This window comes from Brasilonema angustatum (genome assembly GCF_059505445.1).
This window is the reverse complement of record NZ_JCACKO010000154.1, coordinates 1-46,028: the sequence shown is the minus strand read 5'-3', so window position 1 is coordinate 46,028 and position 46,028 is coordinate 1. Positions and strand designations below refer to the sequence as shown.

The following is a 46,028-nucleotide window of genomic DNA, read 5'->3' as shown; positions in this document are numbered from 1 at the left end:
TCTACGTCGGATGAGGACTGCGAGTCTGAGAGTTCTGAGTCGATCGCTTGTTGTTCAACATTATCCAAATCTACGTCGGATGAGGACTGCGAGTCTGAGAGTTCTGAGTCGATCGCTTGTTGTTGTTCAACATCAGAAATGTTATTTAACTGTTGTGATGAGAAGGAATCTTGTTGGGGAGGAGTGGGTGCAAAAGACAACATCTCAACGACAGCCGTTAGATCGTCGCGTTCATCAACACCAGACCAGTTGGATAACAGGGCTTCTACATGTACAAGTTGCGATCGGGCAGTTCGCCATAAGCGTTCATACTCTTCAGTAAGAGCAGTATAGTAGTCCCGTAATTCCAAAAGTGGCTCCAACAAGGTTTGGGGTGGTGGCTCTAGTTTTCCCTTAGTAGTCATATGGCGTCAACTCAATCCAAATCAGTTTTAGATTTATAGGTCATTGGTCTAGGTTTAGCCTTTTGAGGCTTCATTAACGATTTTTTGGGTGGTTGAGGAGGACGACATTGTTCACAATATAAGGGTCGCGACCCGAAAGTCTCGCGCTTCGCCGGAACACCGCATTCCTTACAGAGGAAGTTGAAAATTCGCGTATGAATTAGCCGTTTATGTGCCTTAACAGTGTATTCTCTAACAGAGACTAATTTACTTGCCATAATCAGAATTTGTGAATTTTTGTCCGGTCAATATAGCTATTGGAGCAGAGGAACTTGCATAAATATGACGCAAACAGCACGTTTTTGCCACTCATTGACTTAGCCATAGCTTTTTGTACAACGCCCGAGGCAAAACTCCATTTCGTCAAGTCGAAAAGGCTTTATCGTCGTTTGTGAAGATGATAAATGGGTTTATAATAAACCCCCAAACACCTTTCTACGACCATATCCTATCCTTTATGCTAGTGCCAGTGTTGTCACTCTAGCACAGCATTCTGTACTGACTGTGCCAATATGAGGCAAACACTAAATACGTTTTTTTGGAGAGTGCCATCGTTCTACAAGATTGTCTTGAAGAGATCTTTGAGGTACTCAGACAGAGTGTAGGCATCAATACTACGAAGTAACACAGGGTTTTAACTACAAAGAAGCAATTTATCTAGATATTTTAATTAAAGCATTGCAAATTCCCTGTTGGTTCATTTAAGATTCAGCATTTCAAACAAAAAAAAATAAGTTCTACAAATTCCAGATTTCCCTAGTTAATTTTTAGTGCCACTTGTAGCGTAGTTTTCATACACCATCAATGCACCATTACTCAACCATCACCGAATAATTTCGGCGGTATGTTTAAATCTGTCAAGGTTTGCATACATTGTTTTCAGACTTTTATCAGATTTTTACTTTTCTCATTAAATAATTGTTGTTAGGGGAGACCGTAAAAATAAAGTACCAGCCCTATGGCTCTTGCCACGCCTTACTCACCAGAACAAGGGTGAGGGAGACCGCCAGGTAGCACCCTCAGGGAGAATCCTCCCTTTCAAGGGTAGGTTTTTTACACTTATATCTGGAATGGGGTGAAACCGGGTAGACACGGGGGAAAGAGAACAAGGAAGAAACATGAACTCTATGTACATATATTGAATTTTCATCATCTGGGCGTAAAAAAAACTTCCTTGTCTACTTTCCTTCCTTGTCCTCCAAGTCTTGCCAACACCCAAAAGTAAAAAACCTACACCTGTGAGCAGGGAGCAGGGGGCTCTTAGCAGGGAGAAAGAATTAGAAACCAATCATTTGTATCAGGAATTTCGTGAAATGGTATAACCACAAATTACTACAACAGAACGCAACTTGGTATCAAACTCAACCTCTACGACTCGATGGCCACGTTCATTTTAGGAACTACGCAGTGATAGTTTCATCGCCGGGGGATGAGTCACTGAATTTTGGATTTTGGATTTGAAATTTTAGATTGACCCTATATCTGTAAGACAGGGGCTTGAGTATAGTCCCTTGAATTTATTTTTCTCCACGACTCAAGTCGGGGGCTTGAAACCCTTTTTTAGATTTTAGATTTTAATCCAAAATCTAAAATCTAAAATTGTCTCGGTCAATCAGCATCCTCCTGTAGATTTTGTGCGAGTGTTGACAGCTTGTCTAAAGACTGAGCCACTGCTATGACTTGTTCTGAAGTCTTGCTGGCAATACTGGCAACTTCTAGAATAGATTGGCTTGCTGAGGTTGAAGTTTTTGCTTGGACAGGAGCAGTCTGGGCAAGTTCCTCGACCAGTTTTTTCATTTGCTCACTGATAATAACAATCTGATTGAACTTCTCCTGAGTTTCGTGCGCCAATCTCATCCCGCTCATCGCCTGTTGTGCGCCGTATTCCATAACAGCAATAACTTCATTAGTTTGTGTCTGAATTTCTGTAACGAGTAATTGTACTTCTGCAATACTCGCCTCTAATTGATGCACTTGAGAAAGTGCTTGGTCAGCGAGCCAAGCAAATTGTTGACCAGCTTCTGGGGCGCGACTTGCTTCAAGTACTGTATTCATAGCTTGGAGCTTTATTTGAAATGCGATATTACTAATGAGGCTCACGAGCTGGGAGAACTTTTGAAAAGGTTGGTCTAGACGCTCGACCTTCTCGGCAGCTTCCATAACCCTTACTTGGACATCACACAAGTTTTCTAAAATCGGGTCTATCGACTCATGTCCATCCTGTACCGCCTGAGTGAGCTGCTGCTCTTGGAGTTCTGCTTGTTGGGCACAAATCAGCATTTCCATAGCCGAATCAACTAACGTTTGAATTTGATTGTAGGCACCTGTAAGGGACTCCACCTGGCTAAGAGCATCTGTTGAAAGGGTTTGGACAGCGGTTTCACTACCTCTGAGCAATTCAAATACCTGACGCTGGAGTACTTCTTTTTGTTCGCGCTGCTCGTAAGAGGTCGCTTCAGCAGATTGGTACGCCTGCTCTACCTTGTATAGGAGTCTGGCATGGTCGAGAGCAAATCCCACCTGCGTAGCTACCTGGGTGAATAAATCAATTTCATACTGCTGCCAATCACGAGGTCCTGAGCACTGATGCGCAATCAATAAGCCAAATAGCTGGTCATCTTTGAGAATGGGCGCAACCAAATTTGCCTTGACAGCAAAGGGTTCAAGTTGGCTAATGTGACAAGTAGTCAAACCTGCTTCATAAATGTTATTGGTAGCTTGAACTCTACCAGATCGGTACTTTTCCACATACCCCTCAGCAAAGCAGGGATCTTTGATTTTAGCTCGCAACGCCTTGGGAAAACCTGGAAGCACTGATTCTGCAACCACAGTTCCATACCAGTTGCTGTCAAAGCCATAAACCAGCACTCGCTCAGCGCTCATTGCTTTGCGGGTTTTTTCAACGGTGGTTTTGAGGACATCCTCTTCGTTGAGCGATTCCCGAATGGAACGGGTCATGTCCGCAAGCAATTGAGTTCGCACTCCTTCTGCATCGATTCGTTGAACAAGTCTAGCATGGTCGAGAGCAAATCCCACCTGCGTAGCTATCTGAGCAAATAAATCAATTTCATACTGCTGCCAATCACGAGGTCCTGAGCACTGATGTGCAATTAATAAGCCAAATAGTTGATTATCTTTAAGAATGGACGCAACCAAATTTGCCCTGACAGCAAAGGGTTCGAGTTGGCTAATGTGACAAGTAGTCAAACCAGCTTCATAAATGTTATTGGTGGCTTGAACTCGACCAGCTTGGTACTTTTCCACATAGCCCTCAGCAAAGCAGGGGTCTTTGATTTTGGCTCGCAACGCTTTCGGAAAACCTGGAAGCACTGATTCTGCAATCACAGTTCCATACCAGTTGCTGTCAAAGCCATAAACCAGCACTCGCTCAGCACTGAGTGTTTTACGAACTTCTTCAACGGTAGCTTTTAGGACATCCTCTTCGTTGAGCGATTCTCTAATGCGGCGGGTAATATTTATAAATGCCTGAGCTTGATCAGCTTTTGTATCTATCCGTTCTAGCAGCTTAACGTAGTCAAGAGCAAATCCCACTTGTGCTGCTATTTGAGCAAACAAATCAATTTCAGCCTGCTGCCAAATACGGCACTCAAAGCATTGATGTGCAATCAATAAGCCGAATAGCAGGTCGTTTTTGAGAATGGGTGCGATCAGATTGGATTTGACAGCAAATCGCTCTAGCAACCCAATATGACAATCAGTGAGATTAGCTTGATAGATATCATCAATAGCACGAACACGACCATTTCGATATTGTTCGACATACTTTGTTTCGAAACAAGGATCCGAGATGGTAGTCCATAGGATTTTTGGCAACTCAGGTGCCGCAGATTCTTCTACAAAAGTTCCATCCAAGTTAGAATCAAAACGAAAGATGACCACGCGGTCAATTCTTAGGGCTTTGCGAACTTCTTCAACAGTGGTTCTGAGGACGTCTTCTTGAGTAAGCGATTTGCGAATACGGCGGCTAATGTTGTGAAACACCTGAGAGCGTTCGGCTTCGGCTTCTTGTTTCCAGAGTAAATCCGGAAGCTGTTCTTTGACAAAGTTAATGTTTGTCTCTAAGACAGCCAGTTCATCTTTGCTGACGGTGGAGATGCCAGAATCTGCGGTTTCTCGACGTAACCTATTCACCATAGTGGTAGAAACTGAGGCGGCGTTCAGGACTGGGCGAATGGCGCGAATCCCTAAAATAGCAGCGATCGCACCTGCCAATACTGCCGTCACCCCCGTTTCAATTAACAGCAGTGACAGCAGTCTGTGTAGTCCAAGTTCAGCTTCTGCCAAACTTGTCGTATCTGCTTGTCTTGCTTGGGAAATCTGTTTGGCTGTCAACTGGCTACCAAAGTAGTAAGTAGTTGTCCCTACTGTCAGCACAGGGAGCATACTAACAAGTATAGCCCAAGCTATGGTCTTGGTTTTCAAACTCCATTCCTGTGGCCTGTGCTGAGGATCAACAGACTCTTGAAGCCCTTTTGACTGATTCAACTGTTGCTCGGCTTGCTTTTGAGAAGAAGGCTGAGTCATAGAGAAAATCTACTTTTGCTGCAAAAATTTATTGAGAACATAGGTGTTAGTTGCGATATTGACTTCCCCAACTGGGGAGGTAGGGTAATACCAATTCAAAATTCAAAATGAAGAAATGAAGAAAACCAGACATCACAAGGGTTTGGGAGTGTGTATCTGTCGCATTCTTTTTTCAAATTGGTATAATGCACCTTTAAAATTACTACTGTTAACAATTAGGAGTGTAAGGGTGAAATTAATGGTGGCACCAAACCCGCCACGTTATTGTTGACAACTGTATCAAATATGAGGTAAGGGCGGTGAGTATTCTTTTGGCTCTGTTTGCTGGGTGTACAATAAGTACATTTTCTAAGTTCCCCCTCCACCTCAACAAAATCTGCACCCCTACACCCGCGCGTTTTGGTCAAAGGTAGATTTAAACACTCGCAACCTTCTCCTAACTTTTTCTGGGGGTTTTATGTAAGAGTGGGCGCTACCATAAGTATCGGTAAAATTTAGAGTTCGGTACAACAAGCGGCAAAGTAACCCTAAAAGTTTGGCATAGTTTGCTTTTCACTCCTTAGGCTTTCTGCCTCTCCTCAAGGATTTGATGTTGCGAGTTAAGAATTTTTATGTATTTAGTATTTTATGCTATTAGAGTATATTATTTTATCGATTGATTCAAGTGAATGATAGAAATTTGTCAATTTTTTTGTCATTTTTTTTGGTACGGCAAGTAGCTAGATAAAACGCTGGTTTTGGGGGTAGCTAATTAACTAGTCACAAGGTCATCGGCAAAAATATCATCTGGAAAGAATGCAGCGTCTAATTCTTCAACCGTGTTTACGACGAGCGCACGATCAAGAAATTCGTTGCGGCGTTCGCAGGATGTTTCAGCAATTAACAAACACCCGTGGCACGCAGAACCGTGCAGAAAGCGTTCTTCGCGGGGGTTATCTGGTTCGTGTTGAGCGCAAACTGGGTCGTTTGAGCAAAGTCTTCCTAAGGCTAGCGCTTTTCCGAGATGGTAATCAATGCGTGTACCAACTTCTACTAAGCCGCCCAAAGTACCTTCTGAACCCGAAGAACCTGTATAAAGTAAAATTCCATACCCAGAATCGCTTGCATAAATGCGTTCACGGATGGCACTGGCAGCATAGCCGCATTCGAGGGATACTGCTGTAATCAACAAGTGAGATAGGGAGTGCAGCATGATGTATTTTACACCAGGAAAAGCGGCTTTATCCCGAGGAATTCCCTTGCTATCAAGCCATTTGAGAAAACCACGGTTTAAATCTTCGGCTCGCTTTTTCACCGTATCGCGCTTGAACCATTCGTCTATAACTTGCTTATGAAACGAGATAAAAACACCTTCGCCTTTATTCTCAATTGCAGGTATCCAGTTCGTTTCAAAATCAAGGGCGGCGCGACGGACATTAATCGCTAATTCGTCGATTTCACCCTCAATATTTGGCATTGCAGCTTCAAAGCGGGTAAAACCAATTAGGGCTATGACTTCGCGCAGGCGATGGACTAGCACCACGCGATCAATATATGGCAAAAGTGCAGGATTGAAGTTATTTTTATCGAGCTGACGTACAGATGCATAAAAATCTTGGTTTGAGGATTCTTTCCCCACCTCTTCGGAACAGGAAAGTAATGCTTCAATTTCTACTTGTTTGATACTTTTTGTTTGACTTTCTTGTCCGTTTTGACGGCGTTGAATTTCTGCCCAGACAGTTTGGGAACCAAATTTAGCTAAGTCTGCAAATTTAGATTTTCTCAGTTCTTTTTTTATTTGGTCTACGTCTTCTGCGTATTGCAAGTCTTCTTCGTAATAGCGATCAACGACTTTTTTCAATTGCGCATCCGCTTCAGGAATTGAAATCACACTGAGGGTTTGGGTAAAATAGGCGTTGCTGGCAGAACGTATTAACAGGCGGTTGTATTCGGGTTTTTCAGTTGTGACAATGTTACCCGACTGATCTATTGCACAAGCCCAACATTCTTCTTTTCCATTTGATCCCAGCCAAGGGCGATAACCTTGACACTTTCCCAAAACTTTGGAATTTGGAACTTTTGCTTGGGATAAGGGGCGGCGGGCTTTGCAAGCTTCACAGCGCACGAAGATTTCTTCAAAGTCGTTACCTGAACCGCCTTCATCAAGCCAGAGTTGTTGTCCTCGGCAAGTGGTATTAGAATCATTGTGTACATAGGCGTACCAGTCAATGTCGCTTAAGTGTCCGTTAACGCAAGCTTGGACAAAGCGTACTGGTACTGCTGAGGTACGTTTCCCTTCAAATTTCAATCCTTCTTGGACGGCACGCCAATAGACAAGCGGACGGGTGCGATAATTTTTTCCATTGAACTGAATTGTGTGGTCTACTTGGGCAACAAACCAAGTTGGGAAAATAAATGCACTGACACCATTGGGAGGAGTGTTAAGGTCAGAAGTTTCTCGCGGTGGGCTAAAGAGTTTTATCTCCTGTACTTTAAGCATTTCACAAATTTTATTTTTGAGGCGGTCTTCTCGGATATATTGTTGATCGCCCTTCCAATAACTCAGCCCTCCAATCACAACAGAGTGGTCGGGTAAATCGACCATCGCCCCTGGACCATACGTAGATAAAAGTTGGCTTTGACGAATTTCTGCTAGTGGTGTATGTCGCTTTTTTGACTTTTTCATGCCTCTTTTTCCTCAACTTCTAATCCTCCAGGATCCCGTACCAAAAGCTTCACAACTGGCTCAACATCACGTAAGCTACGCTGTGCTTTAAACTTTTGTTGGTCAGTCGATTTCTTATCGACTTCCGGATCAAGCGCATCAAGGAGTAAAGGAGGTGCCATTTCAATTTCGTTGGGTTGGTATTGCAAACGTTGGTCACGTAGGGCAATTTGTTCCCAAGTATCAAGCAAGTTTATCACTTCTTTGCGAATTTCTTGACGCAAAGCGTCGGCGGCATCAGTTTTTAAATCGGGGTTATGCATTTGCGCACGCTTGGATATGGCATCTATGACAAATTCCAATTCGCTGCGATATTGATTAACTTGGGCTGCACCCAAAGGTGCTGTCATATCTGAAATACCCAGGCGCGCTAATGCAACAGTAACCCCTGCTAAACCTCTATCAATCGCACGGGGTGAAAAGGGAGTGACGCTGGTTGCTTCTACTGCACGGTAGAAGGTATCATGCCATATCTGGAAGCGTTCATAATGCGACCTATCTCGTGGACGATGGACATTCAGCAGTGTTACCACCAATCCTGGTTTACTCGCATCGCGTCCAACGCGGCTGGTGGCTTGGATGTATTCAGCAGCGGTTTTCGGTTGTCCCAACACAACCATTAAACCCAAGCGCGTGATGTCCAAACCTACGGAAATCATATTTGTTGCTAATGCCACATCAACGCTTTCTTTTTCATTGCAGGGTAAAGCCAAACGACGCTTGGTATTGGCGACTTTGTTCGTGCTGACACGAGAGGTTAATTCTTCGGGTTCGTCATCGATTTTACGGTTAGCAAACAAACTTGTGGTTGCTTGATATCTGCGTCTGTCTCCATACTGCGTCAGGCGCGAATTGACTTCATCTTCAACCAAGCGACGGCTACCACCTAACTCACGCAAGGAATTGAAATAACCCAAAAGTGTCATGTAAGGGTCGGCAGGATTACTGGGGTTTTTCTTTCCTCCTGCTTCTTCCCAAGCTTTTTGTGCTGCCCCAAGTAACGCCAAGTATGTTCGCAATAAGACAACTTTTAAGCTACGTCCTTGGGCGGCGACACCGACATAGAGGCGACCAGGGGATTGATTAGTGAAGATGGTTTTGGCAAAAAATGAGTCGTGGCGACCGGGACCTGGTGCGGGGAAAATATCAACTTGGGTGCGTCCAAATAATGCTTGGATTTGGCGATCAGCGCGGCGGACGGTTGCAGTGGAAGCAACGATTTTCGGGCGGATGGTTTTATCGTTGTTGGTAACACTGCACAAAGTATCAATTGCTGTTTCGTACAGCCCTACCATCGTTCCCAGTGGTCCGGAAATCAGGTGCAATTCGTCTTGAATAACTAAGTCAGGTGGGGGTAGTGTTTTTTCGAGACGGCGACCTTTAATTTTTGGATCACCAGTTCCATAAAATCCCTCTCGGTCGTCGTAATGCGTCACCTTACCAAAAAGCGCTCCCGTTTGACCTACCCAGGGTAAATTGGCAAATTTGTCAACTGTGGCGATGATGAAACAGGGTAATCTGCGATATATCTGCTCATCGACTGCAATTAAGGGCAGATAACTGTTTTTTCTAAAAACGCACGCAGGTTTACCGTCCGCACGTTTCTTACTGCCAACACAAATTAATTGCAAATCCGTAGGCGTATTTGGATTTGGTAACAATTGAAACGAGTTAGGTGTTAACTCTGCACCGCACCAAGGACAGCGTTCGAGGGGGACTGGCTTGGGTTTGGCTTTGTCATCGCGTTGGTAAGCATGAGTGCGGGCGTGGGCTGAATTTTCATCCTTGTCGCTTTTACTACCCATTTTATTGGGAGTAGCGCTTTGCCCTACCCACAGCCCAATTTCAAAGGGGTGATTGCCAAGTTTAGGGTTATGCTGGCGTTGAAGTTCCAAAGCACAGATGAGGGTTGCAGCGCGTTCGAGTTGATCCAGGGTGAGGAGACGGAGAGTGTAGCGCATCAAGACGCTGACACCTGCAGAGTAAATGCTGGGGTCTCGCAGACGGCGTAAGACAAGGGTAAATGCAGCTAAACCCAGGTATGCTTCGGTTTTCCCGCCACCTGTGGGGAAGAAGAGTAAATCGACAATTTCCCGATCAGAATTTTCGGGGTTGGTGATGCTAACGAGATTTAAGAGTAAAAATGCTAACTGAAACGGTCGCCATTTGGGGGGTGGAAAGTCTTCGGGTGAGATGTTGTCGCTGTCGTGGGTGAGGCGTTGTCTGCGGGCGATCGCAATAACACGGTTAGCAATTTGAAACGCCTCAAAAACCAATGGATCATCAAGTGCTTGGAGTCCGGCGGCGATGCGATGACATATTTTTATCGCACGGTTTAACAAGTCAGTTGCGACTTTGGCTTGTTGCGGTTCGCTTGGGGCTGCGGCTTGTTGGTCACTAATCCATTGAGTATAACTCGTCACCATTGGATTCACCATCCGGCGTACAGTTTGCGCGTCCGGTGCATCCGCCAGTGCTTCCATTGAAAGTTCTAACCCTGCGATGTCTGCTGGTTCAACTCTGGGAACTTCGGCTTGTGGTATCCAAGTTGTGGAGATTTCCTGACATTTGCCCTCAGAGTGAATCGCTATTGCCGAGACGTTATGACCGACGGCGAACTCGCAGTCATTGCGGTATTGTAAACTAGCGACAGCTTCGTCCCAATCTGAACTATTTTGTCCGCGCAAGTCAGGACGAGGAACAAAGCCGTTGGTGGTACGGATGTTGAGACTGGCTTGGAAAGCAAAATAGGGATCTCGTTTTTTATTAGGGTTATGAGTGCGATAGTTAACTAGAAAGACGGAAACCGAACGGGTTCCCTTGGGAAGATTTTGAGAACGTACTGCCCGACAGGAAACAAACAACTGCAACCCACTACCACCAGGAACATCTAGCTGTTTTTTCTGCTTATCTTTGGGTAAGATGATGTGTACATCCACAGCTTGGGGGATGCGTTCCCATAATTCCGTTGTTTGTTCCGATTCGTCCTCAGTTTCTGTAGTCTCTAATTCAGTTTCGCCTGCTTTAGAAACGTAGTCGCCCCAATTCACCGTCACATCTAACTCTTGAGTATCTGATGATATGAGAAAGCTTAAGCCAATCGAAGAAGGAAAAAGTACTTTTCTTGCGGAAGCAGTTTCCGGGGCAACAGCATCATCGGCTACATCGGTGTTGCTAATTTGGACAATCTCATCATTGCTTGTGTCATCAGAACGCACTTCAGGCGGTGCACCAAAAGGTACCAGAAAGCCAGTGAGATACCATTTAGAAGGTGGCTGCGTCAGGATTTCGCGGGCGTGGGTGGTATCATTAGGTGTTGGTCCTACTAAGTCAAGTTGTAGGGCATCTGTGAGGTGCGATCGCACTTCGGCTGGAGTAGTGGCTGGCATAGTCATATTATTATCTATCGCTGTTTACTCCTTCAATCAAGATACAGCAAGCAATCAACTGTATATACTATATTAGGGCAATTTACTGATTTTGCTGTGAGTTAAGCGAGGTGTTTGTGATTTTTCTGGCGGTTCTTTGGCGTCGAGATAAATATTGTAGAAACAAGATTCTGCAACTAACTACTGTCATGTAAAATTTCAACAATTTTAGTAATCACTTCAATTAATTTTTCCGGTTTTATTTGACCAGCTTTGTATAATATAATTTGCCTATCAGCAGTAAAAAGTCGATTTGGTCTGATATTACTTGGTTGATTTAAACCACCAGAGCTAAAATCGCTATTATCGATTTCAATAGCGTATGTGTCGCCAACAGATTGGCTAGTAATTTGGCAAAGAATTAAGTCGTCTCCCGCAAGTGTAGCAATAACTAAAGCAGGTCTGCGTTTTGTTTGAGTTAAGTCTGAAAATGGAAAGGGAACGATAACGACATCACCTTTTACAAATCCTGCCATGCAGCTTCTTCCTCTGGTCTTAACCAATCTTTTTGTAGTGATGATTCACTCATAATAGTGATTTCTCTTATGCTGCGTTGCTGGTTTTTTGCCTGGAGAAACTGAACGAAATCTAAAATTTCCTGTAACAAGGGTTCAGGTAATTTTTCTAGTTCTTGTGTAATTTGTTCTTTAATTGTCATTGTCTCTCCTTGTATTTAGGCAATTTAAATTCATATTACTCCACATTAAACCCCGGTATTATTGGCGAATCTTTAACAAGCTTTTGAGATTTGGTTTTAGTTGTTTTCTTTTTCGCACCCTTCGCCTTCGCTTTCCCCTCCGCCGCCTTACCGCCAAGAATTTCCGCTTCCGCCCGTTTTTGGTTAAGGTCAAGCAGGCGTGCTAAAACTTCATCATGCACTTGTTCCGTCCAACGGTAGCGCCAAGGTTTTTTCCGTTGTCTACTACTCCCCTCTCCTTCATAAGGATTGGAGGTAAGGTCTTCCTCATCGTCGTAGTCTAGTAAGAAGGTGCAGTCGGTGGAGATGTCACTCCAGTCGTAAGCATCGAGGACGGCTTTATCCATTGCGGCGTGAAGTTCGTGCAGTTTCAGGATATCAGAGTCGCGTTCCTCTGGATCATGGAAGCGGTTGTAGGTGTCGGTGAGTCCTTGGTTGTTGTGAACCATTAAGGCGGCGCGGAATTCGTAGTATTCTTTGCCTGCGGCTTCTAGGGTGGGGTTGGTTTCCCAGTTTTCGGGGAAGGGGAAGGTTTCAAAGCAGTCAGCTATGTTATACCTAGGTCGATCTTCCAATGTAGCACCAAAGAATCGTGCCCACACTTCATGTAAGTTACAACTCAGAATAGCAAAGCAAGAAAAGTAAGGTAGAGCAAAAACAATCAGAGTTTGGTCGTAAACAAACCCTGCTGGAAGAAATGCAAAACAAAAATGTTTACTGGTAAGTGATCGGACTAACACTCGTTCAAGTGGGGCGATCGCTCTAAACAATTCTCCCCTAAGTCGTTCAAATTGCCACCAAGGTGCTGTCGAATGTTTACCACGGGTTCCTTTTACCTTCTCCTCAACAATCTCCATCAAATCAGGATACAACCTCGCCTCATCCTCACTCATCTCCCCAAAATTAATAACATAACGACGATGCGCGTGAGTTGGACTGCTATTTACCTCTTCACCACCAATGTAAGGAAAAATCCTCTCTGCGTTTCTTGCATCTTTCTCAATCAAGCGCTGCATTTCTGCAATGGGTGTCGCCTCTGGATTAGTATCATCAAACGTGAAACCCATGCCCAAAACAATGCTACCTTGAAAGCTTTTCTCAGCATTCGCCAGCAACACCGCCGGATTTTCATTTCCCCCCGCATGGAACAAAAACGCAGAAATTCGGGGAACCTCTCGCCCATTCAACAGCTTTATCTGTTTATAATTTCCCTGACATATATTAACCACGCTGACAACAACTGCTGCTAGTCCGGGCCATTTCAACCGTTTTTGAGCATTGTAAATTGTTCCCCCTTGCTGACAAATCCAACGCAGTCCAGTGCTACGAGTATCACCCTGTGCAATAGTATTCGTAGCAATTAACCCAAGCGTTCCACCCTGACGCAAAATCTCAAAAGCACGACGGAAGAAAAACGCCACTAAATCAGAATTACCGTGAGACTCTGGGTAAACTTCTTTTAACCAATCTTGATAACCAGGTGCATGGGCGTTAATTGTGGTATTCTTTCCCGCAAACGGTGGATTTCCCACAATCGCATCAAACCCCGGATTATTATTTCTATCATCCCTATCAAACACCTCTGGAAACTCAATATCCCAGTTAAACGGAATAATCCCGCGTTCCCCACTCCGCAACTTACTCGCAATTTCCTGCAAACTCTCAGCATCCGCTTGGTGATACCGCCAATTTCTCACCAATTCTGCAATCTCTTTTTCTCTCTCCTCTGGCTGCTTCTTATTACTTCCCTCAAAGAACGCCGCAATTCTCACATCTCCTATTAACCGCGCCTCGTGCAATTCTTGTTCTACTTTATATAGATAATTCCGCTTTTGGTCATCATCAGCATCACTGCGGGTATCCAACGCCTGAATTTCCGTCCGATAAGAACGCGCACGTTCAAGTTGTTGTTTCAACAGTGCTAACAACGGCAAATCATAAGCCGCATCTTTCCCAAAGGAACCAATCTCCTCTTTCCTCAACCCTACCAGCGAATCTCCACACTTGAGCGCATGATCCAAAAATGTAAACGGCAAATCCTTCGCCAGCGTCACTAACCACAAAGATAACTTCGCCAAATTCACCGCAAAGGGATTTTTATCCACTCCATACAAACAGCGTTGGGCGACGAGACGACGAGCGAGAAGGAGGGGTTCGTCTGGGCTATGATTGATAATTGTGGCATTTTCATCACGTCCACCAGGAAATGAATTTCCTGGCTCATAATCCAAGTCCTCTAAACAGGACTGATTGGAATTTGAGATTCGTTCAGTCCGTTTCAACGGACTTTGGCTATGAGACTGGGAATTTATTCCCAAGCGGGTGTGGACATGATCACTGATTGTCGCTTCACCCTCACGTCCACCAGGAAATGAATTTCCTGGCTCATAATCCAAGTCCTCTAAACAGGACTGATTGGAATTTGAGGTTTGTTCAGTCCGTTTTAACGGACTTTGGCTATGAGACTGGGAATTTATTCCCAGGCGGATGTGGACATGATCACTCATTTCCAGGCGCGTTTGGACATCATCGCTAATTTCCAGGCGGGTATCGTTTCTCTCACGTTCCCAAGCTTCCACCAATTTCTCTGCCAACTGACGACAAGTCTCTACCAAAAACGCACCGGAACCCATCGCCAAGTCACAAACTTTCAACGATAAAATTTGCTCAGCAGTGGGACGTTCTCCCAAAGCTTCCAATACCGGACGCAGTGTTGTTTCCACAATTGGCTTGGTGAGGGAACGGGGTGTGTAGTGAGAACCAGAACGCCTGCGTTCTTCTCCTGGCTGCAAGTACAGCGAACCCACTGGTAAAATATGCGGTGTTTGTCGCGACACTTTTCGACCTAACGCCGCTACCACATCTTCTAATGTCTGTGCTGCTTTTAATTCCTTGAGGGCATTTCCGGATAATTTCCGGCATCTTCCCGTAGCCGTTCATACAAACCAGACACAGAATAGTTACGCTGATAAATGTCGTCTGGCGGCATGAGTCCTTCGTCTTCAGCGTAGAGCAAAAACACCAGCCGCATCAACGTAGTAATTAACCCACCATATATATGTTGAGGTTCTGTCGTCGCAATTTCACCCAACAGATTACCACCCACCGCCACATCCGCCATCTGAAACCCGCGCAACAGTTCCCACAAAGCATCCAGCACTTGATTCGCCAAAGTCGTCGAAACTTCCGCTTGGTATTTCCGACTGTCTTCTAACAAATTTTTCAAACAACGATTTGTCGGCGCATTAAACACCCGAAATCCCGACAGCAACATTTCCATCGCCCCCAAAATCAGGCGTCCAGAAACCTCACACATCGCCTGCACTGGAAACGTCAAATGTCCGGAAGACTCACCCCGTGGCGCATAAACCAAACGTAACGCCACACCATTGCACAACAAACCGATGGGAATTTGCGTCTCCCGCAACAACCGCTCAAACTTCGCTTGAGGACTAGCGTGCCAACTTGTACCAGACTTAGCAATCAAAGGTGCAACTGCATCCAACTCAGCATCCGGGGAAATGATTTGCACCAACATCACCGGTGAGTCGCTGTCTGCGTCAGGCACAATATAAGTAGGCGCGAGAACTTCCCCGTAATCAGGTAACGCTACCTCATATTCTGTGGATGCTTCAATTAAGTTAGAGTTATCCCAACTTAATACTTCTACCACGAAAGAAAGAAAATTTGCAATCCTACCATCCTCATCAACCACAGCCAGCAGCGATTGTTGCAAATCCACCACATTGCGATTCACCACCGCCTGCGCCTTCACCAACGCCGGAGGAGACACAACCAACCCTACTGGTTGGAGAAAACCCAACCACTCTCTATGTCTTGTGATTTCTGGGTCGATTGCCATTGTCTCTCCTGTGTCTCCTTTAATTTCATCTCTCAAATCAAGTATCTTTGATGACTAATAAGTAGGTCAACAGAAAAAAACATAAGATACGATTCCTGCGATTACTTCGCTTCACTGCGTTACACTCGTAATGACATTTCACGTTTAATTAGTTTGAGCTACTTACCAGTTCTGGAGTAAACTTGCACTTAATACTTCCTCTTTAATTCTTGGCGTTCTTTGCGTCTTGGCGGTTAGTTTAATAATCGAGTTTCTAGGAAAATTATGACAGACTTTAGCTTAAAGAAACAAAGCTTTGTAAAAAATGATATTCCTAATCGCTTGCATAAGTTGGTGGATAATTTATCTCAGATTAAAAACTTATGTGCTGAGGAATCGCATCAGGAATCGATACTAAATCTTGCCAAAGAAAGTAGGTATTTTATTGAGTGGACTGTTCCAGATATGGTACAGGTAGATATTGATCAAGCCGCAGAGTTGGTTGATTTAGGGCGTGTTTTGACACGTTGGCTGTTTAATTGGGAAAAAATTTGGTCTGATTCCAAAGAAAAAACGAAAATCACCCAACAAGCCGAAGAGTGGTTAAAACGGGTTTTAGAAATGTCACCGATTGCAATCTGAATCAATTACTGTATTGAACGTGAATCATAGCAGTTGCCAGGTAGATTAGGACATGAACTAATGAAAGAAACACGCACACCAATAAACTTTCAAGCCTGTTCCCTGTTCCCTGTTCCCTGTTCCCTGTTCCCTGCTATAACAACTAACCACTCACCGGATACAAATAAACAATACCCACTGGTTCAACCCGCACCGCCTTGACTTCATAAGTTGCTTCAATTCGCGCAGGTTCATGAACCAACTCTTCCGTTAGCATACTCAGCCGCTTATTCCAATGACGACGATCTGCTTCAATCTGGCGTTGTTCTTCATCCGAAAACAATTTTAGCTGCAAAACTTGAGTTTCTTGCTGGCGCTTGAGAATGCGATCGCGCTGTTCCTCTAAAATTCTCTTCATCTCCACAGCTTCTTTTTCTCCCCTTGCTGTCAGCTTTTTCTTTGCTCGTTCTGCCAAAACCTCCGCACGTTTATTGAGATGCGATGTTAATTCCGTCACATCTTGCACTACCGTTTGACAAAGCCTCTGTTTCACCGCTTCTGGAACCTCTCGCAAACGCACAGAAGCCAAAGAATTTTCTAACAAATCCAAAACATCGTCCTTCTGTCCTTCGAGTAGTGGCTGTAACTTTTTACGCCCCCTTGTCACTGGATCAGACCACTCCGCCGCCACAGCAATAATTTCATCATGCAGTCTCACCGCCCGTTCTCCATATAAGGATAGCCGTCCCAATATCAGTACCTTAGGTATGGGGTCATCACTTAGACACACGCAAGCACGAGTCAATTCATCGTGCAAAAAGCCCTGAGACAAAAAGCGTCCCAACAAACGCTGCACAACCCTGTGTTCCAAGTGCAAATGAACTGCATCACCATCCAGCGAACCGGAGTCACGGAAAATAACGGGACGGATAGCCGCATCACGCCGCCACTCCCAAGGTTTTTGTCCCTGTTTTCTTGGTATTCTGAGAGTATCAAGGGTGGTAGCCCAGGTGGGATCTGCTTCTAAACGTTGAGCTGGCAATACCCAACGAGCAGTAGTAGGATCATGAACAGCTCGCTCCGCATTGATAGGTCTTAGAGAATTCGCCCCGCAAATTTCTAAGGAAGCTGAGATAGCATCCCGAAAATGACGATCATCAAATCCCAACCAATCTCGTGAAGTCTTCAGCATTTCCTGAAGTTGCCCTATCTGATTAACCAGTTGCTCTCTATGCAACCGGATTTCCTCCATCTCCTGAGAAATGACTTTTGCATTCGCTTCAAAACGGGTATCCAGTTGATCTGCTTTTTCAATAGAAGCTGTCAAACCATTTGCTTGTTCGTGACGAATTCCTCCCTCTAGCAACCGTGATAAATTCTTCTCTACGACTGGCGAAAGACTACCAAGTTCTCTTTGTATTGTCGCCGTCTTTTTCATCAGAACATCTAGGACTCGGTCTTCTGCTCGCTGTGGTAGGACAAAATAGTAACAGCGGACAATAGGCGATCGCTGTAGTTTTCTGTCAATTCGCCCGTTACGTTGTTCCATGCGGCTGGGGTTCCAGGGTACGTCAAAATGGAACAAGTCAGCACAGTTATTTTGCAGATTGACTCCCTCCCGCGCTGCATCGGTGGCGATGAGGATACGCAGGGGATGGCGCGATGGGTTGGTGTTAAAGGCTAATTTGATGGCTTCTCGTCGTTCTTCCCCCATTCCACCGTGAAATATATCGATGCGTTCATCTTCGCCACCGCACCCCACAATCAACGTTTGCAATTGCTGTTTCAGGTAGCCTTTTGTGTCTGTATATTCAGTAAATATAATGAGTCTTCTATCTGTCCAAGTCGCCCCAGGCTTACCCAAATCAGGACAGAGATTTGCACGAATCCACTTTTGGAGTTCTTGAATACGGGGGTCTGGCTGATGACGAGATGCATTTGCTACTTCGGTCATTTCCTCCAACAGTTCAAGCTCACGGGTTGTGAGTGCAGTAGTCGCTTGTCCTGTTGCAGCCGCCATTTGAGCATCTTCTTCTGCCTGCACTTCATCTTCGACAAGTTCAGCACGCTCGTCGTCAGCGCCAGGAGATTCAAAAAGCAGCGGTAAACTTTGTGACAACTTACCACTCGTACGAATCGAGGAGGCTTGCTTTTCAATTGCAGCGCGATGCACCTTCAAAGTTCGAGCAAATGCTTCAATAGAAGAAAGCAGACGTTTTTGCAAAGAGGTGAGCACAAGCATCGCTGATGTTTGCGTTAACTTAGATGCATCTTTGAGGCGTTCTTCGCGCGACTCCCTATATTCTTGTAACAATCGCGACAACTTTAACTCTGGCGCATCCTCAGATAGCCCATCAATAACTATGGGGATAACTTGACGTTGTGGAAAATCTTCTCCAATTGAGCGTAAATCCCGTTTCAATCGCCGCACCATCACAGTATCCAGTAGTTTTGGACTGCGGACTGGGACTCCTCGACAAAACCGCTGGGGGTCAAGAATTTCTAGCAAAGCGGCAAAGCTGTTAGAGTGACCATTGTGGGGAGTGGCAGACAGAAACAGCTTATGCTCAAACCGAGGTGCTAACTCACGCACAGTCCGCGTCAGTTGCGAATCAATGGCATACTTGGAACTACTTGCTGGGGCTGCATTATGAGCTTCATCAAGTATCAGCATAGATCTTGCAGAAAAATCACCCAACCAGTCCCGCAAAGGTGCTGCATAAGTTTCATCCCGCAGCAAGGCATGGGAAATAATGAAGCGGTTGTGAGTCGTCCAAGGGTTAATACCATAACCACGTTCTTGGCGACGGGCGGCGACAAACTCCCGATCAAAAATGATAAAAGTCAGTCCAAAGCGGCTTTCCATCTCATCTCGCCACTGTCGCACCACCGACGGCGGACAGGAAATGACAACGCGCCTGACTTTTTGACGCATTAACATCTCGCGGAGGATAAGCCCAGCTTCGATGGTTTTGCCTAAACCAACATCATCTGCTATAAACAAAGCAACTCTCGGCATCAGCAATGCTTTACGCAATGGCTCAAGCTGATAAGCTTTGACTTCAATACCAGCCCTGTAAGGTGCTTGAAACAATTTTGGATCTGTGGAAGTAACGCAGTTCCAACGGAGTGTGTGCAGATACGCAGAAAACAGCCGTGCATCATCAAAACCCCGGCTGGCGACTAAATCCCAATTGGTTGTACCTATATACTGAGCATCAATTTCTCGTTCCCAGAGAACTTCTAAGCACTCTCCCAATGCATCGTCATTCAGACACGAAAGACGAACTAAGGTGTCTTCCTCAACAGACTGTCCAGGAACGACATCTTCTACAAGATACTGTCGGGAGCGTACCCGAATAATTTGTCCGGCTTCTAGGTTCATCAGTGGTATTTTATCAGGAATTCGGTTTTGTTTATGAATTTACTAGTTGAGCTAGGGAACGCTTAACAGGCAACGCCTAGAGCGTCAGCGGCTCGACTGAGCTTCGCCGAACGTCCGAACGGGAACAGGGAACAGATTGAGAGCGATCGCGAAGCGCGAAGAACGCCCGAGGCACTTCGTGTCTCCCTGAACGGACGTTCGCCTATACTATTGTAACAATTGCGACATCTTTAACTCTGGCACATCCTCAGACAGCCCATCAATAACTATAGGGATAACTTGACGCTGTGAAAAATCTTCTCCAATTGAGCGTAAATCCCGTTTCAGTCGCCGCACCATCACAGTATCCAGAAGTTTTGGGCTGCGGACTGGTACTCCTCGACAAAACCGCTGGGGGTCAAGAATTTCTAACAAAGCGCAAAGCTGTTAGAGTGACCATTGTGGGCGTGTTTCAGCCAAATCAGTGATTGAGTATGACAATCACAAGAATTGGTAGTTATTGCTGTAGTGCATGAGTAATACAGTCTGCTTCCAACACAACCATACTCTTAGTCTCGAACACAGAACAGCGTTTTGTTAGCATTACAAGTGCCGGAACTGTTCCCTGTTCCAAGCTGGTTAAAGCCTCCGTAAAAGCTGGCTGAAAACTTCTAAGCCAGCTTTTGCCCCTCAAATAATCAGGTGTAAACGCTACGCGATCCAACAGCCAGAAAGTTATCCCATACTTCTGAATCAACTGTCGTGCTGCGAATTTGTTCTGACTGTACTGAGCATGAATCAAATCAATGCTTCGTTGGTGAATCTGACGGTAGTAGCCTAGATGGAAAGGAAGTGCGTATTCTTTACCGACTAAAATAGATCGTTGGGCAAACGTCGGGATATTATTTGCTTCATCAGACAGGGTAGCAATAAGAATGTTTTTCGGTTGCTTCTGAAAAAATTTATACAAAGAAGACTCGTTAGACACTCTATAATTCGTTCTTGGAAAGCCATTTGAAAAATTAGGGTATAGTACGAGCGTTGCTCCTAATGTTACCATTAATATGAGTATCCAGAATCTTTTTCTTCGCAGACTCGATTCTGTCATTTTCTCACAAGCCCGAAAGAGTGCATCCAGTATTAGGGTTAACATTATTCCAGCAGCAAGCGCCATGACAATTCGCAAAGTATGACTTGTATATCGGGTAGGAAAAAATAGTTTTAGTAGCAAAGCATGAGATGCAAAAAATAGACATAAGGATACCAACACGATTTGAGATAAAACTGCAACCTCGCTTTTGACCTGCTTAACCAATGGGAAGCAAGACACATTTTGCAGCACTATTGGCAATAACAACCCAACCCAAATCAAAGGAGGTAATAACGGCGGCACTATACCACTATGTTGTCCAATTAACCAAAACCTCCAAAAGTTGTCGTCAAAAAAAGGATGTCGTCCTCCCGACCAGAACTCCGGCATTGCTCTGGCTTGTGTAGCGGTGACAAGTGGACTAAACTCAGAGGAAGCTAAGGCATAGGGCAGCATTGCGAGAAAGCCTAGCCCCAAAGCAACTACACACAACAATAAGCTACTGTGCTTCTGCTTAAGCCGGGGTGACCAATACTTCCAGTTCCATAACCGTAGGAACAAAATTCCTTCTGAAATAAATATAAATATAGGATAAATAAGCCCTTGCAGAACGAGTGTTACGCACACGGCTAGCCAAGATGTACGTAGCATATAGTACAAAAATGCTAAAAACAATGGATATACAAAAGATCTAGGTGTGGCAGAAACCAAATCATCCTGGAACCAAAGACTTTGATTTAGGAGGAATGTAGTGATAAATCCAGCCATAGGCACTGGAAAAATCTGGAGGCAAACGCCAAAACAGTAGGCGGTGGCAATCAAGCTCAATACGATTGGTAAAATTTTACTGAGTAAAAGTGGATTAATATCTAGACTTGCCATCAACTGGTAAACAGTAGCAAATCCTGGTGGTGTAATGGATTTAAAGTAATCTGCAATCAAATCATGAGGCAGTAGTTCAGGATCTATAAACCGCTGCATCCAAAACACATACTCCCGTGCATCATCCTGGACAACGTATTCATTTTTGACAGCTTTCAGAAGCCCTAAGATACCATAAAAAAATGCAAACGATAGGCTCAGACCAAACCAAAATATAACTGATGTAGAGGTTCTCAAGTGTTCAGAAGCAGATAATTTGTCTATCGGACCAGTACAAAATCTATGCAGACGTGAGACTAGCATTATCTGTTTGTTATCGTTTCAAGAAGTGTTTTAGCAAAAGCACAATTAAACTCCCCAATAGTACCCAATTGACGCTCCCCTAGCTACGTGAATATCGGACTACGTGCTGATCATCATATCTAATAGCTGGCAATGTTACGACTGCTTTGTTGGGGCGATCGCTTTTTAGCTGGCGCTGACACTTACTTCAATCTTTCGTGTCTTCTGGGTGCGTTAGCGTGGCGCTTTGGAAGCCACATTCCGCACCCTCAGCTGTCACACATGAACAAAATGTCGATAATTTAGTACAGAAGAACTAAAGCAGAGGAATAGTGAAGAGGCTTGATGATAATAAATAGTATCAAGCTGAGTAGCTGGGTATAAAAAGGAGTTTCGTAATTGACAAAGATTTAGCGTGGATAAGCAAGAAAATGAAAGGGTGAGCGAAAAATTAGTTTATAACAAAAAGAAAAATGTAAGAATTGAAACAGAAATAGTTTGGATAGTTCTGTTGTCCTGTTTAATGTCAAAGATATTGAAAGCGAAAATACCGGACTTCTAGACTAGCAATTTGCTCATCGGGATGACGCTATTCAACCGTTCAAAAGCTGAGTACGCGAGCTTTTGACAAAAATGAGTAACACAAGAACAGCCGCACATACCAAAGCCAGTATTCTCAAAGTAGGGTTGTTCCACTGTTTGAGAGCGATCGCTATCATTGCCCAAACCATGACTCCTGTGTAAGCTACGTCTCGGCGCTGAACAGCTATGAATATAGCAAGTGCTGCTGCAACTAGCAACATAATAACTGTCCAGACTTCAGCAGAAATCCCCCAACCGTTCCAGCCCACAAAAAACAGGGCAAAAGCGACATTAACTATCGTTGCGACACTAATCCACGCTAAATAAATACTGATAGGAAAGTGGACGCACCATTTTTTTATACGAGATACAGAATTTGTCCCAATTCCTAATCTTATATATATAACAATCAGAGGCAGTAAAATTCCCAGCATAGCTACAACGGAAAGTGAAAAAAGCCGGGAAAGGAACAGATAAACCCAGATAATTTGAGCAAAGCAAGCAACTACTAGCAAGTAACCTGTTTTACGTAAATCTATATCATGTCGCTGGTTTGGTAGAACTTGATAGATTCCGAGAGCAAATAGACCAAGATAAATCAATCCCCAAATAGCAAAGGCGTAATTAGCGGGAATAATTAATACGTTCTTGAACAGAGTGTTAGAAATTTCACCAATGCTGAGTCCATTTAACGGAAAGATGTTCGACAAAACGTTAACTACAAAAGCGCCAACGATCGCAGCTAGGGTAGCAAGCTGTCGTAGAAAATCTTGATGATCGCTCTTGTTGGACTGCTGCATAGGTCAGATGGCACCATTTATAGAGGACAACTCATTTCTATTGTGCTTCGTAATCTATCTCCTTGTACGATTGTTTCATTAGCCAAAAGACATCTCCAAAAATGAGTCCCAAACCCCAATGAAACTGTGGTTAATTTTTGGAGACTTTTATCTTACTACTGACCAACAAAAACTTGTGGTTCCAAAGGCACAGATTGCCCATTTATTGTTAGTGTTGTCGCTTCTACAGTCTGCCCAGAATCATTACGAGTGCCGAATCCCTCCGCTTTGACTTTGTCTCCTACATTCGCTATGCTCTGTAGCTGCTGGCTCGCATGGGGTGGAAACCTGACAACAGCCCCATTAGAAAGGACAACGCCATTAACATTTCCTCGGTGTCCCACCAACCAGTGTTGAGCAGTTCCTTCCACAGAGACATTACTGTAGTTGCCATAATTGGGCGGTTGAGGGAGTATTGGAGAAGTCTGTGACATCAAAGTCTGCCCTGTTTGAGCATTGGTGATGCTTCTTGCTCTGATTTCCTGACCAAAGCGGCTGGGAAAGCCGGAAGTCCCTAAAATGGTGATTTGAGTTCCTGGGGAAACCGTCGCCATCAAACTATCTCCCATAAAGGGAGGAAATTTTACCTGTAACCCATTGTTGAGTAACAGCCCATCTGCCTTCCCTTCAGGGTTAAAAAGATACTGTTGTACTTCTCCTGCTACATTTATTGTGTGTTGCCTGTGATGCCTCATATGTCGGAAGTGGTCTGGTGGAAGTTGATTTTGGTCTTCACCCCTCCAAAAACGAGCAGCGTGGAAACGATGTTCTGGCGAACGCCTAGCGTGCGTAAACTGACCAGCGATCATGTTGTAAACTAATACACCTAAAAGCATTAGTGCAGCTCCAACACTACCACTAATGAGAATTAACTTTAATTTTTGTTGTCGTTCGCGAGCTTGGATTTGGTTTGCTTTAATTTGCTGTACAGCTCGTACAATGAACTCTGGGGGAATTTCTACTTCCCCCCCAGCCTGTATCATTTCTTCCAAAGAATAATCCTGAGTTTGTTGCGTGTGTGACTGAGCAGCAAGCGCAAAAACATCCGCCGCAATGTCTTTAGAAATGCGAAGTTTTGAATTATTCATGATAATAACTGACTTTGATGGACTAGTTTGATGGATCGCTCAATTTAGATTATGTGAGGTTGGGACTCGTCCGTACTCAATGTTCTTATCTTAGAAGTTAGAAATGCCACCCAAATGAGACAAAAGTCATGCTTCAACTATTACCAAAGTCATAAATTTGGTAATAGTTGAAAAAGGGGTGTAAGGGTGTAGGGGTGTAGGGGAAAGACATTTTCATGTTTGGTGGTGAAAAATTTTTAACTAATCCTCCGGCTATGAAATCATCACTACGAAGTGATGATTTCATAGCCGGAGGGAAATCGAAGTGATTAGTCATTAGTAGTTGAGCACGAAAATTTGTCATTAATTATACTAACGACTAATGACAAGTGACTAATGACTAAGACGGGGCAAGGAGACAATTCCTCCCCGTTTTAGAAGAAACGGGGATTCCTTGCCTCGTCTTCCTTGATTGGGGCTGCCTTCTTTTTCAAGTCTAAAGCTTGACAAGCCAGAAGCAATGAGAGTATATTCAATAAATAACAAACGTTCGATATAAAAAATGCCAAAGATTGTTGACCATGACCTATATCGCAAGGAACTCCTCAGTAAATGCTTTGATTTGTTCGCCCAGAAAGGTTACTCAGCAATTACCATGCGTCAAATTGCTGAAGGCTTAAATGTTTCTACTGGGACGCTATATCACTACTTTCCCAGTAAACAGGCGTTATTTGAGCAATTAATGGAAGAGATTTGTGAGCAAGATGAACTGATGGCGAAGGCTGAATTGGAAGGAAAACAAACTTTGCAAGAACGGCTGGAAGTTTTAGGAAAATATTTGGCTAAAAACGAAGATTATTACATTAAATGGATTTATTTACAGGTTGATTTTTGTCAGCATCAAGACTCAAAGGATATCCAGGGTCGTGGTACGTTTAGACATGCGACACAGCGATATCAACAGGCAGCTCATGATATTTTGGGCATTCAAGACCCTGTCGTAGCTTGGTTTATCTTCAGTTTAATTGATGGCTTAATCGTGGAGCGACTTATGGATAATGAAATGGTTTCTATTACTGAACAATTTTCTTTATTAAGCAAGATGTTAACAGCATATTTAGAAAAACCACTGTCGAATAAAAGTTATAACGGTTAATTGTGGAGGAAGAATATGACGACTTTCAAAGTATTCTCTAAACCTACAAATCGATGGTTAATCGGGTTAGTCGTTGCTGGAACTGTAATCACAGGTGGAATTATTTTTTCTGGCATTTCTCAGTATGGGATAGTCAGTCAAAAACCTGCACCAGTGGAAACTGCTCCTCCAGTCAAAAAAGTAACAGCATTGGGACGACTAGAGCCAGAAGCCGAGGTGATTAAACTGTCTGCACCTCTGGCGTTGGATGGCGATCGCATAACTCAACTACTCATCAAAGAAGGCGAACAAGTCAAAGCCGGACAAGTGATAGCAATTCTCGATTCACGAGATAAATTACAAGACTCCCTCAAACAAGCGCAAGAGCAAGTTAACGTAGCTCAAGCGAAACTCACCCAGGTTAAAGCAGGCGCGAAATCTGGAGAAATCGTTGCTCAAAAAGCAACCATTGAACGCTTGCAAGCGCAGTTACAAGGTGATAGACTTTCTCAAGAAGAAACAATCGCCCGACTACAAGCGCAATGGGAAGGCGACAGGACAGCGCAAGAAGCAACAATTCGGAAAATTCAGGCGGAACTCAGCAATGCTCAAGCTGAATATCAGCGTTATCAGCAGTTATACAAACAAGGAGCAATTTCTAGTTCCTTATTTGATAGTAAGCGCTTAAGTTTAGAAACCTCACAACAACAACTCAACGAAGCGAAAGCTATTCTCAACAGAATCAACGCTACTGGTAGCAAACAAGTTCGTGAAGCGAAAGTCGCGCTGCAAAGAATTAACGCGACTGGTGTCAAACAAATTAGGGAAGCTGACGCCACCCTCAATAAGATTGTTGAAGTTCGTCCTGTGGATGTGCAAGCGGCGCAAGCGGAAGTTGATAATGCTTTTTCAGCTGTCAAACGCGCCCAAACTGACTTGAAACAAGCTTACATCAAAGCACCGACAGCAGGACAGATACTCAAAATTCATACGCGAGTTGGAGAAAAGATGAGTGACTCTGGCATTCTGGATTTAGCACAAACGAACCAAATGGTTGCTGTCGCAGAAGTTTATCAATCCGATATTGGTAAAGTGAAAACCGGACAGAAGGCAATTGTAACAGGTCAAGCTTTCAACACAGAACTGCGGGGAGTTGTTTCGTTAGTTGGCTTGCAAGTTAATCAACAAAAAGTTTTCAGCAACCAGCCTGGAGAAAATTTAGATAAGCGAGTTATTGAAGTGAAGGTTCGCCTCACACCAGAAGATAGCAAGCGAGTTGCAGGTTTAACGAACTTGCAAGTCCAGACACAAATTGAATTATAAATTTTCTTTACTACTAAATATAACGGATGTTCGTTATAGATTGGTATGACCAAAACTAAGGGTGTAAGTGAACAAAACAAGAATTGCGAATCAGTTTCCTCCCACGCCAGGTGCCTCAAGTCGGGAAACCCGCCCACAGCACTGGCTCCCCTACACCCCTACCCCCTTACACCCTTACACCCCTAGTTGACAGGAGTTTTTTGAAATGTTTGGTAAATGGCTTCGTAGAACGCCGCTAGCATTGCGACAAGTGATGAAAGAAAAAACTCGTCTAGCGGTAGCAGTGGCAGGTATTGGATTTGCAGATATGCTGATATTTGTGCAAATGGGCTTTCAAGATGCACTCTTTGACAGTGCGACAAAGCCTCATCGCCTACTTGAAGCAGATTTGGTGATGACGAATCCTCAACTTCAAACTCTGTTCTCTGTCAAAAGCTTTTCTCGTGAACGACTTTATCAAGCATTGAATCATGAAGGCGTTCAGTCGGTGAGTTCTGTTTACATCAGTTTGGGACAGTGGAAAAATCCAGAAACTCGGATTAACCGTTCCATTTTGATTTGGGGAATTGATCCACAAGCACCAGGCTTGAATTTGCCAGAGGTGAAGCAAAATGCAACACAGTTACAACTATTGAATACAGTGTTGTTTGATCGTGCTGGACGTCCGGAATACGGGGCTGTTGCTGAGGCTGTGCAAAAGCGCGGAACACTGGAAGCAGAACTCAATCGCCAGAATATTCAAGTCACCGGACTGTTTACTATTGGTAGTTCATTTGCTGCTGATGGTAACATCATCACGAGTGATTCAACATTTTTGAAATTGTTTCCCGAACGTCAACCAAATCAGATAGAAATCGGTTTGATTAAGCTTAAACCTGGTTTTAATCCGACTCAAGTTGAAAAACAGCTTGCTAAAGAATTATCACCAGATGTACGAGTTTTAACACTAGAAGGTTTTGCGGGGGTGGAAAAGTACTACTGGGAAAGCCAAGGGACAATTGGATTTATTTTTGGACTGGGTGTGATTGTGGGGTTTATTGTGGGAATCGTGATTGTGTACCAAATTCTTTACAGTGATGTTTCCGACCATTTACCAGAGTACGCCACGTTGAAGGCAATGGGATATAGCGACGGCTATCTTTTGGGTGTTTTGTTTCAAGAAGCGTTACTTTTGGCAGCATTGGGTTATGTGCCTGGATTTTTGATTGCGATCGCACTCTACCAGGTGACATATGCAGCAACTCTACTACCTATTGCTATGACACTAACTCGTGCAATTACTGTGTTTATCATAACGATAGTCATGTGTACTTTTTCTGGCGCAGTTGCAATGAGGAAGTTACAATCTGCAGATCCAGCAGATGTGTTTTAGTGAGTCATATAATGTCTGGATGAACAGTTATAAAAAATACCCCTCCCCAACCCTCCCCTTACCAAGGGGAGAGTGCCGTCAGGCGGGTGGGGTAAACCCATGGGGATGATAAACAATCAACCAAACTCAAGATTAAGTGATGACAGAAATTAGGAGTACATCAATGTCAAATGACTCAACAAATGCATGGAACAATGAAACTCGTGATGCGTGGAATACCAACGCTAGTGTGTGGGACGCCCGCATGGGTGATGACGGGAGTGACTTTCATCAAGTGCTGATTCGTCCTGCAATGGAGAGACTGCTGGAGGTAAAACCGGGTAGCCGCATTTTGGACATAGGCTGTGGAACTGGGCTGACAACTCGCAGATTAGCCAGCTTGGGTGCACATGTCGTCGGAATAGATTTTGCCGAGGAGATGATTACCTGTGCCCGCAAAAGAACTCAACAGCATGAGACATCAATTGAGTATCACGTTCTTGACGCTACCGATGAGACAGCTTTACTTGGGCTGGGAGAACGTTCCTTTGATGCTGCTGTATCCGCAATGGTACTTATGGACATGGCAGAAATAGACCCTCTGTTACGGGCACTCACAAAGTTGTTGCGTCCTGGAGGTAGCTTTATCTTTGCTGTGATGCATCCTTGTTTCAATAGTACACATACCAGTATGGCTGCAGAAGTTAAAGATTGCGAAGGTCAACTGGTGACAGAATACTCGGTCAAAGTGTCTGGATACTTACAACCCAGCACCACAAAAGGATTAGCAATAGAAAATCAACCAAAACCCCAATTGTACTTCCATCGACCATTGCACGTTCTGTTAGGTGCAGCATTCCGTGTTGGGTTTGTACTTGATGGCTTGGAAGAACCTGCTTTTCCTGCTGACGATTCTTCTGACAGTCGCTTTTACAGTTGGTCTAACTTTACTCAAATTCCACCTGCGCTTGTTGCCAGGTTGAGATTTTGTGATGAATTACTACGCACATCTTAGGCAGTTAGTCAATAATAATAACCTATAAAAATAAGACTATGAAAAAAATAGATTATTCTCATAACCCAATGCACATAGTAACAACTGAACCCGTCATCTCTGCCCAAAAACTCAATCATTACTTTGGTGAAGGTACGCTTCGCAAACAAGCGTTATTTGATATCAACTTAGATATTTACTCTGGCGATATTATCATAATGACTGGACCTTCAGGTTCAGGAAAAACAACCTTGTTAACCCTTATGGGAGGACTACGTTCTGCCCAAGAAGGAAGTTTAAAAATTCTCGGACAAGAAATGTGTAGTGCGAGTAAGAAGCAGCTGCGAGACGTTCGCCGTCAAATTGGCTATATTTTCCAAGCGCATAACCTGATGACATTTCTGACAGCTAAGGAAAATGTGCGGATGTCGTTAGAGTTGCATGACGAGTTTTTAAATCAGGATATGGACGCTAAAGCTATTAGCATATTGGAGAGTGTAGGTTTGGGAAATCGTGCAGATTATTATCCAGATAGTTTATCGGGTGGACAAAAGCAGAGAGTGGCGATCGCCCGCGCCCTAATCAGTCAACCAAAAATAGTTCTAGCAGATGAACCCACAGCAGCACTCGATAAAAAATCTGGGCGTGATGTCGTGGAATTGATGCAGAAGTTAGCGAAAGAACAAGGCTGTACAATTTTGCTAGTGACTCATGATAACCGCATTCTTGATATAGCCGATCGCATTATTTATATGGAAGATGGTCATCTTATCAGCGATGGTGTAGATGCTGCAGCGAAAGTGGGTTAATTACTGCTTTTGCGCCAAAAAATTAGCGATTTTAAAACCGCAGAGGCGCAGAGAACGCAGAGAAAATACGTTTTTGTTCAAAGCTATATCAGCTTGTGCATACTAGCCAAAACGATTTCTCCAAGATTATCTGATAAAGTTAGCAGTGGCTGCTGAAGTCCCCATTGTTTAACTTTACTGGCTGAAAGCGCACCATGAGCAGTTGCGTTCCGCAGTGCTTTAGCAAGTTTTGCAGCATCAACCCAGGTAGAAACAGGTTGTCCGTTAATTATCCAATGTTGAATTATGTTTGCGTCTCCCTTTATAGCACTCAGAAAATCTAGTACTTCTCTCCCTTCTTGTGATTGATCAAGCCATCTAGACAACTTTTTTAATTCTTTGTTTGGTGAGGGCAATGATTTGTATGAATTTAGTCCGGATTTTTGTGTGATCTTACTAAAATCATCTGGACCTAGACCACCTGTCCCTGTCTTAAGTAATAATGTCTTTATAACAATCTCAAATCCACTCCAAACTATCACAAGTCGCCACTGGGCACCACGCGCCTTATGTGTCGAGTTAGGTTTATCAGTTGAGATATGACCAACAGCAGGTTCATCCCATTCTGCTCCAGATTTTATTAGATAAAATCCTCTTGATAAAGCTTTGATAACATCATTAATATGCTTTAAATCAGCTGAATGGCTCTCGTTGAAGTGCGATAGCCTCCGCTGTATATCCTCACACTTGGCTGGATCAGATTTCCAAGATTCATATTGCCCTAAAACTTGCCATAGCTCGCGCGATACATCCTCAAGATGTGTAGTAATTAGTTCTGCCATTTTTTGGTTACTCCTGAGTTTTCTCGCTTTTTATAAGTATTTTTGCTGAATATGTGAGGAAAAGTTAAATTTAAATCACACTAGAAAATAATAACAATTCAGCAAAGTACTTATCCGGACAAAACTCAATCGTCTTTTTATTGGCGACACTATTAGCTTTTATATAGGTAGGGCAATATGTCCACACTACCTATCTAAACCGTCACCCCTTCCAATTCCTCATCCGTCAACTCATACAACTGGCGTAACTTCTGCAACTTATCCTCACCAGCCTCCCAAAAACCGCGCCCATGCGCCTCCAACATCCTGCCCACAAGATTACGGAAAGCTTCCGGATTCGCCTTCCGTAATTTCTCTGCCATCTCTGCATCTAAAGCATAAGTATCAGCAGCTTGGTCATATACCCAATTATCAGTAAAATCAGCAGTACCGCCCCAACCAATCAACGCCGTCATCCGTTGAGAAATTTCATAAGCACCACCCGAACCCTGATTCGCCATCGCTTCCGCCCATTTGGGATTCAGCAACTTGCTGCGATACTCCATCCGTAACAAATCATCCAAATTTCGGGGAGTCGTATCCTTCGAGAAACTTTCCACAAAACTAGTAGTCACTTTTTTCCCGCGTTGTTTTTCCGCCGCTTTCTTCAAACCACCAGTATTGGCATAATATTCTTGAATATCAGTCAAACCGTATTCCACAGAATCAATTTCTTGGACAATGCGACTGGTGTTTTGCAAAAGTTGAGTCAGTACTTCTGGTCTTGCTTGACCTTTATCTTGCCTACCATAGCTAAACACATTGCGACCTTGCCAAGTATCCCCCAACTCATCCCCAGATTCCCAATTACTATCAACCACTCGGTCATTCACCAAAGAACCAAAATCACCTGCAGGATTAGAAAACAACCTCGCCGAAACATTTTCTACCCCTTGCGCCTTCAAAGCCAAAGCATGTTTCCTAATAAAATTCTGGTTCTCCGGTTCATCAGCCTCAGCCGCCCGCCCAAACAAATCATCCAGCAACTCAATAACATTCACAAAACTATCTCGGAAAATCCCCGACAAATTCCCCAACACATCAATCCGGGGATGTCCCACCTCAGCCAAAGGCTTCAACTCATAACGAACAATTCGCCCCGTCCCCTCCTTCACAGCTTCCGCACCAACCAACTCCAAGAGAATACCAAGAGATTCCCCCTTAGTTTTAATCGCATCCAAACCCCATAATATCACCGCCACAGTCTCCGGATACGTCCCATTCTCTTGCAGATGCTGGGCAATAATCTTTTGACCAATTTCCCGTCCCCGTGCAAACGCCGCAGGCGAAGGCATACGATAAGGATCTAAAGCATGAATATTTCTCCCCGTAGGCAAAACACCCGCACCATCTCGCAACAAATCACCACCAGGCGCAGGCGGAATATACTCCCCATTCAAACCCCGCACCAGATTCGTCAACTCATCAGTTGTCTGCATCAACAAATCTCTAACTTGTTTCTCTTCTTCTTTCCTTTCTTCTTCGTGTCCTTCGCGTCTTTGCGGTTCATTTCCAAAATAAGCCTCCAAATACCCCGCCATCTCCTCCTCACTTGGCTTTTCCCCCAAAACATGCAACCCAGAAGAAAACAGACGATTCTCCAACACTTGCAAATACTCGTACAACTTCACCAGATAATCATCAAAAGCATGACCACTAAACATCCGAACATTCTCAGGCGTAAACGCAATCCCCAACCGCTTCGCATCCTCAAACGGACAATCGGCATCCAAACCAGTATCCACAATCTTCTTACAAATCGCTTCCTTGAGGGCATAATTCTTCTGCGGATCTTCTCGATACTCCGCAATCAAATCCCGCAACGTCACCAACTCCTTATACAAACCCGCACGCCCATAAGGCGGTACATTGTGAGAAATCAACACCCCATAACCACGACGCTTCGCCAACATAGACTCCGAAGGATTATTCGCCGCATATATATATAGATTAGGCAAATCTCCCAACAAAATATCAGACCAAGAATATCCCGTATTCCCCAAAGGAGAACCAGGCAACCATTCTACAGTCCCGTGCATCCCAAAGTGAACCACAGCATCAGCTGCAAATTCATTTTGCAACCATTTGTAAAAAGCAGCGTACTGCGGATGAGGAGTTAAATCCCGTTCAAACATCAACCGCATCGGATCACCTTGTAATCCCAATGGTGGTTGTACACCTATCCAAACATTTCCAACCTGAACACCCCCAATATGAAATTCATCACCATAAGTCTTAATCCCAGTACCTGTGAGAGATTTCCATTGTTTTTCAATGCGGGATGTGCGGAGGTATCCTAGCCATTTTTCCAAGGTGCGGACATTAACTGATGAGGGAACAATATTTTCCAGCCTACGGCTCGCTAGCCCCGAAGGGGGCGCTACGCAAACGCTAACATCTTGCTTATCTTCCCATTTGAGTTCATCCGCTTCTTTAACTTTGCGAATCAACTCTTCTCCATCTTCCGGTAAATCTCCAACTGTATAACCTTGGTCTTTCAATGCTTGAAGAAACTTCAGTAAACTTCTTGGTACATTTAACAACGCAGCTGTTCCCACAGCACCGTAACCAGGCGGGAACCCATACAAAATAATTGCAATCTTTCGTTGCGAGACAGGTTTTTGCCGCAAAGCAACCCAATTTTTCACTCTCCCAATTAACCGCTGTACCCGTTCGGGAACCAGATAAATTTCTTCTCCCACCAAACCACCAAGGGGAACGGTGTCGATCGCCCCATCCAATTCTGGTAAAGCGTATAACACAACACTTTGCAATCCTCCAATACCTTGGCGCGTCCAAGAAGAAATATCTTGAATCAGCAATGGTGCGGCGACAATGTATGGTATGTTCTTAGCAGTAAGGATGCGTTTTGCTACCTCAACTTGTCTTCCCGCTTCCATAGAACCAGCCGGACCACCGACAAGAGGAAAGCCAATCGTTGAGACAATGGCGTCAACCTTGACTGCTTCTTTTGAAAGTGAGGCAATTTCTACATTTCCTTGTTGTCTTTGCCCTTGTTCGTAGTCGGTTGTCATCCAATCACGTACTGCGACATGACCTTCTACACCATTAATAAAGATGGGTAATGGTATCAAACCAGCTTCTTCAAAATTGCGAATGAGTTGCGGTATGTAAGGTTGTTTAGTAATGACGTGCTTGCGATAGAGGAGAATTCCGACTACTGGCTTTTGGATTTTAGATCCCCCCAACCCCGCTTTCAAATTAGATCCCCCCAACCCCGCTTTCAAATTAGATCCCCCCAACCCCCCTTCAAAAGGGGGGCTAATATTCTCCTCTTTATAAGCAGGGCGAGGAGGAATCTGTTGATACCATTCCAGGTATGCCCGTGGTGATTCAAAAAATCCTTGATAGTCGGGATGTAACAACCCCATATTCGGGGTTTCGACTGGCGGGGGAATTTCACCTACCTTAAGACTTAAATATTTTTCTGCCAATGTCCAGAATAAAGCAGCAACGTTTTCTGGTCCACCAGCATTCCAGTAACCATATATAATCAGCCAGTTGCGTAAGTCTTGTACTTTTTGCCCTGGCACATATTTCAATAGTTTTGGTCCGACTTTTAAAAAGCTAATATAACCTGCGAGTTTATCTTCCTCTCGTCCGTTGCTGAATTTATCAAGAATGAATTTTACTGGTTTGGGCATTCCTTTGGGTTTATCGCCAATGGCGAAAGCGCCCAACTTGGTTAAACTCAACAATTCCAAAGCTGACTCAAACACGAGGCGGATGGGGATATGGGAGATGCGATCGCGCAACCACAACACCTGATCATAGTCAAACAGCAAACTGCCAAAAAACACATCAGCATCTTTTAGTGCTGCTTCTACTTCAGCGCGTTTAGTGGTGATGTCGCGATCGCTAAACACGCTAATATCCAACTCACTGACACGAGAAGTCGCCAAAAAAGCTGCCTTCCGATACAAGTCGGCGTTAAATGATTCAAACCCAGCAATTAAGACGATACGTTTCATGTGTTGAGATAGAAAGCTTAGTTAAGGTGTTATATTTCTTATTGTGACACGTCTATTTTTGGGAACGCTTAACAGGGAATAGGGAATAGGGAGCAGGGGAGCAGAGGAGCAGGGAGCAGGGAGCAGGGAGCAGGGAGCAGGGAATAGGGAGATAACTCTGAACCCTTGACTCTTGACTAATGACTCTTGACTCTTGACGAATGACTGCCAAAACATCGTTAACTTTATTTTAACGACCTACTTAAGTAAGTCGGTGCAAAAAAATCAAACTGTGTAAAGAAAAGTAAATAAAGCTCAAACTCTTTCTCTCCCTACTCCCTGCTCCCTGCTCCCTGCTTTATTCCAACAAGAATTATTTACGCCGACCTACTTACAATGAAAATTGGAATTGATATTGGGCACAATTGTCCCCCTGATACAGGTTGTAAAGGCATCAAGTGTGAGGATGATTTAAACTTAAATGTCGGGAATAAAGTTATAGAAAAATTAAAAACTTTGGGGCATCAAGTTGTACCATGTCAACCGACAAACGCTGATACAGTCAAGGCATCTTTGACAAAGAGATGCGCTACAGCCAATGCAGCTAATGTTGATATTTTTGTTTCTATCCATTTCAATTGCTTTAATGGTCAAGCAAATGGGACAGAAGTATATGCAATGAGCGAAGTCGGAAAAAAGATTGCTAAATCAGTCTTAGATGAAATCATTAAGCTAGGATTTAATAATCGTGGTATAAAAGATGGTTCTAAGTTATTTGTCCTGAAAAATACAATTATGCCTGCAATTCTTATAGAGGGTTGTTTTGTTGATTCGCAAAAAGATATGAAGTTATATAATGAGGAGGCTATGGCAAATGCAATAGTTCAAGGTTTAATCAACAACTACTCTTGCTAACCTCCACTCCTGTTATGGGGAATTCAAAATTCACTTAGGGACTGCGTCCTTGTACTCTACAAAATTCAAAATTATTTTTTAATTTTGAATTGGAGCGTAGGCGAAGCTCACACTGGATGTAGTATTGTTGTATGAAACCTTTGTCTTGTCTGGGCTTTGAGATACTGCTGCTGTAAGGGCTGCCATTGTTGCCATAATTTATAACGTTTTTGGGCGAACATTGAAGCAAGAGTCGGCAGTTGAGAATCTATTTCTGAGTTAAACACATCTGCAAGCCAGTCAGCTAAGACTGCGCTATCTTGCATTGCTCCCAATATCTCTTGGAGATTTTTCACTTCTGCAATACAATTGGTATAAGACTGGCTATATAAATCAGAAAATAACTCCATCTGGTAGCGCAGGCGTTTGGCTTGTTTGCGTAAACTGTGAAAAGTTTCCCCATTAGTTGCTAATTCTTGCTCTACTCTTTGGGCTTCCCAGTCTCTAGAAATAACAATCTCCCCTCCCTCTACTTGGGTTCCAACAAGCCAACCTGGATGCAGTAAAAATGTACTAACTTCTGGTAAAAGTAAATCTGGTAGCACTTGCTGAATTGGCAAATATGCTATTGGTTGATAGGATGGCTCCTTTAACCACTCGTTCAATTTCTGTTTAAGAGATTTGTAATGATCGTCCTTGAATGTTGACTTTACATCTGTCACAGCCTCTTGACGTTGTTTGGTTAAAGCTTCCATTGCTGTTTGCAGCGATCGCTGTTCTTTGCGGGGTAAATCTGATTGCTCAAGATTTTCCAAACTTTCTTTTAGCACGTCTAAATCCCGCAGATTACCCAGACGACGCGCAATTTTACCGATATTTTTATCACTAGCTGGCTTTGGCAAATCCACAGCCGGGGAAAACCTTGTTACAGCTGTGCGTAGGCGACGCATCCCCACTCGCATCTGATGCAATGCTTCTGGATCTTTATCTTTCTTGACTTCTGTTTCCCACTTTAAGGTTTTTTTACTATGTTTTTCAATTGCTGAGTAAGCATAGTTTCCGAGAGTTTCGACTTCTGATTTTATAGCTAATGTCATACAAATTGATACACATCTTGAATGAAAGTACTTAACTGGCTGATGTGATTGAATCGTAGCATTTTTTAAATCTATCATCTATGTTTTGTAAAGTTTTTATTCGGAAAAATTTGTATAATTTTGTTATCATAAGTTAGTTTTCGTTATTTTTTTAAATATAAACACTGAAGAAAACGTGATATCAATAACACGTTAAAATAAAAAATAATTTTCATCTGAAGTATATATAGCAGCCCTAAGTCATTTGTAAAAAACGAAGTACATTTGTAAATCATTCTTTCCTGTTCCCTGTTCCCCGTTCCCTGTTCCCTGGCTTAACGAAAAATTTCACAACTCATTTAGGAGCGCTATACAATGGACTATTCACATCGAATAAATCAAGTTTTACTAACTTTTACTGATGGTTTTAAAGAACATCGGAACGACCTTTCAGCAATGCTACTAACTCCAGAGAAGCACTTATGGTTGGGATCGGATGAAACCTCAACTATTGAACGGCTGTCTTTTGTAGATGTAAGTAACTTTGCAGAACATAAACAATATCACGTAGCAAACTTTATCAGCTTACCTGCACCAGAAGAAGAAGAAATTGATATTGAAGGTTTGGCATATGCTGATTATTATCTATGGTTAATTGGTTCTCACAGCTATAAACGTAAAAAACCGAAACCTGAATTTTCTGATGATAAAAATATTAAAAGACTAGCCAAAATTGCATCCGAACCAAATCGCTATATCATAGGACGTATTCCACTGGTGGATGGGGAATTATTATCATCATGTCAACATCCAAAAAATCCTAACGTACAATTAAGTGCTGCCAAACTTGAGGTAACCCAACAAGGTAACTTACTCATGGAAGCTTTGGCAGATGATCCACACTTGGGCTTTTTTGTGAAAGCGACAATTCCCGGTAAGGATAATGGTTTTGATATAGAAGGGATAGCCGTTTGTAAAAACAGAATTTTTCTAGGTTTGCGTGGACCTGTATTACGAGGTTGGGCTATCATTCTGGAAATAGAGTTAGAAAACTCTGCTCCCGGACTCCTGAGATTGAAGAATATTACAGATGATGGCAAGGGATACAAAAAGCATTTTCTCTTCTTGAATGGTTTAGGAATTCGAGATTTATGCTTAGAAAGTGAAGATTTGTTGATTTTAGCAGGACCGACAATGGATTTGGATGGTCCTGTGCAAGTTTATCGTCTGAAGAATGGCGCTGATTTACAAGAAAATGTTCTCAATTATCCAGAGTTTGTCCTTGATATCCCATATGGAAATAGAGACGAACACGCTGAGGGAATAACTTTATTTCATGATATAGCTGGGGTACCTTCACTACTAACAGTTTATGATTCTCCGGCAAAGAATAGGTTGGTAGGAGATGGTGGTGTACTGGCAGATGTTTTTAAGCTGATTTGAAAAAAAGAGCAGGACTCTTAACAGTCTTGCTCTGTTCGTATCTAATCTACCTAACCCAACGTTTTGTTACCTCTGCAATGCGTTGTCCAAAACGTTCTGAGGTGAGGCGATCGCCCGCATCTATCTCTGCTTCCTTACCGCTCATATCAAGTGGAACATGACCCATCACGCCTAAATATGCACCGAGTCGGTTTATTCCATCATCCTTACCGAACAAAAAGCTTGACAAATCTCCCACGTTTACCCAAATCATACCGTGTTGAGCCGCATTTGTTGCTAAATATAGCAGTGTTCCTTGCTTATCGCCACTGGGAGAGCTAGAGTGCGTAAACCCAGCAGCGATTTTGTCTTTCCATCCGTGTTTAAACCAAATTCCGCTAGCTGCATCAATAAATGCCTTAAACTGAGCTGCAACACCACCCATGTAGGTAGGTGAACCAAACACAATTGCATCAGCATTATTAAGCTTTTCTATTGTTGCATCATCCTTCCAACGACCCTTTACAATCTGCTCGCCAACAATCCGCAAAACCTCAACAGTGGTACCTTCAACTTTGCTTGCACCTTCAGCAATAGCTTGAGCCATAAGGTGAGTATGACCAGCACCGGAAAAGTAGACAATTGCTACAGTGGGCATGGGAAACCTGTTTAATTATTTTATGTCAAATGACGCCAGTCATATCATAAAGACTCTTTGTCAAAAAGTGAAGTCGCTTTCTTTGCAACAGATACTCCACTCGCGCTACCGCGCACCCTCCTTAGCAAGGCGACGGTGTACACACCGGATCGCCTTTCACCTCACCCTCGCTTTTAGCTTCGCTAAAATCTTTCCCTCTCCTTGCTAAGGAGAGGGATGCCCGATAGGGCAGGGTGAGGTTCAGAGGAATTCACTCCAATGGTGTGTAAATATCTTCCGAGTTAGGATTGAGATAGGGACGCTCGATGTCAAGCCCCAACCGCTCAAAATGTTGGATAATATATTTCATCCGAGCTTCTTTTGATTCATCACCGTTTTGATGAGCTTCAAGCATTGCACTGGCAACAATTTCGCAGCGGTTTTCTCCAAACTGTTGTTGAAGTCCAAACTTCAGTTCAGAAGCAGGATGTTCGGCTAATCCGATACCAGGTGCGAGTACCTTGGTAAATATGGGAACCTGCTCCCGAAAGTGGGATTTATTTTCTGCATAAATCGTCTGTAAGACAGGTAAAAGAATTTCTTTGTATCGGTAAGACTCATCTGGATTATAAGGAAACTTGAGAAATCCTGAATTATACAACCTGTAGTTCAAAGGGTTGTGTAATACCTCGAAAGCAAAGGGGACTTTCACTTCATTCAATTTTGTCGTTAAATATTTCATAGTCCAAACAGCAGCTTCTGGACTGAAGTTGAAGTAAACAACTATTCCCTCACTGTGAAATTTCATAGGCGGTAAACCACCTATACCATCGCCATTTGCTCTATACCTATTTTCATGAATATAGCTAGAAGGTAACAATACTGCTACTGGATCGTTTACACTAGCTGATTGCAAAGATAAAGGAAGATGACGCTCTCGCTGGATGTGTTGAATGAAAGTATCAAATTCTGCGGCTAGGCTACCATCAGCTTCCTGTTTAAGGATGCGGTATCCTGGGTGAAAAAAACCTCTTCCATCATTGTTTTCGTCCAGTTGTTCATAAAATTCCCAGTCTATTTCTCTGGAATCTATTTCTTGTAGAATTTGTTCGTTCGTCTTAATTCCTGGGCTGACTTCTGTTGTACACGAACCTTCAAAGTAAATACTATATATGAATTTGGATAACTGAGAATTTAAATATTTATACTGGATTTCCTGAGGCATCTTTTGCAGTTGTGCCACAGTAGCAGCAGGAGTTTCTATAGGAGAATAGTCAGAATGACTGATGCGTAATTTGGAGAATTCTATTTGAATGTTGTCAGCAATATCGTGTAAAGTCTCCTGTAAAGTTGGTGGTAATTGCATGATAGATTCTCTTATATTTTTTTATTGACAGGGTATTGAATCAGGGAGTTTTTCAATTTGGCAAAAAAGACAGTAGTGGGAGCATCCCAAATGTGCAAAATGCCCGCACTTCGTGCCGCTTCGCTAACAGACTGGAAGTCTGGACGCCAGGTGCTTCAAGCCGGGAAACCCGTCCAACGCACTGGCTCGGCTATACAAACAAAGCCTGCCTCCGCAGGCTGTAATTAGTCCGCGTAGGCGGACTTTGCCTGTGTAGCCGCGAATTCTATTCGCCAGGTGTCTGTGCAAAATTGGAATGCTCCCGTTAAATTGACAGAAACTTTTCAGGCTTGCACAGAAATTGTGTAGCAATGAAAAAATATAGCCCTTGGTGACTTAAAGCCATCTCTGGCTGAAGTTGAAATTCTGTGAGGAGTTGATAAATTAAACCAAGTCCAGTAAACTGAATAACCCGCTTGAGAAATTCCGGATAATCTTCTAAAATCTTTGGGTAAGTATTGATATAAGCTTTTGTCATAGCGACAATTGAAGGACGAACGACTTCTAGAGGCATTGTAGCTAGCTGTATAGATTTTTTGACTTCAATAGCAGGATGTACAATCATACTGTTGAGCCAGAAGAGAAAATAGCCAAGAATTGCTTTTCCTAAATCGCAAGCTGGATCGCCCCAACTACATGCTTCCCAATCAACAATCTTAATTAGGCTTTTGTCATAATCCTGAGTTTCCGTTACTAACTTCTCCCAATGTCTAGGTATAAAAATCTTATGAAATTGAATATTATTGTGTGTTAAACAGCAGTGGCGATGATTCAACACCAACTCTGTAACAATTTCCCTCACAACTTCAGATTGTTGAAAAATACCCAGAAATCTCCAAGCAACAGCTTGAGTTTTCTTTAAACTCTCAGGTTCAATTCGGCTAACAAGATAGTCAGAAAGATAATCAGGATAAGGAAGTTGGTAGTTAAGTTTAGATTCTTCCAGTTCAGTCAGAAAAGTGTAGCACGCCTGAGTACTCATTGTCTGTGAATGTAGCTTTGCTAAAGTCGTTCCTAGCAATTCTGCGAGCGCTATTGGGAAAGCTTCCTGATTTTCATAAAAACTTTTTAAGCTAATATAATCATTTGAGCATTTGTATATTAGTATGGAATTGCTGTCATCAAAATGCAGGACTTCTGGAATTAATGATGAAGCAGAATCTAAATCTTTGTGAGACTGCAAAAAATTATAAAGCTTCCACTCTTTAGAAATCCTAACATCGTGCTCAAGACTTCTATAATCAGGTGTCTGCTTAACAAATAGTTTGCCCTGACTTTGGGGCAACTCGATGAGCCAATGAAAAGTCTTGCTATTAACGTCAACTTTCAGATAGTCTAAGTCGTCTTTTTGGCATATAGCAGTATCAATTAAGTAATCAAATAAGTTGTTAGAGTTGAGTTTGATAGCCACAAAAAGCTTCTTTATTCTTATCAGACGAGTGTGTTTTCTGGACTTGATGAGTTGAATTAAATAAATCATAGAGTGGAGATTAGCCCACTCTATGATTTCATTAGATAAAATGAGTTTTCTGTTCCAAATGTCAAGCTTTGGACGAGCAATTAAGGTAATTCCTTACAGACCAGTAGGCTTACCGTGGTCAAATTGTCACACGGGTATTGTCAACTAGTGCAGTAGTACATCACCACCACATAACAATAGGCTTATGTTGCTGGGCTCATAACGAGCACCACCGTTTATTTGAACCAATTCACTATCAGTCAGTTCATTCAAGAAGTCTTCAGAATCGGCAAACAAGTCAGTTCCGGCCACTGGGATATCATTTGTGATATCATTTGTGATCTGATTTGTGATGTTAGTATCTGTGTTTTTCATGATTTGAATATTAATCAATGTGTTCTTAATTACTATTATCAAATCCTTTCTACAAAGTATTTATACCATACGGAGTAATTTCCGTCATAAGTTCAACGGCGTATATATGTCCACAGAGTTAGCATTCAGGTAGGAACGCAGCAATTCAATTCCCACTTGTGAGAATTGCTTGAGGATAGAAGTCATCCGCCCTTGGGGGGAGTTATCAAGCGAGTGCCAAGCTTCCAACAAACCATTAGCAATAATTTGGCAGCGGTTCATTCCAAAGCTTTCTTGTTCTGCAAATTTTTGGTCTGGTTCTTCTGCTAAACCTAACCCTGGTGCCAGAAACTTGGTGAATAAGGGGATATCTGTGTGAAAGTGCGCTTTTGTTTGTGCGTAGACACTCTCAAGCACCTGCCGGACAGCTTCATAGTTACTCTTCTCGAAATACAGGACTCCTGAGTCATAGCGCCTGTATTCACCTGGGTTGTATAGCACTTTAAAGGTAAAGGGAATTGAGATATAGTTCAACTCGCGCGTCAGACTGTCCATAACCGCCACCGCACCTTCTGGGCTGAAATTGAAGTAAATTCGCACGATTTCTGGCTGGCGGTTTGGATGAGTATAACTGCGTGGTCCTGCATTGCTCACTGCCATGTAGAACCCGTTTTGCACAAAATTTTTCGGCATTCGGATAGCCACCAACTCACCTACAGCGGCAGATTGTTCGACGAGTTGCAGATGCTTCTCTGGTTGAATGTATAAAGTTAAATTATTCTTGGTTACAGCAAGAGTGCCATCACTTTCTTGCCTCACCACACACCAACCTGAGTCAAAATAGCCGCTGCCTTGATTGGACGAGTGCAACCGTTCGTAAAATGCTGTGTCTACTCCGAGGCGGGTGTTATTTTCTAAGTCCTGGTGCAGTGCCAAATTATCTAAATCGGCGTCTGGTGCGAAAGCTGCTCGCATAGAGCCATTGTAATAGATACCGTAGAGAAACGAGCGCAGTTGCAAGCTAAAATACTTATTCTGAATCTCCGCAGGCATTCGCTGGAAGCGGGCGACAACCTCATCTGGTAATTCCAAAGGTTTGTAATTTGGATGGCTAATAGAGAAGTTGGAGTGGATTTGCACATTGCTGACGATATCTTGCAAAGTATCGAGTAGCTGTTGTGAAGCAGAATCCGGCTGTTGAGTTTGAGAAGAATTTTCTAGTTGCATATAGTTTCGTCGCGATTAAACATCAATAAGTAGATGAACAAAATGTGTACAGTCATTGCGAGCGAAGCGAAGCAATCCCAGTCATTGCGAACGAAGCGAAGCAATCCCAGCCCTTGCGATTGCTTCGCTCCACTCTGTTCCGCTCGCAATGACAATTCATAACCTGGGTTTGATATAAATTACACATTTGAGATACTCCCTAATTAAGTGAGTTCTGTCGCTGCAGTTCCGAAAACAGTCGCCAAGGATTGTTCCGGACGACATAACAAACTCTTGGCAACTTGAAGCATGCAAATCCCTTTATTGCCAAAGGATTTTTGGTACTGAATCATTGCCTGAATCTGTTGAATTAATGCCAAACCAGCAAATTGCACGACTCGCAGCAAAAAATTGGGGCGATGCTCTAAAATCTCCGGGAAGTTATCGAAATAAGCGCTAGTCAGAGCAGCAATGGAAGGTTGAAGCTGTTCTAGAGGTGTCATAGCCAGACGCAGAGATTCTTCGATAGTCAAAGACTTACTAATGACTAAGCTACTCAGCCAGATTTGCAGGTAGCTGGCAATCAGCGTTCCCAAATCAAAAGCAGGATCTCCCCAACAAGAGCGCTCCCAATCAATCAGCCGTACAATGTTGGGACTTTCTTGCTCCCATTCTTGCTCCCAATTATTGTGTAGGAGAATGTTGTTGAGTTTGAGATCATTGTGAGTCAGGCAACAGGGTTGGAAAACATCGGCAAGTTCTCTGATTGCTTGCCCTAAGCTTTCGTATCGCTGATAAAGCTTAAAGAATTTCAGCCCATCTGCAGGAACTATACCAAAAATTTCTGGTCCTATCCGTTCTATACTACGAACCCAGTTAGGCACATGAGCAGGGCTGAGATTATTAGGTTTTGCCGAGAAGAATTCCTGATACTCTTGGCGGTTGAAAGTGGCTCGATGGATGGTGGCGAGAATGGTGGCGATCGCCTCGCCAATTTGAGTTGGGAAAACATTCTCCTTCTCGTAGAAATCTGCTAAATCCCGATAGTCATCCAAGTAGCTGAAAACAATGATGGAATGTTCAGCCTCAAAATGAAGCGCCTCCGGCATCCAAGATCGAAGGTAACTAAGTTCTGGAAATGTTTGTAAAAACTCTTGAATTCGCCATTCACTCAAAAACTCGCCCAGTGTTTTGCCTTCTTTATTGTGTCGTTCTTGCTTAATCAGTAGTTTCCGACTTTCTGGCAAAGTCAGTAATAAGTTAAAGTTTTTTGCTCTTATCGGCTCAACCTGATACAGATCTGACTCCAACTGAGTACAGAGTCTATGCTCAACTAAGTAATTAAAAATATTCTGAGAACTTAATACAAATGTCATAAACCATCGTCATTTGATACATCCATCCCGCTGGCTTTGAGGAATTGCCCAACCTCTCCTCTTACACAACTGGATTTATCGGCTGTCTTACAGCGTATCATTTTTTGCTGATGTCTCTAGCGCTAAGTAGGTGGGCGCGAAAATTTATAACTATGCTAAAGCGAAGCTCAAAAAGACGCCTTGATAGTGGTAGTCACGCGCAGAACTGATTCTTGTTGAAATGTTTGCTTATAGCTTGCTATCACCTCTGCGATCTGAGAACTTTTTATTGGGCTGTTTTCATAAATGAGAATGACTAGTTTAGTTTTTTCTCTAGCTAGCTTACCAGAACTGTTGAGGTACTGCCCATAGGCATCAATCACAGTTAGTCCGCTTTGAAAGCGAGGTGTAATCACACGGTTCAAAAACAGCTGCCACTCAACCTCAGATACTGTCTTCCCTCCTGGTTTGGATAAGCCAAAGTACAATTCATCTTTGGTAAGAATTTTTTCACTTGGGTTTGAAGTGGAAGTTTGCGGTAATTGAGCGCGAACAAAAGTATTTGTGTAAGTAGGAGTGATAAAAAGTAACGCTGTAAGAATTAGGGTATTGAGACTTTTTGGCATAACTAGCATTAAAACACCTAACTTAACCTAAAACAAAACAGGACACTTTTATCCACGAACTGAAGTTACGTAGATGAAAGTGGACACGGCAAATTTATCGAATTTTTCAATGTTAAGAAATCTTTCGCCAACAGCATCCGCCACTTGTACCAACTATCAGTAAAGGGAGCTCTCTAAAGCAGCGATTCCTCTGCCTTCTTCATAAATTAGTCGAAATTGCCTGCACGGGACAAGTGGGAATACATTGTTCGCAGACAATGCAGCGCGATCGCGTAAACGTCAGTTTATAACTTTCGGGATCAAGATTGAGAGCTTGTGTTGGGCAAACTCCTGTACACAAACCACAGTGGACGCACGAATCTTCATCAATGGTGATTTCTCCTAAAGCTTGAGATACAGTGATGTTTTGCGATCGCATCCACTCAATCGCTGCATCCAATTCATCAATATCTCCCGAGAGTTCCACCACCAGTTTACCGATTTGATTTGGTGCAACCTGAGCGCGAATAATATTTGCAGCAACGTTAAAATCTCTTGCCAATCGATAAGTCACTGGCATTTGGACGACACGTTTGGGAAAAGTCAGTGTGACTCGTTTTTTCACAGTAATTCACGCGGGAGTTTCCCAAGCATATTTTACCAGTTATCAGTTATCAAGTACCCGCAGTACCAGTTATCAGGTAGGAAACGGACTCGTCCACCCCTTTTTCACTGCTCCCTGCTCCCTGCTCCCTGCTCCCTGCTCCCTGCTCCCTGCTCCCTGCTC

Annotated in this window: 31 protein-coding genes and 2 pseudogenes; 8 read left to right on the top strand and 25 right to left on the bottom strand. The window is 43.3% G+C overall.

Annotation, left to right across the window (positions count from 1 at the left end; genetic code table 11):
• The 9 genes and pseudogenes from AC5JM2_RS33850 to AC5JM2_RS33810 form a co-directional block, all read right to left on the bottom strand.
• Positions 1–404 (bottom strand): annotated as a pseudogene (locus AC5JM2_RS33850) (hypothetical protein); the annotation flags it as partial.
• Positions 405–415: 11 nt separating this feature from the next.
• Entirely contained in the window at positions 416–661 is a 246-nt protein-coding gene (locus tag AC5JM2_RS33845) for a hypothetical protein (RefSeq protein WP_495840272.1), read from the bottom strand.
• A gap of 1,390 nt (positions 662–2,051) precedes the next feature.
• Positions 2,052–4,988 carry a methyl-accepting chemotaxis protein gene (locus AC5JM2_RS33840; protein WP_495840270.1) on the bottom strand — a complete coding sequence of 979 codons (2,937 nt, stop codon included), beginning with the start codon at positions 4,986–4,988 and terminating at the stop codon, positions 2,052–2,054.
• 751 nt (positions 4,989–5,739) lie between these two features.
• On the bottom strand, positions 5,740–7,653 hold the full coding sequence (gene drmB, locus AC5JM2_RS33835; RefSeq protein WP_495840268.1) for a DrmB family protein: 1,914 nt from the start codon (positions 7,651–7,653) through the stop codon (positions 5,740–5,742).
• Positions 7,650–11,081, bottom strand: coding sequence for a DISARM system helicase DrmA (drmA, locus tag AC5JM2_RS33830; protein ID WP_495840266.1), 3,432 nt, complete (start codon positions 11,079–11,081; stop codon positions 7,650–7,652). Before drmA ends, drmB begins: the two co-directional genes overlap by 4 nt.
• 176 nt (positions 11,082–11,257) lie before the next feature.
• Complete coding sequence (locus AC5JM2_RS33825) at positions 11,258–11,596, bottom strand: type II toxin-antitoxin system PemK/MazF family toxin (protein ID WP_495840264.1); 339 nt, start codon at positions 11,594–11,596, stop codon at positions 11,258–11,260.
• Positions 11,581–11,778 carry a DUF2281 domain-containing protein gene (locus AC5JM2_RS33820; RefSeq protein ID WP_495840262.1) on the bottom strand — a complete coding sequence of 66 codons (198 nt, stop codon included), beginning with the start codon at positions 11,776–11,778 and terminating at the stop codon, positions 11,581–11,583. The genes AC5JM2_RS33825 and AC5JM2_RS33820 overlap by 16 nt, the downstream gene beginning before the upstream one ends.
• Before the next feature lie 35 nt (positions 11,779–11,813).
• The gene (locus AC5JM2_RS33815) at positions 11,814–14,654 is read right to left on the bottom strand and encodes an Eco57I restriction-modification methylase domain-containing protein (RefSeq protein WP_495840260.1); all 2,841 of its coding nucleotides are present in this window, start codon (positions 14,652–14,654) and stop codon (positions 11,814–11,816) included.
• A 47-nt stretch (positions 14,655–14,701) separates the two neighbouring features.
• Entirely contained in the window at positions 14,702–15,679 is a 978-nt protein-coding gene (locus AC5JM2_RS33810) for a type IIL restriction-modification enzyme MmeI (RefSeq protein ID WP_495840258.1), read from the bottom strand.
• 264 nt (positions 15,680–15,943) lie between these two features.
• Between AC5JM2_RS33810 and AC5JM2_RS33805 the strand changes: the two genes are divergently transcribed.
• Entirely contained in the window at positions 15,944–16,300 is a 357-nt protein-coding gene (locus AC5JM2_RS33805) for a hypothetical protein (protein WP_495840256.1), read from the top strand.
• A gap of 142 nt (positions 16,301–16,442) precedes the next feature.
• Here the strand turns inward: AC5JM2_RS33805 and drmD are convergent, their stop codons facing one another.
• The 5 genes from drmD to AC5JM2_RS33780 all read right to left on the bottom strand — a co-directional run bounded on the left by drmD (position 16,443) and on the right by AC5JM2_RS33780 (position 24,406).
• Positions 16,443–19,664 carry a DISARM system SNF2-like helicase DrmD gene (gene drmD, locus AC5JM2_RS33800; RefSeq protein WP_495840255.1) on the bottom strand — a complete coding sequence of 1,074 codons (3,222 nt, stop codon included), beginning with the start codon at positions 19,662–19,664 and terminating at the stop codon, positions 16,443–16,445.
• A gap of 207 nt (positions 19,665–19,871) precedes the next feature.
• Positions 19,872–20,078 carry a hypothetical protein gene (locus AC5JM2_RS33795; RefSeq protein ID WP_495840253.1) on the bottom strand — a complete coding sequence of 69 codons (207 nt, stop codon included), beginning with the start codon at positions 20,076–20,078 and terminating at the stop codon, positions 19,872–19,874.
• A gap of 82 nt (positions 20,079–20,160) precedes the next feature.
• The gene (locus AC5JM2_RS33790; RefSeq protein ID WP_495840251.1) at positions 20,161–21,918 is read right to left on the bottom strand and encodes a hypothetical protein; all 1,758 of its coding nucleotides are present in this window, start codon (positions 21,916–21,918) and stop codon (positions 20,161–20,163) included.
• 572 nt (positions 21,919–22,490) lie between these two features.
• Complete coding sequence (locus tag AC5JM2_RS33785; RefSeq protein WP_495840249.1) at positions 22,491–23,279, bottom strand: TspO-related membrane protein; 789 nt, start codon at positions 23,277–23,279, stop codon at positions 22,491–22,493.
• 155 nt (positions 23,280–23,434) lie between these two features.
• Positions 23,435–24,406, bottom strand: a complete 972-nt coding sequence (locus tag AC5JM2_RS33780; protein ID WP_495840248.1) for a hypothetical protein — start codon at positions 24,404–24,406, stop codon at positions 23,435–23,437.
• Positions 24,407–24,947: 541 nt separating this feature from the next.
• On the opposite strand from AC5JM2_RS33780, the gene AC5JM2_RS33775 reads away from it, so the two are divergent.
• From AC5JM2_RS33775 to AC5JM2_RS33755, 5 genes are all read left to right on the top strand, one after another.
• On the top strand, positions 24,948–25,541 hold the full coding sequence (locus tag AC5JM2_RS33775; protein ID WP_495840246.1) for a TetR/AcrR family transcriptional regulator: 594 nt from the start codon (positions 24,948–24,950) through the stop codon (positions 25,539–25,541).
• Positions 25,542–25,556: 15 nt separating this feature from the next.
• Positions 25,557–26,843 carry an ABC exporter membrane fusion protein gene (locus tag AC5JM2_RS33770; RefSeq protein WP_495840244.1) on the top strand — a complete coding sequence of 429 codons (1,287 nt, stop codon included), beginning with the start codon at positions 25,557–25,559 and terminating at the stop codon, positions 26,841–26,843.
• Between the two features lie 205 nt (positions 26,844–27,048).
• A complete protein-coding gene (gene devC / locus AC5JM2_RS33765) occupies positions 27,049–28,215 on the top strand; it encodes an ABC transporter permease DevC (protein WP_495840242.1) in 1,167 nt (388 codons plus the stop codon).
• Positions 28,216–28,378: 163 nt separating this feature from the next.
• Positions 28,379–29,209, top strand: a complete 831-nt coding sequence (locus AC5JM2_RS33760) for a class I SAM-dependent methyltransferase (protein WP_495840241.1) — start codon at positions 28,379–28,381, stop codon at positions 29,207–29,209.
• A 38-nt stretch (positions 29,210–29,247) separates the two neighbouring features.
• On the top strand, positions 29,248–29,997 hold the full coding sequence (locus tag AC5JM2_RS33755; RefSeq protein ID WP_495840239.1) for a DevA family ABC transporter ATP-binding protein: 750 nt from the start codon (positions 29,248–29,250) through the stop codon (positions 29,995–29,997).
• Positions 29,998–30,080: 83 nt separating this feature from the next.
• Here the strand turns inward: AC5JM2_RS33755 and AC5JM2_RS33750 are convergent, their stop codons facing one another.
• Together AC5JM2_RS33750 and bchH are read right to left on the bottom strand one after the other, a co-directional pair.
• Positions 30,081–30,818, bottom strand: coding sequence for a hypothetical protein (locus AC5JM2_RS33750; RefSeq protein WP_495840237.1), 738 nt, complete (start codon positions 30,816–30,818; stop codon positions 30,081–30,083).
• Positions 30,819–31,012: 194 nt separating this feature from the next.
• Positions 31,013–34,849 carry a magnesium chelatase subunit H gene (bchH, locus tag AC5JM2_RS33745; protein ID WP_495840235.1) on the bottom strand — a complete coding sequence of 1,279 codons (3,837 nt, stop codon included), beginning with the start codon at positions 34,847–34,849 and terminating at the stop codon, positions 31,013–31,015.
• 375 nt (positions 34,850–35,224) lie between these two features.
• Between bchH and AC5JM2_RS33740 the strand changes: the two are divergent.
• A pseudogene (locus AC5JM2_RS33740) lies at positions 35,225–35,722 on the top strand (N-acetylmuramoyl-L-alanine amidase); the annotation flags it as partial.
• 128 nt (positions 35,723–35,850) lie between these two features.
• Here AC5JM2_RS33740 and AC5JM2_RS33735 read toward each other — a convergent pair.
• Positions 35,851–36,819: a CHAD domain-containing protein gene (locus tag AC5JM2_RS33735; RefSeq protein ID WP_495840233.1), complete on the bottom strand. Its 969-nt coding sequence runs from the start codon at positions 36,817–36,819 to the stop codon at positions 35,851–35,853.
• Positions 36,820–37,173: 354 nt separating this feature from the next.
• Here AC5JM2_RS33735 and AC5JM2_RS33730 point away from each other — a divergent pair, with 354 nt between their 5' ends.
• Positions 37,174–38,241, top strand: coding sequence for a DUF3616 domain-containing protein (locus AC5JM2_RS33730; protein WP_495840231.1), 1,068 nt, complete (start codon positions 37,174–37,176; stop codon positions 38,239–38,241).
• Positions 38,242–38,287: 46 nt separating this feature from the next.
• On the opposite strand, the gene AC5JM2_RS33725 is transcribed toward AC5JM2_RS33730, so the two are convergent.
• The 8 genes from AC5JM2_RS33725 to AC5JM2_RS33690 form a co-directional block, all read right to left on the bottom strand.
• The gene (locus tag AC5JM2_RS33725) at positions 38,288–38,878 is read right to left on the bottom strand and encodes a flavodoxin family protein (protein ID WP_495840229.1); all 591 of its coding nucleotides are present in this window, start codon (positions 38,876–38,878) and stop codon (positions 38,288–38,290) included.
• A 250-nt stretch (positions 38,879–39,128) separates the two neighbouring features.
• On the bottom strand, positions 39,129–40,223 hold the full coding sequence (locus AC5JM2_RS33720) for a T3SS effector HopA1 family protein (protein WP_495840227.1): 1,095 nt from the start codon (positions 40,221–40,223) through the stop codon (positions 39,129–39,131).
• Positions 40,224–40,527: 304 nt separating this feature from the next.
• Positions 40,528–41,673: an aminoglycoside phosphotransferase family protein gene (locus tag AC5JM2_RS33715; protein WP_495840225.1), complete on the bottom strand. Its 1,146-nt coding sequence runs from the start codon at positions 41,671–41,673 to the stop codon at positions 40,528–40,530.
• A 213-nt stretch (positions 41,674–41,886) separates the two neighbouring features.
• Entirely contained in the window at positions 41,887–42,096 is a 210-nt protein-coding gene (locus AC5JM2_RS33710) for a hypothetical protein (RefSeq protein ID WP_495840223.1), read from the bottom strand.
• 84 nt (positions 42,097–42,180) lie between these two features.
• The gene (locus AC5JM2_RS33705; RefSeq protein ID WP_495840222.1) at positions 42,181–43,302 is read right to left on the bottom strand and encodes a T3SS effector HopA1 family protein; all 1,122 of its coding nucleotides are present in this window, start codon (positions 43,300–43,302) and stop codon (positions 42,181–42,183) included.
• A gap of 203 nt (positions 43,303–43,505) precedes the next feature.
• Positions 43,506–44,657, bottom strand: coding sequence for a phosphotransferase family protein (locus tag AC5JM2_RS33700; protein ID WP_495840220.1), 1,152 nt, complete (start codon positions 44,655–44,657; stop codon positions 43,506–43,508).
• Between the two features lie 167 nt (positions 44,658–44,824).
• On the bottom strand, positions 44,825–45,271 hold the full coding sequence (locus AC5JM2_RS33695) for a DUF3574 domain-containing protein (protein WP_495840218.1): 447 nt from the start codon (positions 45,269–45,271) through the stop codon (positions 44,825–44,827).
• Positions 45,272–45,461: 190 nt separating this feature from the next.
• On the bottom strand, positions 45,462–45,866 hold the full coding sequence (locus AC5JM2_RS33690) for an NIL domain-containing protein (RefSeq protein ID WP_169265910.1): 405 nt from the start codon (positions 45,864–45,866) through the stop codon (positions 45,462–45,464).
• Between the last annotated feature and the right edge of the window lie 162 nt (positions 45,867–46,028).

What these genes read in the sequence shown, in the direction of transcription:
- AC5JM2_RS33845 (WP_495840272.1), bottom strand. Translation starts at nt 661, where the DNA reads ATGGCAAGTAAATTAGTCTCTGTTAGAGAATACACTGTTAAGGCACAT.
- AC5JM2_RS33840 (WP_495840270.1), bottom strand. Translation starts at nt 4,988, where the DNA reads ATGACTCAGCCTTCTTCTCAAAAGCAAGCCGAGCAACAGTTGAATCAG.
- drmB (WP_495840268.1), bottom strand. Translation starts at nt 7,653, where the DNA reads ATGAAAAAGTCAAAAAAGCGACATACACCACTAGCAGAAATTCGTCAA.
- drmA (WP_495840266.1), bottom strand. Translation starts at nt 11,081, where the DNA reads ATGCCAGCCACTACTCCAGCCGAAGTGCGATCGCACCTCACAGATGCC.
- AC5JM2_RS33825 (WP_495840264.1), bottom strand. Translation starts at nt 11,596, where the DNA reads ATGGCAGGATTTGTAAAAGGTGATGTCGTTATCGTTCCCTTTCCATTT.
- AC5JM2_RS33820 (WP_495840262.1), bottom strand. Translation starts at nt 11,778, where the DNA reads ATGACAATTAAAGAACAAATTACACAAGAACTAGAAAAATTACCTGAA.
- AC5JM2_RS33810 (WP_495840258.1), bottom strand. Translation starts at nt 15,679, where the DNA reads ATGGCAATCGACCCAGAAATCACAAGACATAGAGAGTGGTTGGGTTTT.
- AC5JM2_RS33805 (WP_495840256.1), top strand. Translation starts at nt 15,944, where the DNA reads ATGACAGACTTTAGCTTAAAGAAACAAAGCTTTGTAAAAAATGATATT.
- drmD (WP_495840255.1), bottom strand. Translation starts at nt 19,664, where the DNA reads ATGAACCTAGAAGCCGGACAAATTATTCGGGTACGCTCCCGACAGTAT.
- AC5JM2_RS33790 (WP_495840251.1), bottom strand. Translation starts at nt 21,918, where the DNA reads ATGCTAGTCTCACGTCTGCATAGATTTTGTACTGGTCCGATAGACAAA.
- AC5JM2_RS33785 (WP_495840249.1), bottom strand. Translation starts at nt 23,279, where the DNA reads ATGCAGCAGTCCAACAAGAGCGATCATCAAGATTTTCTACGACAGCTT.
- AC5JM2_RS33780 (WP_495840248.1), bottom strand. Translation starts at nt 24,406, where the DNA reads ATGAATAATTCAAAACTTCGCATTTCTAAAGACATTGCGGCGGATGTT.
- AC5JM2_RS33775 (WP_495840246.1), top strand. Translation starts at nt 24,948, where the DNA reads ATGCCAAAGATTGTTGACCATGACCTATATCGCAAGGAACTCCTCAGT.
- AC5JM2_RS33770 (WP_495840244.1), top strand. Translation starts at nt 25,557, where the DNA reads ATGACGACTTTCAAAGTATTCTCTAAACCTACAAATCGATGGTTAATC.
- devC (WP_495840242.1), top strand. Translation starts at nt 27,049, where the DNA reads ATGTTTGGTAAATGGCTTCGTAGAACGCCGCTAGCATTGCGACAAGTG.
- AC5JM2_RS33760 (WP_495840241.1), top strand. Translation starts at nt 28,379, where the DNA reads ATGTCAAATGACTCAACAAATGCATGGAACAATGAAACTCGTGATGCG.
- AC5JM2_RS33755 (WP_495840239.1), top strand. Translation starts at nt 29,248, where the DNA reads ATGAAAAAAATAGATTATTCTCATAACCCAATGCACATAGTAACAACT.
- AC5JM2_RS33750 (WP_495840237.1), bottom strand. Translation starts at nt 30,818, where the DNA reads ATGGCAGAACTAATTACTACACATCTTGAGGATGTATCGCGCGAGCTA.
- bchH (WP_495840235.1), bottom strand. Translation starts at nt 34,849, where the DNA reads ATGAAACGTATCGTCTTAATTGCTGGGTTTGAATCATTTAACGCCGAC.
- AC5JM2_RS33735 (WP_495840233.1), bottom strand. Translation starts at nt 36,819, where the DNA reads ATGACATTAGCTATAAAATCAGAAGTCGAAACTCTCGGAAACTATGCT.
- AC5JM2_RS33730 (WP_495840231.1), top strand. Translation starts at nt 37,174, where the DNA reads ATGGACTATTCACATCGAATAAATCAAGTTTTACTAACTTTTACTGAT.
- AC5JM2_RS33725 (WP_495840229.1), bottom strand. Translation starts at nt 38,878, where the DNA reads ATGCCCACTGTAGCAATTGTCTACTTTTCCGGTGCTGGTCATACTCAC.
- AC5JM2_RS33720 (WP_495840227.1), bottom strand. Translation starts at nt 40,223, where the DNA reads ATGCAATTACCACCAACTTTACAGGAGACTTTACACGATATTGCTGAC.
- AC5JM2_RS33710 (WP_495840223.1), bottom strand. Translation starts at nt 42,096, where the DNA reads ATGAAAAACACAGATACTAACATCACAAATCAGATCACAAATGATATC.
- AC5JM2_RS33705 (WP_495840222.1), bottom strand. Translation starts at nt 43,302, where the DNA reads ATGCAACTAGAAAATTCTTCTCAAACTCAACAGCCGGATTCTGCTTCA.
- AC5JM2_RS33700 (WP_495840220.1), bottom strand. Translation starts at nt 44,657, where the DNA reads ATGACATTTGTATTAAGTTCTCAGAATATTTTTAATTACTTAGTTGAG.
- AC5JM2_RS33695 (WP_495840218.1), bottom strand. Translation starts at nt 45,271, where the DNA reads ATGCTAGTTATGCCAAAAAGTCTCAATACCCTAATTCTTACAGCGTTA.